The sequence below is a fragment of the Hoylesella pleuritidis genome, from assembly GCF_963541955.1.
GTDB lineage: Bacteria > Bacteroidota > Bacteroidia > Bacteroidales > Bacteroidaceae > Prevotella > Prevotella pleuritidis.
This window is the reverse complement of sequence record NZ_CAUTUT010000003.1, coordinates 1-57,671: the sequence shown is the minus strand read 5'-3', so window position 1 is coordinate 57,671 and position 57,671 is coordinate 1. Positions and strand designations below refer to the sequence as shown.

At 43.3% G+C, this 57,671-nt stretch carries 49 protein-coding genes, 1 tRNA gene and 1 pseudogene (1 of these 51 running past the window's edge); 25 read left to right on the top strand and 26 right to left on the bottom strand.

Annotated elements, in window-relative coordinates; genetic code table 11:
* The 8 genes from atpF to RWY97_RS01710 all read right to left on the bottom strand — a co-directional run.
* Nucleotides 1-185, bottom strand: partial view of a F0F1 ATP synthase subunit B gene (gene atpF, locus RWY97_RS01745; RefSeq protein WP_315565167.1) — the 5' portion only. The gene continues 322 nt to the left of window position 1, outside the view; 185 of the gene's 507 nt are visible here — the first part of the coding sequence; its start codon is at nucleotides 183-185; its stop codon lies beyond the left edge, outside the window.
* A 43-nt stretch (nucleotides 186-228) separates the two neighbouring features.
* On the bottom strand, nucleotides 229-471 hold the full coding sequence (atpE, locus tag RWY97_RS01740; protein ID WP_021583671.1) for an ATP synthase F0 subunit C: 243 nt from the start codon (nucleotides 469-471) through the stop codon (nucleotides 229-231).
* A 31-nt stretch (nucleotides 472-502) separates the two neighbouring features.
* Entirely contained in the window at nucleotides 503-1,600 is a 1,098-nt protein-coding gene (atpB, locus tag RWY97_RS01735; protein ID WP_315565165.1) for a F0F1 ATP synthase subunit A, read from the bottom strand.
* Nucleotide 1,601: 1 nt separating this feature from the next.
* Complete coding sequence (locus RWY97_RS01730) at nucleotides 1,602-2,036, bottom strand: hypothetical protein (RefSeq protein WP_025066578.1); 435 nt, start codon at nucleotides 2,034-2,036, stop codon at nucleotides 1,602-1,604.
* A gap of 6 nt (nucleotides 2,037-2,042) precedes the next feature.
* Complete coding sequence (locus RWY97_RS01725) at nucleotides 2,043-2,282, bottom strand: F0F1 ATP synthase subunit delta/epsilon (RefSeq protein WP_021583721.1); 240 nt, start codon at nucleotides 2,280-2,282, stop codon at nucleotides 2,043-2,045.
* 24 nt (nucleotides 2,283-2,306) lie between these two features.
* A complete protein-coding gene (gene atpD, locus RWY97_RS01720; protein ID WP_315565164.1) occupies nucleotides 2,307-3,833 on the bottom strand; it encodes a F0F1 ATP synthase subunit beta in 1,527 nt (508 codons plus the stop codon).
* A gap of 124 nt (nucleotides 3,834-3,957) precedes the next feature.
* Nucleotides 3,958-4,935: a 6-phosphofructokinase gene (gene pfkA / locus RWY97_RS01715; RefSeq protein WP_039876101.1), complete on the bottom strand. Its 978-nt coding sequence runs from the start codon at nucleotides 4,933-4,935 to the stop codon at nucleotides 3,958-3,960.
* A gap of 19 nt (nucleotides 4,936-4,954) precedes the next feature.
* Entirely contained in the window at nucleotides 4,955-6,361 is a 1,407-nt protein-coding gene (locus tag RWY97_RS01710) for an SLC13 family permease (RefSeq protein WP_315565161.1), read from the bottom strand.
* Between the two features lie 388 nt (nucleotides 6,362-6,749).
* Here RWY97_RS01710 and RWY97_RS01705 point away from each other — a divergent pair, with 388 nt between their 5' ends.
* From RWY97_RS01705 to RWY97_RS01640, 14 genes and pseudogenes are all read left to right on the top strand, one after another.
* Complete coding sequence (locus tag RWY97_RS01705) at nucleotides 6,750-7,955, top strand: pyridoxal phosphate-dependent aminotransferase (RefSeq protein WP_024991217.1); 1,206 nt, start codon at nucleotides 6,750-6,752, stop codon at nucleotides 7,953-7,955.
* Nucleotides 7,956-9,203 (top strand): ABC transporter permease, encoded by a 1,248-nt coding sequence (locus RWY97_RS01700; protein ID WP_315565159.1) that lies wholly within the window; start codon nucleotides 7,956-7,958, stop codon nucleotides 9,201-9,203. It begins immediately after the preceding gene.
* A gap of 565 nt (nucleotides 9,204-9,768) precedes the next feature.
* Nucleotides 9,769-11,433: an AMP-binding protein gene (locus RWY97_RS01695; RefSeq protein ID WP_315565158.1), complete on the top strand. Its 1,665-nt coding sequence runs from the start codon at nucleotides 9,769-9,771 to the stop codon at nucleotides 11,431-11,433.
* Between the two features lie 12 nt (nucleotides 11,434-11,445).
* Complete coding sequence (locus tag RWY97_RS01690) at nucleotides 11,446-13,116, top strand: AMP-binding protein (protein ID WP_315565157.1); 1,671 nt, start codon at nucleotides 11,446-11,448, stop codon at nucleotides 13,114-13,116.
* Nucleotides 13,117-13,319: 203 nt separating this feature from the next.
* The gene (rfbA, locus tag RWY97_RS01685; protein ID WP_315565155.1) at nucleotides 13,320-14,195 is read left to right on the top strand and encodes a glucose-1-phosphate thymidylyltransferase RfbA; all 876 of its coding nucleotides are present in this window, start codon (nucleotides 13,320-13,322) and stop codon (nucleotides 14,193-14,195) included.
* Nucleotides 14,196-14,246: 51 nt separating this feature from the next.
* Nucleotides 14,247-16,742, top strand: a complete 2,496-nt coding sequence (locus RWY97_RS01680; protein WP_021583690.1) for a GumC family protein — start codon at nucleotides 14,247-14,249, stop codon at nucleotides 16,740-16,742.
* Between the two features lie 43 nt (nucleotides 16,743-16,785).
* A complete protein-coding gene (locus tag RWY97_RS01675; protein WP_024991213.1) occupies nucleotides 16,786-17,217 on the top strand; it encodes a BT0820 family HAD-type phosphatase in 432 nt (143 codons plus the stop codon).
* Between the two features lie 717 nt (nucleotides 17,218-17,934).
* Nucleotides 17,935-18,630: pseudogene (gene ccsA / locus RWY97_RS01670) on the top strand (cytochrome c biogenesis protein CcsA); the annotation flags it as partial.
* A 154-nt stretch (nucleotides 18,631-18,784) separates the two neighbouring features.
* Entirely contained in the window at nucleotides 18,785-20,866 is a 2,082-nt protein-coding gene (locus RWY97_RS01665; protein ID WP_315565152.1) for a M3 family metallopeptidase, read from the top strand.
* Between the two features lie 36 nt (nucleotides 20,867-20,902).
* Nucleotides 20,903-21,337 (top strand): dCMP deaminase family protein, encoded by a 435-nt coding sequence (locus RWY97_RS01660; RefSeq protein WP_021583653.1) that lies wholly within the window; start codon nucleotides 20,903-20,905, stop codon nucleotides 21,335-21,337.
* Nucleotides 21,334-23,058: a S41 family peptidase gene (locus tag RWY97_RS01655; RefSeq protein ID WP_315565149.1), complete on the top strand. Its 1,725-nt coding sequence runs from the start codon at nucleotides 21,334-21,336 to the stop codon at nucleotides 23,056-23,058. The genes RWY97_RS01660 and RWY97_RS01655 overlap by 4 nt, the downstream gene beginning before the upstream one ends.
* Nucleotides 23,051-23,581 carry a 5-formyltetrahydrofolate cyclo-ligase gene (locus RWY97_RS01650; RefSeq protein WP_315565148.1) on the top strand — a complete coding sequence of 177 codons (531 nt, stop codon included), beginning with the start codon at nucleotides 23,051-23,053 and terminating at the stop codon, nucleotides 23,579-23,581. Before RWY97_RS01655 ends, RWY97_RS01650 begins: the two co-directional genes overlap by 8 nt.
* 759 nt (nucleotides 23,582-24,340) lie before the next feature.
* Entirely contained in the window at nucleotides 24,341-26,950 is a 2,610-nt protein-coding gene (gene gyrA / locus RWY97_RS01645) for a DNA gyrase subunit A (RefSeq protein ID WP_024991205.1), read from the top strand.
* Between the two features lie 18 nt (nucleotides 26,951-26,968).
* Nucleotides 26,969-28,195 carry a tetratricopeptide repeat protein gene (locus RWY97_RS01640; protein ID WP_315565145.1) on the top strand — a complete coding sequence of 409 codons (1,227 nt, stop codon included), beginning with the start codon at nucleotides 26,969-26,971 and terminating at the stop codon, nucleotides 28,193-28,195.
* Nucleotides 28,196-28,435: 240 nt separating this feature from the next.
* Here the strand turns inward: RWY97_RS01640 and mnmE are convergent, their stop codons facing one another.
* The 11 genes from mnmE to galE form a co-directional block, all read right to left on the bottom strand.
* Nucleotides 28,436-29,803 carry a tRNA uridine-5-carboxymethylaminomethyl(34) synthesis GTPase MnmE gene (gene mnmE, locus RWY97_RS01635; protein WP_315565143.1) on the bottom strand — a complete coding sequence of 456 codons (1,368 nt, stop codon included), beginning with the start codon at nucleotides 29,801-29,803 and terminating at the stop codon, nucleotides 28,436-28,438.
* Complete coding sequence (locus RWY97_RS01630; RefSeq protein ID WP_315565142.1) at nucleotides 29,800-30,672, bottom strand: nucleoside phosphorylase; 873 nt, start codon at nucleotides 30,670-30,672, stop codon at nucleotides 29,800-29,802. Before RWY97_RS01630 ends, mnmE begins: the two co-directional genes overlap by 4 nt.
* Nucleotides 30,673-30,735: 63 nt before the next feature.
* A complete protein-coding gene (locus RWY97_RS01625) occupies nucleotides 30,736-31,893 on the bottom strand; it encodes a hypothetical protein (protein WP_315565140.1) in 1,158 nt (385 codons plus the stop codon).
* A gap of 34 nt (nucleotides 31,894-31,927) precedes the next feature.
* The gene (locus RWY97_RS01620) at nucleotides 31,928-34,282 is read right to left on the bottom strand and encodes a bifunctional dihydroorotate dehydrogenase B NAD binding subunit/NADPH-dependent glutamate synthase (protein WP_315565138.1); all 2,355 of its coding nucleotides are present in this window, start codon (nucleotides 34,280-34,282) and stop codon (nucleotides 31,928-31,930) included.
* A gap of 37 nt (nucleotides 34,283-34,319) precedes the next feature.
* Nucleotides 34,320-35,609, bottom strand: a complete 1,290-nt coding sequence (serS, locus tag RWY97_RS01615; protein WP_315565136.1) for a serine--tRNA ligase — start codon at nucleotides 35,607-35,609, stop codon at nucleotides 34,320-34,322.
* Between the two features lie 208 nt (nucleotides 35,610-35,817).
* Nucleotides 35,818-37,362: a glutamine-hydrolyzing GMP synthase gene (gene guaA, locus RWY97_RS01610; protein WP_315565134.1), complete on the bottom strand. Its 1,545-nt coding sequence runs from the start codon at nucleotides 37,360-37,362 to the stop codon at nucleotides 35,818-35,820.
* A gap of 100 nt (nucleotides 37,363-37,462) precedes the next feature.
* Complete coding sequence (locus RWY97_RS01605; protein WP_021583733.1) at nucleotides 37,463-38,191, bottom strand: sugar phosphate nucleotidyltransferase; 729 nt, start codon at nucleotides 38,189-38,191, stop codon at nucleotides 37,463-37,465.
* Nucleotides 38,192-38,193: 2 nt separating this feature from the next.
* A complete protein-coding gene (locus tag RWY97_RS01600; protein WP_315565132.1) occupies nucleotides 38,194-39,744 on the bottom strand; it encodes a RapZ C-terminal domain-containing protein in 1,551 nt (516 codons plus the stop codon).
* A complete protein-coding gene (locus RWY97_RS01595) occupies nucleotides 39,728-39,895 on the bottom strand; it encodes a hypothetical protein (RefSeq protein WP_314739564.1) in 168 nt (55 codons plus the stop codon). The genes RWY97_RS01600 and RWY97_RS01595 overlap by 17 nt, the downstream gene beginning before the upstream one ends.
* A 243-nt stretch (nucleotides 39,896-40,138) precedes the next feature.
* Nucleotides 40,139-40,687, bottom strand: coding sequence for a 30S ribosomal protein S16 (locus RWY97_RS01590; protein ID WP_315565131.1), 549 nt, complete (start codon nucleotides 40,685-40,687; stop codon nucleotides 40,139-40,141).
* Between the two features lie 125 nt (nucleotides 40,688-40,812).
* Nucleotides 40,813-41,850, bottom strand: coding sequence for a UDP-glucose 4-epimerase GalE (gene galE, locus RWY97_RS01585; protein WP_024991197.1), 1,038 nt, complete (start codon nucleotides 41,848-41,850; stop codon nucleotides 40,813-40,815).
* A gap of 134 nt (nucleotides 41,851-41,984) precedes the next feature.
* Between galE and RWY97_RS01580 the strand changes: the two genes are divergently transcribed.
* Nucleotides 41,985-42,422, top strand: coding sequence for a hypothetical protein (locus tag RWY97_RS01580; RefSeq protein WP_314739562.1), 438 nt, complete (start codon nucleotides 41,985-41,987; stop codon nucleotides 42,420-42,422).
* Between the two features lie 40 nt (nucleotides 42,423-42,462).
* On the opposite strand, the gene RWY97_RS01575 is transcribed toward RWY97_RS01580, so the two are convergent.
* The 4 genes from RWY97_RS01575 to RWY97_RS01560 form a co-directional block, all read right to left on the bottom strand.
* Nucleotides 42,463-44,010, bottom strand: coding sequence for a glycoside hydrolase family 10-like protein (locus tag RWY97_RS01575; RefSeq protein ID WP_024991195.1), 1,548 nt, complete (start codon nucleotides 44,008-44,010; stop codon nucleotides 42,463-42,465).
* Between the two features lie 564 nt (nucleotides 44,011-44,574).
* Nucleotides 44,575-45,447 carry an N-acetylmuramoyl-L-alanine amidase-like domain-containing protein gene (locus tag RWY97_RS01570; protein WP_390883243.1) on the bottom strand — a complete coding sequence of 291 codons (873 nt, stop codon included), beginning with the start codon at nucleotides 45,445-45,447 and terminating at the stop codon, nucleotides 44,575-44,577.
* A gap of 2 nt (nucleotides 45,448-45,449) precedes the next feature.
* On the bottom strand, nucleotides 45,450-46,517 hold the full coding sequence (locus RWY97_RS01565) for a DUF4421 domain-containing protein (RefSeq protein WP_021583707.1): 1,068 nt from the start codon (nucleotides 46,515-46,517) through the stop codon (nucleotides 45,450-45,452).
* A gap of 8 nt (nucleotides 46,518-46,525) precedes the next feature.
* Nucleotides 46,526-47,509: a Gfo/Idh/MocA family protein gene (locus tag RWY97_RS01560; protein ID WP_024991192.1), complete on the bottom strand. Its 984-nt coding sequence runs from the start codon at nucleotides 47,507-47,509 to the stop codon at nucleotides 46,526-46,528.
* Between the two features lie 144 nt (nucleotides 47,510-47,653).
* Here RWY97_RS01560 and RWY97_RS01555 point away from each other — a divergent pair, with 144 nt between their 5' ends.
* The 5 genes from RWY97_RS01555 (at nucleotide 47,654) to RWY97_RS01535 (ending at nucleotide 50,862) form a co-directional block, all read left to right on the top strand.
* The gene (locus RWY97_RS01555; protein ID WP_314080381.1) at nucleotides 47,654-48,040 is read left to right on the top strand and encodes a rhodanese-like domain-containing protein; all 387 of its coding nucleotides are present in this window, start codon (nucleotides 47,654-47,656) and stop codon (nucleotides 48,038-48,040) included.
* 4 nt (nucleotides 48,041-48,044) lie between these two features.
* Nucleotides 48,045-48,236, top strand: a complete 192-nt coding sequence (locus tag RWY97_RS01550) for a FeoB-associated Cys-rich membrane protein (RefSeq protein WP_315565126.1) — start codon at nucleotides 48,045-48,047, stop codon at nucleotides 48,234-48,236.
* Nucleotides 48,237-48,292: 56 nt separating this feature from the next.
* Nucleotides 48,293-48,363, top strand: a tRNA-Cys gene (locus tag RWY97_RS01545).
* A 118-nt stretch (nucleotides 48,364-48,481) separates the two neighbouring features.
* A complete protein-coding gene (gene yihA / locus RWY97_RS01540) occupies nucleotides 48,482-49,096 on the top strand; it encodes a ribosome biogenesis GTP-binding protein YihA/YsxC (protein WP_314739552.1) in 615 nt (204 codons plus the stop codon).
* Nucleotides 49,093-50,862, top strand: a complete 1,770-nt coding sequence (locus RWY97_RS01535; protein ID WP_315565125.1) for an ABC-F family ATP-binding cassette domain-containing protein — start codon at nucleotides 49,093-49,095, stop codon at nucleotides 50,860-50,862. The genes yihA and RWY97_RS01535 overlap by 4 nt, the downstream gene beginning before the upstream one ends.
* A 17-nt stretch (nucleotides 50,863-50,879) precedes the next feature.
* Here RWY97_RS01535 and RWY97_RS01530 read toward each other — a convergent pair whose 3' ends face one another.
* From RWY97_RS01530 to RWY97_RS01520, 3 genes are read right to left on the bottom strand one after another with little or no spacing between them, the layout of a single operon-like run.
* Entirely contained in the window at nucleotides 50,880-52,055 is a 1,176-nt protein-coding gene (locus RWY97_RS01530) for an MFS transporter (protein WP_315565124.1), read from the bottom strand.
* Between the two features lie 25 nt (nucleotides 52,056-52,080).
* Nucleotides 52,081-52,902 carry a 3-methyl-2-oxobutanoate hydroxymethyltransferase gene (gene panB, locus RWY97_RS01525; RefSeq protein WP_315565123.1) on the bottom strand — a complete coding sequence of 274 codons (822 nt, stop codon included), beginning with the start codon at nucleotides 52,900-52,902 and terminating at the stop codon, nucleotides 52,081-52,083.
* A 22-nt stretch (nucleotides 52,903-52,924) separates the two neighbouring features.
* Nucleotides 52,925-53,572, bottom strand: a complete 648-nt coding sequence (locus tag RWY97_RS01520; protein WP_315565121.1) for an HAD family hydrolase — start codon at nucleotides 53,570-53,572, stop codon at nucleotides 52,925-52,927.
* A 65-nt stretch (nucleotides 53,573-53,637) separates the two neighbouring features.
* On the opposite strand from RWY97_RS01520, the gene RWY97_RS01515 reads away from it, so the two are divergent.
* From RWY97_RS01515 to RWY97_RS01495, 5 genes are read left to right on the top strand one after another with little or no spacing between them, the layout of a single operon-like run.
* Nucleotides 53,638-54,441 carry a DUF3298 and DUF4163 domain-containing protein gene (locus RWY97_RS01515; RefSeq protein WP_315565119.1) on the top strand — a complete coding sequence of 268 codons (804 nt, stop codon included), beginning with the start codon at nucleotides 53,638-53,640 and terminating at the stop codon, nucleotides 54,439-54,441.
* Complete coding sequence (gene rsmG, locus RWY97_RS01510; RefSeq protein ID WP_315565118.1) at nucleotides 54,441-55,061, top strand: 16S rRNA (guanine(527)-N(7))-methyltransferase RsmG; 621 nt, start codon at nucleotides 54,441-54,443, stop codon at nucleotides 55,059-55,061. Before RWY97_RS01515 ends, rsmG begins: the two co-directional genes overlap by 1 nt.
* Nucleotides 55,062-55,066: 5 nt before the next feature.
* The gene (locus RWY97_RS01505) at nucleotides 55,067-55,711 is read left to right on the top strand and encodes an MBL fold metallo-hydrolase (RefSeq protein WP_315565116.1); all 645 of its coding nucleotides are present in this window, start codon (nucleotides 55,067-55,069) and stop codon (nucleotides 55,709-55,711) included.
* 15 nt (nucleotides 55,712-55,726) lie between these two features.
* Nucleotides 55,727-56,320 (top strand): crossover junction endodeoxyribonuclease RuvC, encoded by a 594-nt coding sequence (gene ruvC, locus RWY97_RS01500; RefSeq protein ID WP_315565115.1) that lies wholly within the window; start codon nucleotides 55,727-55,729, stop codon nucleotides 56,318-56,320.
* Between the two features lie 33 nt (nucleotides 56,321-56,353).
* On the top strand, nucleotides 56,354-56,833 hold the full coding sequence (locus tag RWY97_RS01495; RefSeq protein ID WP_315565113.1) for a hypothetical protein: 480 nt from the start codon (nucleotides 56,354-56,356) through the stop codon (nucleotides 56,831-56,833).
* Nucleotides 56,834-57,671 lie beyond the last annotated feature (838 nt).

The following is a 57,671-nucleotide window of genomic DNA, read 5'->3' as shown; positions in this document are numbered from 1 at the left end:
TGGATATTGACAAGCCTCTCATTAGCCTCGTGGGCCTTATGGAGACTATCGTCTATGAATGCCTTGCGGTCGTTCACCATCTTGATGATAGCGGGGAAACCCCACTTCCACAAGATTCCGAGAACGACAATAAAGACAATCGCCATCCAAAACAATAGTCCAAAATCCGGTGTTATTAATGACATAAGCTGTTAGTTACTTCTGTTTCAAGTATAACACACGTTGAATTTATACGAACAAAGCCAACAATGCAATGATTGCAGCAAAGAAAGCGACACCCTCAACCAATGCAGCTGCGATGATCATAGACGATCTCAGATCGCCGATTTTCTCAGGTTGGCGAGCCATTGCATCCATTGCATTGCCACCAATACGCCCAATTCCGATACCTGCTCCTACGGCTGCAATTCCTCCGCCGATAGCAGCGCCTAACTTTGCAACAGCATCTGCTGCCAATAATAATGATAACATAGTGTTTAAATTTTAATTATTAATAATCTTTTTATTTACTGACGACCTCCGGTTCGTGCTCACGGACGTGTGCCAATGAGATGAACACGGCACTTAACATCGTGAAAACCAAGGCCTGGATGTAACAAACCAAAACTTCAAGAAGCATCATAAACACGCTCATCAATACACTGATAATGGACATCAAACCTCCTGCCACTGGATTAATGGCGAACATTATAAAAATGATGCACGCAAAAGCTAAGGCTATGGCGTGTCCTGCCATCATATTGGCAAATAATCGCACCATCAAAGCAAACGGTTTTGTAAAGATGCTGATGAACTCAATAACCGGCATCAAAGGTACCGGACATTTCAACCACGTTGGTACTTCGGGCCAAAAAATCTCTTTCCAATAGGCCTTAGTTCCTGTCACATTCGTTACGATGAATGTACACAGAGCCAAGAACAGTGTGCAGGTGATGTTTCCGGTCAAATTTCCTCCACCTGGTGGGAAAGGAACAACGCCCATTATATTAGCTACAAAGATAAAGAAAAAGCACGTCAACAGATAAGGTGCGTACTTATCAGCTTCATCTCCGAGAGCCGGTTTGATTACTTCATCATAAATATTCATCACGAACATATGCACCAAGCCGGTAAATCCTTTGGGTGCCGGATCGTCGGGTTTGTGTTGCTTACACCAACGTGCCGGTATTAAAATACACAAGACGAGAATAATCGAATTGATGAAAAGCACGGCCACTGTCTTCGTGAAAGAAATGTCAACAGGTCGTACCTCCTGACCGTTAATTCTTTCACATACCTTATTTATATTAGTTCCACTTCCTGAAATGTAGAGGTTGTAAGGGCCAGGACGACTGCCAGTGGCATCAACCTCATGAGCAAATCGATTGCTTAAAAAGAGATGCCACCCCGTAGAACTCTTGACAATCACAGGCAATGGTATCGAAATGGGGTGCCCATTCATCGTCGTGATATGCCAATCATACGAGTCTTGAATATGCCCAAACAAGATACCTTGCAAATCAAGCCCCTCTTTCTTAGTCTCGCCCGCTGAACGAACAGGCATCAGCACAAAAAGCATTACAAGGATATAGCTTATTCGTTTGACTTGGTTTATACTCATTTTATTTCTTGTTCTTTTCTATGAAAACGAAAAATATACTGTCAAATATCAAGAGTGCAAAATAATAAGCGGTAAATGGGGCGATGAAATACAGTAAATGGGATGATGAAAAGCCGTCAATTGCAAATCGTTTAACGGCTATCAGTAAATAACTGATAATCAATAACATTGCAGCCAACATTCGAACAATCGGTGCCCCTAAGTAAAACTTAGTGAGATTCTTTGTAGACGAAACAGCCAATGCTTTCCAAACAGAGATATAAACAATACTCGAAAGCAGACTGAACACCACACTGACAACGATACCATTAACCATCTCCATAGACCAGTCACAAACACAAGTAAGAAAAAAAAGCAAGACCGAGAGGCCTGCGATAATCCAAAGGCTGTATTTATAATATTTATTACCGATTGCTTTCACCTGTTGTCGTTCCATCACATCCTATAATTCTACACACAGAGAAACTATGTTTTTCTTGACTTCAACAAAGCCTCCCTTAATCATCTGTTGCCGTTTCACCCCCTGCACAGCGTATTCCACCTTGCCATTGTCAAGAGACGAGATGATAGGTGCGTGATCCTGTAAGATCTCAAAGCTGCCAAGTGTTCCCGGAACGAGCACACTCTCTACCTCACCATCAAACTCCACTCTTTCAGGAGACACAATCTTCAATCTCAACATACAGTAAAATTCTGCATTAATCTATTATCTCTTAGCAGCCTCCAAAAGCCGTTTAGCTTTCTCTTTAGCATCTTCAATAGTTCCGACATTGAGGAATGCCTGCTCGGGTAGATCGTCTACCTCACCGTCGAGAATTGCATTGAAGCCCTTGATCGTATCTTCGATGGGCACCATCACACCTTTTAAACCAGTGAACTGCTCCGCAACGGCAAACGGTTGAGAGAGGAATCGCTGCACACGACGTGCCCGGTTCACAATCAGTTTATCTTCGTCTGACAGTTCATCCATACCTAAAATAGCGATAATGTCCTGTAACTCCTTGTAGTGTTGGAGTATCTGCTTCACCCGTTGAGCGCACTCGTAATGTTCTTTACCTACAATCAGCGGGTCGAGAATACGCGAAGTAGAACCTAACGGATCTACGGCCGGATAGATACCCAACTCTGTTATCTTGCGACTTAACTCCGTTGTAGCATCCAAGTGAGTAAACGTCGTGGCAGGTGCTGGGTCGGTTAGGTCATCGGCCGGTACATAAACAGCCTGTACCGAGGTGATAGATCCCTTCTTAGTAGAAGTAATCCGCTCTTGCATTGTCCCCATTTCAGAAGCCAAAGTGGGCTGATATCCCACGGCCGAAGGCATACGTCCTAAGAGTGCAGAGACCTCAGACCCGGCTTGGGTAAAGCGGAAGATATTGTCGATAAAGAACATAATATCAGCAGCTTCACCATCTTTGCCTCCGTGATCTCGAAACTCTTCTGCCACAGTCAACCCAGACAGAGCTACAGAAGCACGTGCACCCGGCGGTTCGTTCATCTGTCCGTAAACAAGCGTTGCTTGCGATTTCTGCAATTCTTCGGGATCAACCAGCGAGAGATCCCACTTGCCCTCATCCATTGCTTGACGGAATTTTTCACCGTAACGGATAACACCAGATTCGAGCATATCGCGAATCAAGTCGTTACCTTCACGCGTGCGCTCACCCACACCGGCAAAGACAGAATAGCCGTTATGCCCTTTAGCGATATTGTTGATTAGCTCCATAATGAGTACGGTCTTTCCCACTCCGGCACCGCCGAACAACCCAATCTTACCACCTTTCATATAAGGTTCCAATAGATCGATGACTTTAATTCCGGTAGCCAGCATTTCTTTATGAGTCGAAAGGTCTTCAAATTTCGGAGCTTCTCTATGAATCGGGTAGGCACCTTGCATATTCAGAGGATCCATTCCATCAATAGGCTGACCAACAACATTCATCATTCGCCCCTTGATTTGTTCGCCTGCCGGCATCACAATAGGGCTTCCCGTCGGAATAACTTCCAAACCTCGCTGTAATCCGTCAGTATTATCCATCGCCACACAACGTACGGTATCTTCACCAATATGTTGCTGAACCTCAATGACCAGTTCATTGCCATTAGGACGTTTAACAGTCAAAGCTTCATAAATTTTTGGAAGCACCTTCTCAGGGTCCTGCCCTTTTGTGTCGAAATAGACATCGATCACAGGACCGATAATTTGAGAAATATGCCCATTTATTTGTGACATAAGCTAATTATATTTTAATTTTATGATCTGATTTCACATCTGCAAATATAGTGAAAACCTCTTTATAGTCGCGAGATTCATCCTTTTTATTAACAGAAATTATTACAATATTTACAGATATTAGTTATATACTCAGTTCATCGAGTACCTTAATCAATTTTCGATCAAATGGTTTATCACTCCGAATAGCCTCACTGAGCGGTACATAAGCAATCTCGTTGTTTCTCACACCAATCATAACGTTGCGCTGTCCTTGCATAATGGCTTCAATTGCACCGACACCTGTCCGACTGGCAAGAATGCGATCGTGGGCCGATGGGCGCCCACCACGTTGTAAGTGACCCAAAATAGAAACTCGAACATCATATTGCGGAAACTCCTTACGCACACGATCAGCATAATAAAGGGCACCGCACTTGGGACTTTCTGACACAATTACGATACAACTCTTTTTGGACTTACGGATACCTCGTTCCATAAAGCGAGCCAACTGGTCAACATCAGTAGAATCTTCGGGGATGATTGCGGCTTCGGCCCCACTCGCAATGGCACTGTTTTGTGCAAGAAATCCAGCATCGCGCCCCATCACCTCTATAAAGAAAATACGTTCGTGGCTTTGCGCCGTATCTCGAATTCGATCGACACACTCAACAATCGTGTTCATCGTTGTATCATACCCAATCGTAGAATCTGTGCCATAAAGGTCATTATCAATCGTTCCTGGTAGACCGATGCAACAAATATCGTGCTCTTTGGCAAACTCCATCGCACCCGACAAAGAGCCGTTTCCGCCAATGATTACCAAAGCATCGATACCGTGGGCTATCATCTGTCGATACGCCTCTTCCCTTCCCTCAGGTGTCATAAACTCCCCGGAACGGGCCGTTTTCAGAATCGTGCCGCCCGACATAATAATTCCGCTCACATTCTCTGTGGTAAAATCTTCAATTTCTCCATTGATCAATCCGTCATAACCACGATATATTCCTTTAATATTAAATCCATTGCAAATGCCCGCACGGGTCACTGCACGTATCGCTGCATTCATTCCAGGAGCATCTCCACCCGAAGTCAACACACCAATTGTCTTAATCTTTGTCATATTCATAATTCCTTTTATCCTATATCCCAATCCTTGTCAGCCACATCACACCTAACCCGATGAATCCGCCGACCATAGCCATCCAACCAACATTCTTAAAATACCAACCGAGATGAATCCGTTCGGCTTTTATTAATGCTAATCCGCTCATCGAGCCTGCTACTAAAATATTTCCACCGATTACTGATGTATAAGCCATTATTTTCCAATAAGCCCCGTTCTGAACGAAATTCCGGAGATACTCTCCCCCCACATCACCCGACAGTTTCGCAACATCTGCGACAGAATATAAAGAGAATGAACTCATCGCCGTAGCAAAATTGTCAAGCAAGGTACTGATAACGCCAGTTCCGATACCCATTAACCAAACATCGTGTACATTCCGATCAATATACGATGCAAATGCACTGATAACACCGGTCTCTTTTACTACACCAATGGCAAGCATCATTCCCATCACAAACAGAATCATCTGGATAACACCATACTGTAAAACACGCGGAATACGACGCTGAATCATCACATCTACATTCATCAACTTGCGATTGAAAATCTCATTGACAACCCACAAAATAGACAGCACACACAATGCACCTAAAAATGGACTCAACTTCGTGATGTTATGAAATGTCGGAATAAACCATAACCCTCCGATGCCCACAACAAGCATCAATAGACGCTGCCAAACATTCAAATTCGTATCGTCACCACGATACGGCATTACGACACTGTCTACTTCCATCCGTTCAGGCAAACTCCGCCCAATCCACCACGTGGGCAGAATCCACGCAATCAGACACGGCAAAGCCAATGAAGCTGAATAACTCGTAGCCGTGACAGCCCCCATATTCCAAAGCACCAGTCCCTCGGGATCTCCGATAACAGTCAAGACTCCTCCGCAATTGGCTGCAATCACAATTGCACTTCCATATTTCAACCGTAATCCTCTATTGGGGACAATGCTACGCATAATCGTCAACATCATCACTGTCGTGGTGAGATTGTCAAGATTAGCTGATAAAATAAAGGTAATAGTAGCTATTACCCATAAAAACTTATAGCACTTACGAGTACGCAGACCGGCATTAATAAAATCAAAACAACCGTTATTATGAAGGATTTCTACAATCGTCATCGTCGCAATCAGGAACAAGACAATTTCTGCGGCTTTACCCACATACTTCAAAAAGATATTTTGTGCAATATAATGCTTTACCGAAGTGCTTGTAGGAACGGCATCGTCCAAAAACGACATAAAATCTGCCGAGTGTTGACTCATTACAAAATCCGCCCCGAAACAGATATACAACACCCACCCGACAGTACCTGCAAACACTGCTACAGCTGCCTTATTGACATTCGTCAGTCTCTCGGTTGCAATCAGGAGATAGCCTAAAAAGAGTATGGTTACGATGATCAACGTCATAAACAACACTGTAAAATCACTCGCAAAGGTAACGATTTTTTATGAAACGTACCAATATCTATTCCCTAATTTTTATTATCTGACAATTAAAAAGACTACCTAACTATTCTCAAATCCAGTCCAAGATAAAATACACTCTTTAAAGATGTCAATCCTGCGTGTATAACACCTCTATCTCGGTTATTCATACTTTATCCAAGGTCCACGTGAAGTATGTATAGAAAAAACGAACAAAATGTATAACAACTAAACTTTAAGGCTTTAACTTTGCATTCAAATTTGCCTCACGGAAAGAAAACAAATTTATAATATCTAAAATTTCCCTATTTGTATACTTAGCTTTAAAAATTTAATTATCTTTGTGCACTAATAATCAATCAATACAAGTATGCCTGAAATTTCTGTCCGTGGGCTGAAGATGCCCCAATCACCTATCAGAAAATTAGCCCCGTTGGCTGTGGCCGCAAAAGAACGGGGAATCAAAGTTTATCATCTCAATATCGGTCAGCCCGACCTGCCAACACCGCAGATAGGGCTCGATGCATTAAAAAAGATCGACCGAAAGGTGCTCGAATATTCACCTTCGCAGGGATATTTGAGTTTCCGACAGAAGTTAGTCGGGTATTATCAAAAATACCGGATCGATGTCGAAGCCGATGATATTATTGTGACTACCGGAGGTTCTGAAGCCGTGCATCTTGCATTTATGTCTTGCCTAAACCCAGGTGACGAAGTCATTATCCCCGAACCCACTTATGCCAATTATATGGCTTTTTCAATGGCAACCGGCGTACGAATTCGGACGATTGCGACAACAATTGAAGATGGTTTCGCACTGCCGGGAGTGGAGAAATTCGAGGAGCTAATTAATCCGCACACACGTGCTATTATGATCTGCAATCCGAACAATCCTACGGGTTATCTTTATACTCAACGAGAGATGGATCAGATTCGCGACTTGGTAAAAAAATATGATCTTTTCTTGTTTGCCGACGAAGTTTATCGCGAATACAAATATATTGATTCACCGTTTATCAGTGCCTGCCATTTAGATGGTATCGAAAACAATGTTGTACTGATCGACTCAGTGTCAAAACGATATTCCGAGTGTGGAATTCGAATCGGTGCACTGATCACAAAGAACAAGGAGATACGTGATGCTGCGATGAAATTCTGCCAAGCGCGTTTGTCCCCCCCCTTACTCGGTCAGATTGTAGCCGAAGCTTCATTAGATGCACCAGAAGAATACTATCGCGCCGTTTACGACGAGTATGTAGAACGCCGCAAATGTCTTATCGATGGACTGAACGATATTCCCGGCGTTTATTCTCCGATGCCGATGGGTGCGTTTTATACCGTAGCCCGACTACCTGTGGATGACAGTGAGAAATTTTGTCGCTGGTGTTTGGAGAAGTTCAATTACGAAGGAGAAACCGTGATGATGGCACCAGCATCAGGATTTTATACCACCCCGGGTGCAGGTATCAATCAGGTACGTATTGCTTATGTTTTGAAAAAGGAAGATCTCGAACGCGCGCTCGTCATTCTTCGCGCCGCATTGGAGACTTATCCGGGTCGGACAAATAAAAAATAAATGAATTTTCCACTTTACATAGCACGCCGTATTTATAAGGAGCAGGGCGACCGCCGCAAGGTGTCGCGCCCTGCCATCCGCATAGCTACCGCAGGGGTAGCCATTGGCCTTGCTGTAATGTTAATATCTGTAAGTGTTGTTTTCGGATTCAAACACACCATCCGAGATAAGGTCGTGGGATTTGGAAGCGATATTCAAGTAGCCGACTTTATGACATTACAAGCCTCCGAACAATATCCCATTTGTATGGACGATTCTATGCTGAATGTGCTCCGCAAGACTCCCGGCGTGAGACATGTACAGCGTTTTGCCATTAAACAAGGTCTTCTCAAAACCGATTCCGATTTCCTTGGCGTAGCTTTCAAAGGAATGGGACCCGAATTTGACACAACGTTCATTCATCAGAATATGGTTGCAGGTACCATCCCCCAATTCTCTGATACAACAAGTCAAAACCGAATACTAATTTCAAAATCGATGGCCAATCGCCTCAGATTAAAATGCGGGCAGAAAATTTATGCTTATTTCATTGACCATCAGGGTGTACGAGCCCGTCGATTTACCATTTCGGGCATTTATCAGACCAATCTTTCACAATACGACAAAGTGATCTGTTATACCGATCTGTACACAACCGTCAAACTCAATGGCTGGGAATCTGACCAAGCATCTGGTGCCGAAATTACAGTCAAAGACTTCGACCGTGTAAACGATGTAGAGAAAATCTTAGTAGATAGAGTCAACCGAACGGAAGATAAATATGGCGAAACTTATTCCTCGCAGACTATTATGGACATCAATCCACAGATATTCCACTGGCTCGGTCTGCTGGATCTCAACGTTTGGATCATTCTCGGTTTGATGATTGCCGTAGCTGGTGTCACGATGATTAGTGGCTTACTCATCATTATTTTGGAACGAACTACGATGATCGGTGTACTCAAAGCACTTGGTACACGTAATCGAACAATCCGCCACACCTTCCTGTGGTTTGCGGTATTTATAATCGGAAAAGGTCTTCTTATCGGTAATTTAATCGGCCTCGGATTGATTCTTCTCCAACGAATAACAGGCTTTGTAAAACTTGATCCTGCCACCTATTATGTCAGCACAGTGCCTGTGGAATTCAACTTTCCTTTATTCATACTTCTGAATGCTGTCACGCTGTTCATCAGCATCATTGTTCTTGTTGCCCCAAGTTATTTGATTTCGCACATTCATCCTGCAAAATCAATGCGGTATGAATAAGGCCTCACTTTTATTCAATATAACGTTGAAACATCACAACCATTCTGTCCCGGCAAGCCAGTAAAGATTCTCCTATTCTTTATTTACAGATTATTCTCTGAATAATTATACATTTACTAATAAAAGTTCTATACTTGCAGCAATCCATTCGTATATTTGATGATGAAATCTATGGGACCTCTGCCACACTACTCCCTTAGTTCTTACCGTCTGATATACGAGTTCTTATTTAACACAAATAGACGCCCTTTATTAACAGATCCACTAAAATAGCGTCAAAAGCAGAAAGTTTTAATACAAACAAACAGCTATTTCTGTCATTTTTTATTCATTTCCTTAATCCATATCTGAATAATTATCACATTTTTCTTAGAGAACATTTATAACATAATAGATAAGAGATATTCTCTATCTTGTCCACAGGAATATTCCCCTTTTCAGAATAAATCATAATATCTCAAAAGTATCGTTCAGAGTTAAGAAGATTGAACACAAAAACTGCACAAAATATTTTGAGATGTGCAAATAAGGTCGTATCTTTGCACATATTTTTGAGATTTGTGCAATGAATTCAATACCCAGCTTTAACTCTTTCGTTGAACGAAGTATCATAGACAATTGGGATTCTGATGCCCTGACAGATTATAAGGGGGCCACGCTGCAATATCACGATGTAGCGCGGAAAATCGAAAAACTGCATATCCTTTTTGAGAGTAGCGGTGTAGAGAAGGGCGACAAAATCGCAATCTGCGGACGAAACAGCGCCCATTGGGCTGTGACTTTTCTGGCTACGATTACATACGGAGCGGTCGTCGTACCAATTCAACACGAATTTACACCGGAACAGATATATAATATTGTCAATCACTCGGAATCACGGCTTCTGTTGGTAGGCGATGTTGTAGCAACACAAATCGAGGCAGCACAAATGTCAGCTTTAGAGGGTGTGATTTTTCTACCCGACTTCTCGCTGATTGAGTCACGTACGGAAAAACTATCCTATGCTCGTGAACATCTTAATGAGATGTTTGGACATAAGTATCCGAAGTTTTTCCGCAAAGAACACGTGTGTTATCACCAAGATAACGCGGAAGAATTGGCAATGATCAATTACACCAGCGGAACAACGGGATTTTCTAAAGGCGTAATGCTGCCTTATCGAGCCCTGTGGAGCAATATGGATTTTATCAATGAGAAAATCGGTACGCACCTCACGCGAGGCAGTAAAGTTTTGAGTATTCTTCCAATGGCTCATATGTACGGACAATTGGTAGAATTTATTTTTGAATTTTGCTTTGGCAATCATATTTATTTCCTCACTCGATTGCCAAGTCCGTCACTCATTGCCGAAGCAATTGCCGAAATAAAACCGGCTGTTGTTATCTCTGTGCCGCTGATTGTGGAAAAAATTATCCGTAAGAAAGTCTTCCCAATCGTGCAGACAAACAAAGTTCGACTGCTGATGAATATGCCCGTAATCAATAAAAAGGTGAAAGAGCGTATTTGTGAAACAGTAAAAGAGGCTTTCGGCGGAAATGCTTATGAGGTAGTGGTCGGCGGTGCCAGTCTGAATAAGGAGATTGAGGAATTTTTAGTTAGCATCGATTTTCCAATTACGGTGGGTTATGGCACGACAGAAACGGCACCGATGATTACATTCAGCGACTGGAAAGACTTTGTGCCAGGATCGTGCGGCACGGCAGCTACACGAATGGAAGTGAAAGTAGCAAGCCCTGACCCACAGAATATTCCCGGCGAAATCATTACACGAGGCCCTAACGTGATGCTGGGTTATTATAAAAATGAAGAAGCCACACGTAAAGTACTTGATGAAGACGGTTGGTTTCATACGGGCGACCTTGGTACAATGAGTGCCGACGGACATATATTCATTAACGGACGTATCAAAAATATGCTGCTCGGTTCGAATGGACAGAATGTTTATCCCGAGGAAATCGAGAATCTGCTCAATTCAATGACGATGGTCAACGAGAGTTTGGTCATTCAGGACGGTGAGAAAATTGTGGGACTCGTCTATCCTGATTATGAGGAAGCACACGCATTGGATCTCACCGAGGAGGATCTCCACAAGATTATGGAGCAAAACAGGCAAGAGCTCAATGCGCAGTTGCCTCCATTTTGTAAGTTATCGACGATTCGTTTGCGTACCGAGGAATTCGAGAAAACGCCCAAGAAGAGCATCAAGAGATATTTATACAAAAACGCTTAAACCGAAAATAATATGGAACAAATACCCAGTTTCAATGAGATTATCGAGAAAAGCATTGTTAATAATTGGGAGCGCGATGCACTGTCAGACTACAAAGGAGCAACGCTGCAATATCACGATGTAGCCCGTAAGATTGAGAAACTCCACATTCTGTTTGAGAATAGCGGCATCAGACGGGGAGACAAAATCGCACTCTGTGGCCGGAACAGCGCCAATTGGGCTGTAGCTTTCCTCGCCACACTCACTTACGGGGCCATTACCGTCCCCATTCTACACGAATTTACGGCTGAACAAGTGCACAACATCGTCAATCATTCAGAGGCCAAACTACTCTTTGTGGGAGATGTTATAGCTACGACCATTGACGGCACCAAAATGCCGGGGTTGGAAGGAATTATCTATATTCCCGATTACTCACTGGTTATCTCACGCACGGATCAACTAACCTTTGCCCGCGAACATCTCAATGAAATGTTCGGAAAGAAATATCCCAAATATTTCCGTAAGGAGCACGTACATTATTACGTAGACAGGAATGCTGATGAATTGGCAATGATCAATTACACCAGTGGTACCACGGGCTTTTCCAAAGGTGTAATGATACCTTATCGCGCACTGTGGAGCAATTTCGATTTTGCCCTCCACGTACTCGGCAATAAGATTCATCCCGGCGACAGTATCATCAGTATTTTACCAATGGCACATATGTATGGAATGGCTTTCGAGTTCATCTTCGAGTTTCTTTCGGGATGTCATATCTTCTACCTCACTCGCATCCCGAGTCCGGCCATCATTGCACAAGCCTTTGCCGACATCCGTCCGGCTATCATTATTGCCGTTCCACTCATCATTGAGAAAATTATCCGCAAAAAAGTTTTCCCAAAGATTCAAAACAACCGGATGCGTCTCTTGCTGAATATGCCGGTCATTAACAAGAAAGTCAATCAGAAAATTTGCGAACAAGTATCTGAAGCTTTTGGCGGACACTTCTACGAAGTAATCATTGGAGGTGCTGCATTTAACCGCGAAGTAGAAGCCTTTTTACATCGAATCGACTTCCCCTTTACAGTTGGTTACGGAGCCACCGAGTGTGCGCCGATTATTGCTTACGCCGATTACCAAACATTTGTACCTACCTCGTGCGGCCGACCAGTGGTTCATATGGAAGTGAAAATCGATAGTGCCGATCCTGCCAATATACCAGGCGAAATACTAGCACGCGGTTTGAACGTGATGCTTGGCTATTACAAAGATGAGGAGGCCACTCAATCCACTATCGATAAAGACGGTTGGTATCACACGGGCGACCTCGGTACAATGGATGCCGACGGTAACATTTTCATTAAAGGACGTTCCAAAAATATGCTGCTCGGCGCCAGCGGACAGAATATTTATCCCGAAGAGATAGAAGATAAACTCAATTCGATGGCAATGGTTACTGAGAGCGTGGTAATCCAAAGCGGCGAAAAACTCATCGGCCTGGTTTATCCCGACTTCGAAGAAGCCAAATTAATGGGCTTTTCCAACGAAGATCTGGTCAATATTATGGAGCAAAATCGCCAAGCCATCAACGCTGTGCTACCTGCTTATAGTAAACTCTCGGCCATCTACCTGCACGAAGAGGAGTTTGAAAAGACGCCTAAAAAGAGCATCAAACGATATTTATATCAAGTAAAAAACTAAATTAACGAGAAGAAGGAAAATCAACGAGATCTTTCCTTCTTCGCATTTTATTGAGAAAGATTCTAAAAAAATCTCCACCTTAAATTATAAATAAAAGAATACTTTTCCACATAAATTCTCGCAATTTGTTTTGACTTTATCTTTTTTTTACTAATTTTGCACAGAAATAGAGAACTCAGTATTTAATCCATATTTTACTGATAATGAAAGGTATTGTTTTAGCCGGAGGCTCTGGTACTCGCCTCTATCCTATTACAAAAGGCATCAGCAAACAGTTGATACCAATTTTTGATAAACCGATGATATATTATCCCATTTCGGTCCTTATGCTTGCGGGTATCCGGGATATTCTTATCATTTCTACTCCTTTTGATCTTCCCGGATTCCGTAAGCTATTAGGTAATGGTGAAGATTTAGGTGTACGGTTTCAATATGCAGAACAGCCATCACCAGATGGCTTAGCACAAGCCTTTATCATCGGCGAAGAATTTATAGGAAATGACAGCGTATGTCTTATTTTAGGTGACAATATCTTTTATGGTGCCGGTTTTACACAAATGTTAAAACACAGTGTAGAAGAGGCGGAACAGAAAAAAAAGGCCACAATATTCGGATACTATGTCAATGATCCGGAGAGATATGGTGTGGCAGAGTTCGATAAAAACGGCAACTGTATCAGTATTGAAGAGAAACCAGCATTACCTAAAAGTAATTACGCTGTGGTAGGATTATACTTTTACCCGAATGATGTTGTAGCAATTGCTAAGCAAATCAACCCCAGTTCAAGAGGTGAACTTGAAATTACGACGGTCAACCAAGAGTTTCTGAATCGTCGACAATTGATGATACAGACACTACAACGTGGTTTTGCCTGGTTAGATACAGGAACGCACGACAGTCTGAGTGAAGCTAGTACTTTTATAGAGGTAATTGAAAAAAGACAAGGATTAAAGATTGCTTGTCTTGAAGAAATTGCTCTTGATAACGGTTGGATAACAAAGGGACAGGTCAGAGAATTAGCAAAACCAATGCTGAAAAACAATTATGGTCAATATCTGATGAACATAGCGGAATCTTAATCCACTACTATTTACATACAATAAATAATAATAAATATATAAAAAGTAACAATGGAAGAGAATACAAAATTGGAATTAGAGGGTAAGAAAGAAGAAAAATTTCCTTTTGACTTCCAAACAATTTATACAACATTAATCCTTAATTGGAAGTGGTTTATATTATCACTTATCGCTTGTTTAGGACTTGCTGCTGTGTATCTGCGATATACGGTACCGATATACCAAGCAACTGCTAAACTTCTGATTAAAGATGACGGAAACAACAATTCTCGCTATAATCGTTATGGAATCCAAGGAATGACGACCTTGGGAACAATATCCAACTCCAATGGTCTTGAAAATGAGATGGAGATATTGAAATCACACTCTATTGCCACACAAGCAGTCAGAGATCTTAGATTATATGTTACATATAAAGGAGAAGGAAGAGTAAAAGATACGCCAATCTATAAAGACAATCCTATAAATGTAGATATAGATCCTGCTCATCTTGAAAGAATAAACAGGCCGATAGAATTACACATCACACATACATCGAATGGATATCATATAACAGGAACATACTATCAAGAGGGAAACTATTCTACTCCATTGGCTATTAACAAGACTCTCACACAATTGCCTGCAACAATCGGACTTCGTTCAGGCATCCTCAGTTTTAATAACAATACGCATACTCCTCTTCCCATAGGAAGTTCTCTTGATGTAACCATTTCGTCTCCGAGTAGTACAGCATACAAATATATTGGCGCACTCTCTGTAAATCTCCCTCAAAAAACTTCGAGTATTGCTCAATTGACTTTAACAGATCCACTTCCCCAGCGTGCCATCGACTATCTAAAACAATTGGTTATCTGTTACAACAGTCAAGCTAATGAAGATAAAAATGAGGTAGCCAGAAGAACGGAAGAATTTATCAATGGACGACTCGAGAAAATCAATGCAGAATTAGGAAATACTGAGGGACAACTTGAAAGTTATAAAAGGGCACATCATATAACGGAACTTAAAGAAAATGCCGGACAAGCTATTGCAAATCAAAGTCAGCTTGACCAGCAGCTTGCTGATGCTAATATGCAAGTTTCTTTATTAAACAGCATCAACAATTATATGAATCAACCCGACAACAAATATCAAACACTTCCGTCAAATGTTGGATTGACAGATGCATCTGCAACCCAACTCATCAGCAAATATAATGATATTGTACTTGAACGAAAACATCTTCTAAGAAGTGCTTCCGAGTCGAGTCCTGCCGTACAGCCACTTACATCACAACTCGACGATCTTTCTGCAAGTATCAGACGAGCAATGAATCAGGCTCGGCGTAATATGGAAATCCAAAGAAACAACGTCGCAGCACAATTCAATAAATATTCCGGACGAGTTTCACAAACACCGGAACAAGAACGTATTCTTACACAGATCGGTCGTCAGCAGGATGTAAAATCGGGATTATACCTGATGCTTCTCCAAAAAAGAGAGGAAAACTCTATCTCATTAGCAGCAACGGCAGATAAAGGAAGATTGATTGACGAACCGCAATTTACAGGCAAAGTCAGTCCACAAAGTATGCTAATAATACTCATTGCCCTTGGACTGGGAATCGCTATTCCCGCCTTGATATTAATAGTCATCAGATTCTTCCATTATAAAATTGAAAGTCATAGCGATGTTGTAAGCCTGACACGACTTCCCATTCTGGCTGACGTTGCAGTAGCCAGTGATACGGCTAAGACTAAAGCCAGCATCGTAGTACACGAAAATCAAAATAATCAGATGGAGGAAATTTTCCGTTCGATGCGTACTAATCTACAATTTATTCTCAAAGAAAATGAGAAAGTTATTATGTTCACATCAACGACTTCCGGAGAAGGAAAAACATTCAACGCTGCCAATCTTTCCATCAGTTTTGCACTACTGGGCAAAAAAGTTGTCCTTGTTGGATTAGATATTCGTAAACCAAGACTTGCAGAATTATTTGAAATCAATGACCGCCAGCGTGGTATCACGTCATTGCTCACGCGAGAAAATCTGACAATGGCCGATGTGAAGACACAGATTCTTCCCTCGGGAATCAATAATAACTTAGACTTACTAATGGCAGGAACCATCCCTCCGAATCCGGCAGAACTTGTAGCCCGCAAGTCTTTGGATCAGATTATTGATTTTCTCAAAGAAGCTTACGACTATATCATCATAGATACAGCGCCGGTAGGACTCGTTACGGATACCTTGCAAATTGGACGCGTAGCCGATGCGACCGTATACCTCTGCCGTGCCGACTATACATCGAAAGAAAGTTTCGATTTGGTTAATGAGCTGAATGAAGAAAAGAAACTACCTAAGATGTGTGTCGTTATCAACGGAATCGATATGTCCAAAAAGAAAAACCGCTATTATTACGGCTATGGTAATTACGGAAAATATGGCCGCTATGGACATTATGGAAGATATGGAAGTCACGGTTCCTATGGATATGGATCATATGGTAATAACCGCAACAGTTATTACGGAGATAAAAACGATACTTCTATCAAGCGCTAAATGTGCTTGACAGAAGTATCTCAATACTTGCAAATTAAATAAAATGACCATTGCAGTAGACTTCGACGGTACAATCGTCGAACACAAGTATCCAGAAATCGGTGAAGAAATACCATTTGCTACAGATACATTGAAAATGTTGACTCAAGCACATCATAAATTAATTCTGTGGAGTGTGCGTGAAGGACAACTATTAGAAGATGCTGTGAATTGGTGTCGAGCACGAGGTGTAGAATTCTATGCTGTCAATCGCGATTATCCCGAAGAGAGAATTGACAATAACAATCATTTTTCCCGAAAGATAAAGGCAGATATCTTCATTGATGACCGAAATATCGGAGGTTTGTTGGATTGGGGAATGATATATCGTATGATCACAGAGCACAAAACTGTTCAAAACTTATTACAAGAAGCTTATCTAAAAACAGAGCAAATAGAAAAGTTACCTAAAAGAAGACATTGGTGGCAATTCTGATACTAACATAAAATATAACATTATAAAAAGCCGTAGATTGCGTTACAAAAAACTGTGAAATAGCGTGCAATCGACAGTTAATTGTCTTACAAATAAGCATTAATCGTTTAGTGATTTGAATCCCTTTGATTCTCAACCATATACGGGCAGAAAAATTCTCTTTACTCTTCAAAATTGTATGTAAGAATTTTGAAAGGATCATTTTTATTTAATCCCTTCATTAACACTAACTGTCTGTACTTGATTATAATAAGATTCACCCTCATAAATGATGATAATTTCTAAAATATTCACACAGATTATCAAAATAAGACCTGTCTTTGAGACGTCGTTTAACTAAAAGCCTATGAATATACAGACAAAGTTTATATGGTGCAAAGACAAGTAGATCACCTTCTTAAGTGCATTGATCTACAAATAGAAGATCTCTTTAGTCATCCTTTTAGGAATTATTGTCCATTTTGAAAGACTCTTTATATATCTTCTTCGGATGCAAACCTACCTTGCATACGAACGATCCCAAGTCTTGTATCAACCGACTATATTATATCACCTTACTATGCTGCGTGAAGACATTCATCACACGCTCATAATACACAGCGTGCAACGACTGCCACATACCTAATAATAGTATAGCCTTTCATTGCTTCTTCAAAGGGAAAGAGGTTATGAACGACCAGCGCTATAGATGCGTAGAAAAAGAAATATACACAAACATTCGTCACAACGAAACTCGGCCCGACGATACTCTTAGTTTATATTATTCTGATGTGGATCATTTTAGAGCATCCCCCACTGCGAACAATAGAGGATACGTGGCGTTGGTACAAGTTATTTCTGCCGTTGGCGAGTATCATTGTTTACAGTCGATGCCACCATCAACGGATACTCAGCTTCTCAACACTACTGACTACCAGCTTCATCTGTGTCAACCTGTTTTAAGCCCGAGATACATTCTAAAACGTTGATGCCGGCATTACAGAGTCCGTGGTTCGCTTCCCACGTCGTTGTTTATATGATACTTATGTCCTCCTTTTGGGTGCTGCCGCGGTGATGTCGGTCTATTTACTATTCGTGAAAAAAGCTACCCCATATCTAACGAGTGTTCCATTACCGACAATCTTGCATATGTGAGCCTGGCTTTTCTTACTTTCAAAACACTGACAGGTGCATTTTGGATAAAAGAAACGTGGGGACATTATTGGAGTTGGGCACCCCAAGGAGACTTGAGAAACCATCGCCTGGCTTGCCTATCTGGTCTATATCCACTACCAACAAACGCACACACACCGGCTGCGAAGCGCATTATGGATTCTGATTACAGTCTTTGCACTGCTTCAAATGTGCTGGAAGAATATCAACTATCTGTCATCTGCACAAGATACCAGTATTCATACGTATAACTTGCAATGACAAAAGAAAAAAGAAATAAGGAAGCGGGACCTCAGAACATTAGCCTTACGAAAGAGAAAACAACCTCATCTAATATTCGTTAAATATCTGACAATCACAAATTGTGATTGAGATTTTTGCTAACTTTGCACTTGTTTAAAGACGAGCGATTAGTATGGATGAAATAAAAGTAGAGAAAAGTAAACGCACAAACCCATTTTTTGAACCTTACGGAACACCGCACGACACAGTGCCTTTCGGTCGAATCCAAGTTAAAGACTATGAAGAAGCCTTTATGGAAGGTATCAAACGCGATGATGAAGCGACCGATAAAATTATCAATGATCCCGCGGAACCAACGTTTGAAAATACGATTGCACGTGTAGATACTGATAAGGGAGAACATTATTACGACCTGTTAGATCGTGTATCAAACGTGTTTTCGTGTATGCTCAGTGCCGAGACCAGCGATGAACTCGATGCATTGGCCCAGAAGATGAGTCCGATTCTCACCAAGCACGCTAATGACGTACGACTGAACAAGCGCCTTTTCGAGCGCGTCAAATACGTTTACGAACACCACCGCGATCTTAATCCAGAGGAACAAATGTTATTGGAAACGAGTTACGATGGTTTTGTTCGCAGCGGAGCTTTACTTGATGATGCCGGCAAAGAGCGTTTACGACAACTCACCGAAGAAGCGGGCATCCTCTCTTTACAGTTTTCTCAAAACCTGTTGAAAGAAAACAAAGCTTTTACGCTACATCTCACTGATGAGCACGATTTAGACGGTCTGCCTGAAACTGCACGCGAAGCAGCTGCTTTAACTGCTCAGGAACAAAATAAAGAAGGCTGGATCGTTACGCTGGATTATCCCAGCTATTTACCGTTTATGACCTATTCTACCCGCCGCGAGTTGCGCGAGCAACTCTATATGGCACGAAACACCGAGTGTATTCACGACAACAGTGAAAACAATTTAGATATCTGCAAACATCTGATCAATCTTCGCCGCGAATTGGCACAACTTCTCGGTTATGAAACTTATGCCGACTATGTACTCAAGCATCGGATGGCAAGCAACATAAAGAATGTTTATCAACTGCTTGACGATCTCATCACAGCTTACAAACCCACTGCCATCGAAGAGCGTGAAGAGCTCATCCGATTGGCTCGTGAGCTCGAAGGCGATGATTTCGAACTGCAAGAATGGGATATGGCCTATTACAGCCACAAGCTAAAACTGCGCAAATATAATCTCGATGCCGAGATGTTGCGCCCCTATTTCGAACTTTCCAACGTCATCAAAGGTGTGTTCGGTCTGGCCAATAAACTCTATGGCATCACATTCAAGGAGACCAAAGATATCCCCGTTTACCATCCCGATGTAAAAGCTTATGAAGTTTTCGATGCTGACGGTGCATTCCTCGCGGTGTTTTATGCAGACTTCCATCCACGGAAAGGTAAACAAGGAGGTGCGTGGATGACCGAGTTTCAAGGACAATGGATTGATCACAAGGGTGTCAATGTACGTCCGCACGTCAGCGTTGTGATGAATCTGACTAAGCCGACAACTGAAAAACCAGCACTGCTAACACTCGGCGAGGTAGAGACTTTTCTGCACGAGTTCGGCCATTCACTACACGGAATGTTTGCAAACACCCGCTTTGAGAGTCTCAGTGGTACCAACGTGTGGTGGGATTTCGTTGAGCTACCCTCGCAGTTTATGGAAAACTTTGCGGTGGAAAAAGACTTTCTGCGTACTTTCGCATTTCATTATCAAACAGGCGAAGCCATCCCCAACGATCTGATCGACCGCATTGTGCAAAGCCGTAACTTTATGACGGCTACGGGATGTTTGCGTCAAGTGAGTTTCGGTTTGCTCGATATGGCTTATTACACACAACGCGACGCTTTCACGGCAGACATTATCCCATTTGAGAAAAAGGCCTGGGAACAAGCAATGATCAGCCCACAGAGGTCGGATACGTGTATGACAGCACAGTTCTCACACATAATGTCAGGCGGATATGCAGCCGGATATTACAGCTATAAGTGGGCAGAAGTATTAGATGCCGACGCTTTCAGTGTGTTTAAAAAGCACGGAATATTCGATCGGGCAACAGCTCAAAGTTTCCGCGACAACATCCTTTCAAGGGGTGGAACCGAACATCCGATGACGCTTTACAAACGTTTCCGAGGCGGAGAACCCACTATCGACGCCCTACTTGAACGTAATGGGATAAAAGTTCAATGATACTTCTAAATAGGAAATAAGCTAAGGACAAAGCGGATGAAATCGAATAAAAAGCAAAGAAACTTAGATCTGCGTTACCTTCGGATGGCAAGAATCTGGGCGGAGAACAGCTATTGCAAACGCCGCCAGGTCGGAGCATTAGTCGTCAAAGACAAAATGATTATCAGCGATGGATTCAACGGCACGCCAAGTGGATTCGAGAATGAGTGCGAAGACGAGACAAATGCCACCAAACCTTACGTTTTACACGCCGAGGCCAATGCCATTACCAAACTCGCCCGCAGCTCGAACAACAGCGATGGAAGCACCCTTTACGTCACGGCTGCGCCCTGTATAGAATGTGCTAAACTGATCATCCAATCCGGAATCAAACGTGTGGTCTATGCCGAAAAATACAGATTAGAAGACGGCCCCAACCTACTGCGACGGGCGGGAATCGAAGTGATATACTTAAATCCTGATGAGGAATGAATCAAAATAAATCAAATCGCTATATGCCTTTGCTGATGGCGCTCTGCGTCGTCATCGGAATCGTGATCGGAACATTCTATGCCAATCACTTCTCGGGCAATCGATTAAATATCATCAGTACCGGAAGCAACCGGCTGAATAATCTCCTTCACATCATCGATGACCAATATGTAGACAATGTCGACATCGATTCGCTGGTAGACAAAGCCATTCCCCAAATTCTGGCTGAGCTCGATCCGCACTCCGTTTATATCAATGCCAAGAACGTGCAGGCGGCTAATGATGATCTGAGAGGCTCGTTTTCAGGCGTCGGAATCGAATTCAATATCCGCCAAGATACCATTCACGTGCAGAACGTTATCAAAAACGGACCGGCCGAAAGGGCCGGGATTCTGGCCGGCGATAAGATTGTAGCCATCGACGGCAAGCCGTTCGTAGGAAAAGTCGTGACCAATGAAGAAGCAATGCACCGTTTGAAAGGACCGAAAGACACCAAAGTGAAAATCGGAATCATTCGCTACGGCCAGTCGAAAGTACTTAATTTCACCGTTACCCGAGGCGAGATTCCGCAGAAAAGCATCTCTGCCGTCTATATGCTCGATGCCACCACAGGCTATATCCGCATCAAAAGTTTCGGCGAGACCACCTATACCGAACTACTCATTGCCCTAGCAACGCTCTCTCAACAAGGTTTCAGCAATCTTGTGATAGACCTGCGCGACAATACCGGCGGCTATTTGCAGTCAGCCGTTCAGATGGCAAACGAGTTTTTGCCCAAGAACAAACTCATCGTCTATACGCAAGGCCGGAAGTCGCCCAGACAAGAATACAAAAGCGACGGACACGGCAGTTACCAGAAAATTCCGCTCGTCGTACTCATCAATGAGGGAGCGGCTTCCGCGTCAGAGATATTTGCCGGTGCAATGCAAGACAACGACCGAGCTACCATTATCGGTCGGCGCTCGTTTGGCAAGGGACTTGTTCAACAGCAGATCGCTTTCTCAGACGGCAGTATGATTCGCCTGACCATCGCCCGTTATTACACGCCATCGGGCCGATGCATACAAAAGCCTTATGTCAACGGCGACAACAAGGATTATGAGCAAGACCTCATCGCACGTTACCAACACGGCGAATTCTTCAATCAAGATAGCATCAAGCACACCGGTCCAGCCTATCACACCAGTATAGGGCGTGTAGTTTACGGCGGCGGCGGCATCACACCCGACATCTTCATACCCGAAGACACGCTCGGAATGACATCTTATTTCAAACAAGCAAGTATAAGCGGTCTCATCCTTCAATTTGCCTTCACTTACACGGATGACAACCGACTCAAGCTCAATGACTTCAAAACGATGATGGCCTTGGCAGACTATCTCGACCGGCAAAACATCGTCGACAAATTCGCCACTTATGCCGACAAGCACGGATTGCAGCGCCGCAACCTGTTGATACAAAAATCTCACAAGCTACTGGAGCGTTATCTCAACAGCCGAATCATTTACAATATGCTCGACGAAAGTGCTTGGCACCAATACATCAACCAAGACGACCCGACCGTGAAAGCCGCTTTGGACGTATTCAAACGTAAAGAGGCCTTTCCCAAACGCCCCGAGCCAAAATCAGACAAACCAAAGAATCGAAAAACGGCCCACGCCGCCCTACCCTACGATTACAGCTCGCTGCATCTGGGTCCTCAATTCATAGTCAATGCTTAAGTCGCAACTCAGACAAGAAATTAAAGACCGTAAGCGCCAATTCAGCCGTGCTCAGCTCGACGAACTGTCGCAAACAATCACGGCACGCCTGTTGGCCCATCCGCGCTTGAGGGCCGCCAACACCGTCCTACTCTATTATTCGCTGCCCGATGAAGTCAACACGCACACTATAATCGACCGACTCGTAGCTGCCGGCAAACAAATTCTGCTGCCCGTCGTTATCGACGACGAGAATCTGGAAGTGCGTCATTATCGCGGTCCGCAAGATCTTCGCGAAGGCAACTTCCACATTTTAGAACCCATCGGTGAACCCTTTACAGCATACCGGCAGATAGATTTGATCATTGTGCCCGGCGTTGGCTTCGATGCTTCGGGCAACCGCTTAGGACGCGGAAAAGGCTATTACGACCGCCTGCTCCGGCAGATGCCCACGGTCTATAAACTCGGAATGTGTTTCGATTTTCAGAAAATCGAAGCAGTCCCCACAGACCAACATGATATTTGTATGGATGAGATTCTGTGAGAATCGGTCCATTCCTTACAATTGTTAAGATATACATTCTTCCGAGAAATGATACGCCCAACCCAAAATCATTTCTCAATATTCGCAGCCCTGAACTGGACAGAAACAACGAGTCCAAGAAAAACGTGCCATCATATTCGATAAAAGATACCATCATTTTCGGTAAAGAGCAGAGCATATTTGCTGAAAAGGTATATTTTTTTGTGAAAAGCTCGGACCTTTTTATTGGAAAGATAATGCCGCTTTCAACAAAAGAACTATACCTACCAATAAAAGGCATTACAGTCTTTGAAGAAAAAGTACGGACTTTTTCAATGAAAAGTACTATCGTTTTAAATGAAAAGTACTATCGACTTAAATGAAATGTCCTGGCATTTTCAAACAGAGAATATTTTGGCAACTTTTTATTGCGTGAAAATCCGTTGCAGACAGGCTATAGAACAGTGTTCGACAACGTCTTCACAGACTCTTTATTTCGTTGCCGTAAGATATTGTTTCAGGAATCTCCCGATCGAAAAATGAGAAAGCTCGAACAGCGGTTTCCCTCCTTCCGTTCAGAATCGAGACTGAAACCGAAGAATCAGATTCTTCCTTGTATGTTCTCTTCTTATTCTCTGACACGAGATTTTCGCACTAAAAGTTTCTTAGTGTCATATCTTTTTTGTAATTTAGCACCGTGTAAAGAATAGGCCGAAACGCTTAGAGCGCAAATAAACGCCTTTCTCGTGAATATTCATTCAAAAACATATAGATAAATAAATGGACGAAAATCAGACAATTGATCAGGACCGAATTATGAAGATCAATATCGAAGAGGAGATGAAGTCTTCTTATATCGACTATTCGATGTCGGTCATTGTTGCCCGGGCTCTTCCTGATGTACGTGACGGATTCAAACCGGTGCACCGACGCATTCTCTACGGAATGCTCGGCATTGGTAATACCAGTGACAAACCGTACAAGAAATGTGCTCGCGTCGTGGGCGAAGTGTTGGGTAAATACCACCCGCACGGCGACTCCTCAGTGTATGGCGCGTTGGTACGTCTGGCTCAGGATTGGAATATGCGTTATACCTTGGTAGATGGTCAGGGTAACTTCGGAAGTGTAGACGGCGATTCGGCCGCTGCAATGCGTTATACGGAATGCCGACTCTCGAAGATGGGCGAGCATATTATGGACGACTTGGAAAAAGATACCGTCGATATGACAAGTAACTTCGACGACTCTTTGCAGGAACCTACCGTAATGCCGACCAAAATTCCGAACCTGCTTGTCAACGGTGGAAACGGAATTGCCGTGGGTATGGCAACTAATATGCCAACGCACAATCTGGGTGAAGTCATCGACGGTTGTTGTGCTTACATCGACAATCCTGAAATCGATACCGATGGATTGATGCAATATATCAAGGCTCCGGATTTTCCTACGGGAGCGTATATCTATGGCTTACAGGGGGTAAAGGATGCTTACGAGACGGGGCGGGGCCGCATCGTCATTCGGGCCAAAGCTGAAATTGAGAGCGATGAGAGTCACGATAAAATCGTTATTACCGAGATTCCTTACGGTGTCAACAAAGCACAACTGATCGAATATATTGCCGATTTGGTGAAAGAGGGTAAGTTAGAGGGTATTTCCAATGCTAACGACGAGTCGGGAAGACAGGGTATGCGCATTGTGATCGATGTGAAGCGCGATGCCAATGCCAACGTCATTTTGAACAAACTGTTTAAGATGACGGCTCTGCAAAGCTCGTTCTCGGTCAACAATATTGCACTGGTGAAAGGTCGCCCGCGTATTCTCTCGTTGAAAGAATGTGTGAAATATTTCGTAGAACATCGCCACGACGTAACTATCCGACGCACGAAATATGAATTGAAGAAAGCACAGGAGCGTGCACACATCCTCGAAGGATTGATCATTGCGTGTGACAATATCGATGAGGTGGTACGTATCATTCGTGCAAGCAAGACTCCTGCCGATGCACAACGCAATCTGGAACAACGCTTTGAATTGGATGAACTGCAATCAAAAGCTATCGTGGATATGCGCCTTTCGCAGCTCACGGGATTACGTATGGATCAGCTACACGCCGAATATGAGGAATTGGAAAAGCAGATTGCTTACCTACAATCGATACTCGACGATCCTGAACTTTGCAAGAAGGTGATGAAGGATGAACTCAATGAGGTGAAAGATAAATATGGCGATGTGCGCCGTACGGAAATCATTCCTGATGAACACGAGTTCAATGCCGAGGATTTTTATCCCAACGATCCTGTCGTGATTACGGTCAGTCATTTGGGCTACATCAAACGTACGCAGCTGAGCGAATTCAGAGAGCAAGCTCGCGGAGGTGTTGGAAGCAAAGGAGCCAATACCCGCGATAAAGATTTCACAGAGTATATCTATCCCGCAACGATGCATCAGACGATGCTGTTCTTCACAAAGAAAGGTCGCTGCTATTGGTTGAAGTGCTACGAGATTCCCGAAGGTGATAAGATCTCAAAGGGTCGTGCCATTCAGAATCTGCTCAACATTGATCCGGATGATGCCGTCAACGCATTTTTACGCCTGAAAGGTCAAGGACTCAATGATCAAACCTTTATAAATAGCCACTACGTTGTTTTTGCAACAAAGAACGGTGTCGTGAAGAAAACCTGTCTCGAAGCTTATTCTCGTCCGCGTACCAACGGTGTGATTGCTATCAATATAACAGACAACGATGAAGTTATCGACGTGCGGCTGACCAATGGGAAGAATGAGATTATTATGGCTAATCGCAATGGGCGAGCCGTTCGTTTCGATGAGAAGACTATCCGAACAATGGGTCGAACTGCCACGGGTGTACGCGGAATGCGGTTAGACGGAGGCGATGATGCTGTCGTGGGAATGATTGTAGTCAATGATGCTGAAAATGAAACCGTGATGGTAGTCAGTGAGGAAGGCTATGGCAAACGCTCTGACGTGGAAGATTACCGCAAGACCAATCGTGGCGGGAAAGGTGTCAAAACATTGAGCATCACCGAAAAGACAGGCCGACTGGTTTCTATCAAGAATGTGACAGACGACAACGATCTGATGATTATCAATAAAAGTGGAATCGTGATTCGCCTCGCTGTGGCCGATGTTCGGGTAATGGGCCGCGCCACCCAAGGTGTGCGACTTATCAATCTCGCCAAGAAAAACGATGTCATCGCCAGCGTTTGCAAAGTAATGAGCTCCGAACTTGAAGCTACCGTCGAAGAAGAAAGTCGTGCTCAGTGGGCACAGAAATCTGAGAGCATCCGCCACGACAATATCGCCGCGACCGAGGTCACAGACACTGATCTTTCAACCGACGACACCGAAACAGAACAGTATAATCAATAACTTTTTAACAATACGTTTATGAAAAAATTAATGATTGCCGCATTGCTGATCTTTGCATCATCTGCGGCGTTTGCAGGCGATAGCGACGCCCTCAAAGCCATCCTTAAAGCCAAGACCTATACCGAGGCCGAAAGCCTATTGAAGTCTAATCTCGCACAGCTCACAACAGCTGCTGAAAAGGCCAAAGCCTACAACAAACTTGTGGATTTGGCTATGGCTAAGGTAAGCAAAGAGCAGGCCGTACTCAATGCTAACCAAATGGCTACACAGTTCAATCAAGGAAAGGTCGAACCCTATGACACCCTTGGTATGTATAGTGCTGTTTACGATGCACTCAAAGCAGGTATTGAATGCGATAAATACGATCAGATGCCGAACGAGAAAGGTGCCGTGAAGCCCAAATTCCATTCTGCCAACCAGGCACGCCTCAACGCAATCCGCGTCCATTTAATCAATGCAGGGCAAGCTGCTGCACAGAAAGAAGATAAGGTCGGAGCATTACGGAATTACGGAATGTATGTCGAAAGTGCCAGCTCGACACTGATGAAAGACCTCGACAAGACTAAGAATCCCGATCAATATCTCGGTGAAGTGGCACGTGTGGCTTCCGTCTTCGCCTATCAAAACAATAAATTCGAACTGGCCGACCAATATGTAGACATTGCTCTGCAAGACACGGCAGTATACAAAGAAGCCCTCAATCTCAAGCTATACATTGCTCAGCAACAGCTCAAGACCAAGGAAGACTCCGTAAAATATGCCGACAAACTGAAAGACATTTATACCAAAGACAAGACCAATGATCAAATCTTTGGACAGCTTGCCAGCCTCTATGCATCCTTGAAAATGCTCGACGCAGCCAACTCGCTTATATCCGACAAGTTATCTGCAGACCCGAAGAATTACACTGCTTGGGCACTGAAAGGCCAAAACGAGATGAACACCTCGAAGTGGGACGATGCGGTGTCCTCTTACAAGAAAGCAATCGAAATCAAAAACGACGAGCCCATCCTCTACACTTATTTAGGCTACTGCATTAACTCCAAAGCCGGTGCCATCAATAATGACATCAAGGCCCAAAAAGCGCTCTACCAAGAGAGCCTTCCCTATTTGGAGAAAGCCAAGCAGCTCGATCCTAATCGCGACAAGGCCAATTGGAGCTATCCTCTCTATCAGTGCTATTATGTGCTTTACGGTGCTAACGATGCTCGTACCAAGGAAATCGAGAGTATGATTAAACAATAATGACACATTTATCGACTGTGTCGATAAAAAACAATTGAGTAGGAAGAAAATGTAATTATTTTCTTCCTACTCTTTTTTTTACTACTTTATTAAATGAACTACATAAGTTCGCCGAGATACTCTTCGGAATGGTTGTCAAAGTCATAACGAAGTTACGACAATCATAGCAACGGAATTGCGTAAATAATGCTACGGAACAGCAATAAATACCACATCCCAGATACCATAAATAGGGACCTCTTATTTACCAATACAAAAGCTTTTAAAGATGTTTTCCAATACTTCATCAGTGGTAATAGCAGATCCGGTGATATCAGCAAGATGGGTAAGAGCCTGACGGAGATCTTCACTGAGAAGATCGCCACTGACCTCGCGATGCAGACCGTTGACGATATGGGTAAGGGCTTCGTGAGCACAAGTGAGCGCTTCGTAATGGCGGGCATTGGTAATGATGACATCGTTCTCGTTGATTTCGGGAATGTCAGCGGCCCGACAGAGTTGCTCTTCTAACTGCGGGATGCCGTCGCCCTGCTTGGCAGAAATATAAATCACGGGGTCTCGGTTCTCTTTCGACAGAAAGGGAAACGCTTTGTGCAAGTCTATTTTATTGAAAACCAGGATGAGTTTCTTACCTGTGGTGCGCTCCCTCATCAGCTTTTCTTCCTCCGCTGTCGGCGGCTCATCGACAAGCCAAAGAATGATAGCGGCTTCATCCAGCTTTTGGTAAGTACGCTCAATGCCCAGTTGTTCGATGCTGTCGACTGTATGACGAATTCCCGCAGTATCAATGAAGCGAAATGTGATGCCGTGAATTTCAGCGGTGTCTTCGATCACGTCACGCGTGGTACCGTGAATATTGCTTACGATTGCACGATCTTCGTGAAGCAAACGATTGAGTAATGTACTCTTGCCAACGTTGGTTTTGCCAACAATAGCCACAGGAATGCCTTGTTTCAACGCATTCCCTGTTTTAAAAGAGTGAATCAGAGACACAATGCGTCGATCAATTGCAAGTGCTAAATCCTGCAACTCATCTCGATCGGCAAAATTAACATCTTGATCGCTGAAATCTAATTCTAACTCGAGCAGCGAAGTCATCTTCAACAATTGCTCACGTAGATGAGCCAGCTCATCGCTGAAATGCCTTTTGAGTTGCCCTATGGCCAGCAGATGCGTAGCACGATTGCCGGCAGCAATGAGATCGGCCACGGCTTCGGCCTGACTCAAATCCATCTTTCCGTTAAGATAAGCACGTTGCGTATATTCTCCCGGCTTTGCCTGTCGACAACCACAGTCGATAAGCAGTTGCAATACTTTTCGCAGGACATATTGGCTGCCGTGACAGCTGATTTCCGTGCTATCTTCGCCAGTATAGGAATGAGGAGCACGGAAAACAGAGACCAATACTTCGTCGACGACATTGCCTGCCGCGTCTACAATCTCACCATAATGAATAGTATTGGCTTTGGCCGTACATAACGATTTCTTACCGGATGTACGAAAAATAATATCGGTCAATGCAACGGCATCAGGCCCTGAGACACGAATCACCCCAATAGCTCCCCCCGTAGATGTTGCAAGCGCACAGATCGTTTGAGAGTCTATCATATCCGCTCTAAAACTCTTTCAATGAGTCCATTGATACTATTCTTATAATTTGTATTTGCCCCTTTAACCAGTCGATTGGCAATCACCATACAACAGGTCATCGCCTTATGCCTCATCAGTCGGGTAAGACCGGCCAACGCCGAACTCTCCATCTCAAAATTGGTGATTCGATAACCATTGTATTCAAAACTCTCTATTTTCTCATTCTGCTGCGGATCTGCAAGCGGAATACGCAGTTCACGTCCTTGCGGACCGAAAAAACCACCACACGCAATGGTCACGCCACGCACCATATCGCTACTTGCAATACGATCGAGAAGCTCCGCATCGGCATCAATCACGTAGGGAACACAGAGTTGCTGATTCCAGTTCATATGTCTGGTAAATGCCTCCTCGAAAGCCAAATCGCACACGTCATTTCGTCCTGCATAAAAATTGAGTAGACCGTCAAAGCCGATACTCTTTTCACTGGCAATAAATGTGCCCACGGGCGTATCGGGTTGTAGCCCACCGCAGGTCCCGATGCGCACAAGCGTCAGTTGTCTCAGCAACTTGCATTCTTCGCGGGTGCGGAAATCGATATTGGCGAGCGCATCTAACTCGTTAACGACGATATCAATGTTATCACATCCGATGCCCGTGCTCAGGACAGTGATACGTTTACCACGATACGCTCCTGTGATTGTCGTAAATTCACGATTGCTCACTTCGCACTCCTTTTTATCAAAGTGTGAGGCAACGAGTGCTACTCGCCCAGGATCTCCGACAAGAATCACTCGATCTGCCAACTGTTCAGGTTTGAGATGCAGATGGAAAATACTTCCGTCTTGGTTGATGATCAATTCTGATTCAGCAAAATACTTCTTCATAATTATTGAGTTATTGAGTGAACAAGTGGACGAATGAATGTATAAAATAACAAGACTCAAACATCAACGTTTATCGGCCAAAGCTCGATTTTCGGTGTTGCGTACTTCCTTTTCTAAGCGTATTATTTCCATTCTCAGCTGTTCCACACGCTGTTCACGACTTAGAATATCTTCGCGCATTCCACGACGTACCCCATCTGAAGCCGTATGAAACTCTGCCCGCAGCTGTCCTAACATTTGCTCACAGTCGGCCAACGACTTGCGTTGCGACGCTAACCGCACATACAATTCACGCGCCGATGCAGACCGAAAATCCATCAGACGATGATACGTTATTTCATCGTTCACCACGAATGTAAACTCCTCTTGCATCTGTTTGCGAGCAGTCCGCTTCATCATTCGCCGCAACCGATCCATAGCCTGTTCCCGATTACCGAATTGCCACGTATCTTCGATACACGCGAGTCGGGCATAGCGTTCCAACGATGTACCTGTAATGCCAGTACTGTTCAAACTCACACGTGGCGAAACGGGCACGAAAGTGTAAATACACACCTTATCCTCGGGTTGCCCTCGATCACTGACAAGCCAGCCTAACGTGTCTAGATCATCAATCGCCAGCAGATAGTCATTAGCTGTGGAATTGAATGGAAGACCGTAATTCTCTGGCTTATAAAACTGATTCGACTCACTATCAAAAAGTGTTGTAAAAATGTCATATCCTCCGATGCTGTTCGGCCCTTTTGCTGCAAAATAAAGTGTGATGCCATCGGCCATCATAAACGGATAATCGGGCTCAGCGAACTCAGCATCTATTCCTTCAATGACTTGTGGTAAAGCCCATTTCTCTCCTACTCTATCCATTGTCATCAGCCTTCCGCCGTCAGCATAATAGCAACGGCTATGGAATTCGTTTTGAAACACAACTCCATCTTGCGACCGATCTGTATTGAAGAATTCGTCATATGTCGTCAGCGAGCCTGACTCGGAATTAAGCGGTACGTGACGTAGAAACTTAGCTTTGTCCGTCACTACACTATCGATAAACATTACCCGCGCTGTGGCCGGCAACATACTCCGATATAGTTTCTGTGCAGGTGCCTCTTCTGCTATAGCTGTTGTCTTCTGCTTTTTTGTCGCTCGCCCCTTGACTTTTTGCGCAGATGTTGTGGTACACAGCACCGTGAGCAAAGTTATAATCAGTATATTCCGATTCTTCATTCGTGATTTGATTTAACAATCCTTCATTGCTCTTTCAATGAGCAGCAGTTAACTGCTGATTCATACTTGCAGCTGCACGGCGACCGTCACCCATTGCAAGAATAACAGTAGCACCGCCACGCACTATGTCACCACCGGCATAAATCTCGGGACGACTCGATTGCATTCCTTCGTTAACTACAATGGTATTTTTTCGGCCAAGCTCCAGACCCGAGATCGATTTAGGAACAAGTGGATTGGGCGATACACCAACAGCCACAATTACCTGGTCTACGTCCAATGTACGAATTTCTCCAGGAATTGGTTCTGGACTGCGACGTCCACTAACATCAGGTTCTCCTAACTTCATCACCTGTAAAATAGCAGCTTTAACGGCTCCATTTTCATCGGCGATATATTCGATTGGATTGTGAAGCGTGAGAAACTCGATTCCTTCTTCCTTAGCGTGCTTCACCTCTTCGAGTCGGGCTGGCATTTCTGTTTCCGAGCGACGATAGACCAAAGTGACTTCGGCTCCGAGACGCTTAGCTGTTCGGCAAGAATCCATCGCCGTATTTCCACCTCCTACCACCATTACGTGACGACCAAGATTGATCGGAGTATCAGTCGTGGGATTAGCTGCATCCATCAGGTTGACACGTGTAAGATATTCGTTAGATGACATTATATTAATAGAGTTTTCTCCGGGAATATCCATAAAATTAGGCAGACCTGCACCCGACGCAACAAAGATACCCTTGAATCCTTTTTGTTCGAGTTCTTCTACAGTAATCGTTTTTCCAATAATGGTATCGGTCTGGAAATGTACACCCATTTTCTTCAAATTGTCAATTTCAACATCGACAATGGCATTGGGCAGACGAAATTCGGGAATACCATATTTCAATACACCTCCAATTTCGTGCAAGGCCTCGAAAACATAAACATCGTATCCGCGTTTAGCCATATCGCCAGCGAAACTCAGTCCGGCAGGTCCCGAACCCACTACAGCAACTTTAATGCTATTAGCAGGAGCCATCTCGGGTAGAGAGATATTGCCACTCTCACGCTCATAGTCGGCTGCAAAGCGCTCAAGATAACCGATGGCAACGGCGGATTCTTTCATTTTCAAATGAATACAACGACTTTCGCATTGTTTTTCTTGCGGACAGACACGGCCACAGACAGCTGGAAGTGCTGAGGTGTTTTTCAACACTTTGGCTGCAGCCAGAAATTGTCCACGCTCAATGTTTTTGATAAACGAGGGAATGTTGATATTGACCGGGCATCCTTCTACACAGGTCGGTTTGGCACAATCGAGGCAACGCTTAGCCTCAGTGAGTGCCATTTCCTTGGTAAGCCCTTTATTGACCTCTTCAGTACGAGTTGTTGCACGGTAAACCGGGTCGAGTTCCGGCATCTGCACCCGCTCTATCTTTGTGCGATCCTTGGGTTTCATTGCGGTTCGCAAATCTTTACGCCATTGCGCATCGCGGTCGATTAATACTTCGATCGGATCATCTGTCGGTGCAACATCCATTACAATATCGGTTGTGTACTTAGTAATAATCGGTTCAACCGTATCAAGATGTTCCTGAAAATGTTCAAGATCCTCGCGTTCCACCTTCTTAAAGGTACCCATCCGTTTAAACATTTCATCCCAATCAACCAATGCACCGTCAAACTCGGGGCCGTCTATACAAACGAACTTGGTTTTTCCCCCTATTGTCAATCGGCAAGCACCACACATTCCTGTACCGTCCACCATAATCGTATTGAGTGACACATCGGTTGGAATATTATATTTCTGTGTGAGCAAACAGCAGAACTTCATCATAATGGGTGGGCCGATGGCAAAGACCCTATCTACGTGCTCCTGATTAATCAGTCGTTCAATGCCCAGCGTTACGACGCCCTTATCGCCATAGCTGCCGTCATCGGTCATAATGATGGTCTCATCCGAACTCTTACGCACTTCCTCTTCAAGGATGATCAGATCCTTGCTGCGGCCTGCTAACACTGACAGAACTCGATTACCGGCAGCTTTCAAAGCTCTAATAATCGGCAACATCGGTGCAACACCTACGCCACCGCCGGCACAGACCACTGTACCAAAGTTCTCTATGTGTGTAGGATTACCCAATGGTCCCACCACATCAGTCACATAATCGCCCTCATTCAGATTACAAAGTTTCTGAGATGAAAGCCCTACTTTTTGTACAACCAGTGTGATTGTCCCACGTTCGATATCGGCATCAGCAATGGTCAGCGGCATCCGTTCGCCTTTCTTCCCTACTCGCACGATGACGAAGTTGCCGGCCTTACGACTCTTGGCAATAAGCGGAGCCTCAATTTCAAAAAGGAAAACCTTTTCGGAAAATTGCTCTTTGTGTACAATTCTATTATTCATAATGTTTCCAATTTAAGATCGACAATGGATAAGTTTCTTAGAAGTTTTTATCGTCCAGTATTTCAAATCCGCAATACGGAACAAGAGCTTTCGGAACACGAATACCTTCGGGTGTTTGATTGTTTTCGATGATTGTAGCCACAATACGCGGCAGGGCCAAGGCCGAACCATTCAGTGTGTGACAGAGTTCAATCTTTCCATCTTCTGTATGGCGATAGCGACATTTCAGGCGATTAGCCTGATAACTTTCAAAGTTAGAAACAGACGACACTTCAAGCCATCTCTTCTGTGCAGCACTCCAAACCTCAAAGTCGTAACAAATGGCTGCTGTGAAACTAATATCACCACCACACAGAAGCAGAATATGATAAGGCAATTCCAGTTTCTGACACAAACCTTCTACGTGGTTTAACATTTCCTTTAATGAATCGTACGAGTGCTCAGGCTTATCGATACGTACCAGCTCAACCTTATCGAACTGATGCAAACGATTCAATCCGCGTACATCCTTACCATACGAACCGGCTTCACGACGGAAACAAGCCGAATAAGCACAGCGTTTAATGGGAAGATCTTTCTCGTCGAGAATCTCATCGCGGAAGATGTTTGTTACAGGCACCTCAGCCGTTGGAATCAAATAAAGGTCGTCCATTTCTGCGTGATACATTTGTCCCTCTTTATCAGGCAACTGTCCCGTTCCATAACCCGACGCCTGATTTACAACGAACGGTGGTTGAATCTCTAAGTAGCCCGACTTGCGAGCTTCATCTAAAAAGAATGCCTCGAGTGCACGTTGCAGGCGTGCCATCTTGCCAATATATATAGGAAAACCGGCACCCGTAATCTTAACACCGAGATCGAAATCAATCAAGTTATACTTCTTACACAGATCCCAGTGACACAATGCGTCTTCGGGAAGCTGAGGAATTACGCCCCCCTCTTTCACCACGACATTGCTCGATGCATCTCGCCCCTCAGGCACATCTTCATTTGGAATATTCGGAATCGTGCACAACAACGCCGTCAACTCCCGTTCTGTCGTCTCCATTTCGTCCTGTAAATCCTTACCGGTCTGTTTCAATACCGCCACTTTCGCCTTAATCTCATCCGCCGCAGCCTGCTGCCCCTCTTTCAGTAAACCACCGATTTGTTTAGAAAGCAGATTAGCTTCTTGTTTGGTTTTATCAAAATTCTGCTGGGCCTCACGCCGACGCTTGTCAATGTTCAGAACATTTTCGACTGCCTCGCGGGCACCTTCGAAATGTTTCTTTTCTAAACCTCTGATTACGCGTTCAGTTTCCTCACTGATGAGTTTAAGTGTAAGCATATTACTTATATTTATATTGAAGTTTTTATTTGCGGGCAAAAATACGAATAATATCTGTAAAATATCTTCTCAACTATTGAAATTCTTGGTTTTCTTTTAACTTCCCGTTAATTTTTCCCTCGCGTTTCTCTATTCTTTATATTTATGACCGCTTTAGCAAAAAGTTTTATCTGTTCCCAATAACTCAGGTTCCCCGTCGGACTGACTGTTATTCCCATTCAATCGTCGAAGGTGGTTTGGAGGATATATCATAGCAAACACGGTTTACGCCTTTGATTTTATTGATGATTTCGTTAGACACTTTGGCCATAAAGTCATAAGGAAGGTGCGCCCAATCAGCTGTCATCGCATCTGTACTGGTCACAGCACGCAGAGCTACAGGATGCTCATAAGTACGCTCATCACCCATCACACCAACACTGCGAATAGTGGAAAGCAAGATAGTCCCAGCCTGCCAAACCTTATCATAAAGACATTCGCCGTCTTCACAAATATAATCGTGCATTGCCTCAATATAAATATCATCGGCATCTTGCAATATGTGTACTTTCTCACGCGTGATATCGCCAAGAATGCGAACGGCTAAACCTGGACCGGGAAAGGGATGGCGCTTGATCAAACGTTCAGGCATCTGCAATTCACGTCCTACACGACGCACTTCATCTTTGAATAGCCATTGCAATGGCTCGCAGAGTTTCAGCTTCATTTCCTTGGGTAGTCCTCCAACATTATGATGGCTTTTGATGGTCATACCGGTAATACTCAAACTCTCGATTCGGTCGGGATAAATAGTACCTTGCGCTAACCATTTGGCATCTGTTATCTTTTTGGCTTCGGCATTGAATACTTCTACGAAATCGCGCCCGATGATCTTACGCTTTTCTTCGGGGTCGGACACACCTGCAAGATCAGTGAAAAACTTATCAGAGGCATCTACACCGACAACATTCAGTCCCAACCCCTTATACGCATTCATCACTTTGGTAAATTCATTCTTGCGTAACATACCATGATCTACGAAGATACAAGTGAGATTTTTACCGATAGCACGATTCAGAAGTGTGGCACACACACTGGAATCGACGCCACCACTGAGTCCTAAAATGACACGTTCATCGCCCAACTGTTGCTTCAACTCCTGTACGGTAGTCTCTACAAACGAGGCTGCGCTCCATTGTTGTTTACTTCCACAGATGTCGATGACAAAGTTATGTAGCAAATCTTTACCTTGCAACGTATGAAAAACTTCGGGATGGAACTGCACAGCCCACACAGGATTGGTCGTACTGGCATAAGCTGCGAATTTAACATCGGTTGTCGAAGCAATAACACGACAATCTTCTGGAATAGCCGTAATTGTATCACCGTGACTCATCCATACCTGTGAATGCTGCTCAAAACCCTTGAAGAGAGGATTTTTTACATCGACAGTCATCAGATTTGCCCGTCCATATTCGCGTGTTCCGGTCTGTTCTACCTTACCTCCGTTAGCAAAAGAAAATAATTGTGCGCCATAGCAGATACCTAATACAGGATACTTCCCGACGAAATCTGTCAGTTCTGCTTTGAAAGCTGCGCTGTCATGAACGGAATACGGCGAACCGCTCAAAATGACTCCGATAATCGAAGGATCATCTTTTGGGAACTTATTGTAAGGTAAAATCTCGCAGAAAGTGTCCAGTTCGCGCACCCGGCGACCGATGAGTTGCGTAGTCTGCGAACCGAAATCAAGAATGATGATCTTCTGTTGCATAGATAATAATGTATGATTAAATGATATTTTCCTCGCTGGGCAAGGAGTAATTTACTGTCTGCAAAATTACTTCTTTTTTCCGTAAACGGGGCATAAGTTATCAGATAGTTTTCAGGAAATCGTCGGCCTCTGTGAGAGTAACCGTTTTTCCCACATCCATTAACCGTAGATCGGATTGCAAATAACCGTAGATCGGCGCCCGATTAACGGCATAGAGGTAAAAGTCTATTATACTGAATTTTACGGGCCAGCGGTCCATCATTCTGGACAAGACCGGCGAAAATGTATGAATTCCTGCAAAAGCAAACTTCCGGCAACGCGAGACATCAAGTTCGGTATAAGGCGATCTCACTTCGCCAGTCTCTACATTGGTCCATCCCACGAGCCGCATTTTATCATCAAACAGCAAATAACGTTTGGTTTTCCGCTTGCTGACAAGAAGCGTAGCGGCATTTTCAGCACTTTGACGATAAAACTTCGGCAAATCAACATTGCTTAAAATATCGACATTGTGAATGAGAATCGGTTCATCAGCTCTGAACAATGAGACAGCCTTTCGCAGTCCCCCTCCCGTGTCTAATAATTCATCAGATTCATCGGAGATGCGAATGTCCAAGCCGAAGTTATCATTTTCAGCCAAATAGCGGATAATCTGATCCGAAAAGTGATGCACGTTAACGACTATCCTGTCTGCTCCTGCCCTACTCAGTTCCGTGATAATACGCTTTAACAACGATTCTCCCCCTACCTCAACGAGCGCCTTAGGCTTGTGGTCAGTTATAGGTTTGAGGCGCGTCCCCAAACCGGCTGCAAAGATCATTGCCTGCATAGTCAGAATGTTTTGGATGTTGTCAATACCTGTGAAATTCCTTGTTCGCGGTGAGTAATGTGTACTTCTATGCCAAATTTCTCGTGCAGATGTTCAGCCAAATGTTGTGCGCAGTACACGCTGCGATGCTGTCCGCCCGTGCAACCGAACGAGAACATAAGGCTGGTAAACCCACGCTGAATATATCGTTGTACGTGATGGTCAGCCAAATCATATACATGAGCAAGGAATGTAAGAATCTCACCATCGTCTTCCAAGAATCGTATAACGGACTCGTCAAGCCCCGTGAGTTTTTTATAAGGCTCATAACGCCCAGGATTATGCGTTGAACGGCAATCGAAAACATATCCTCCGCCATTACCTGATGAATCTTCGGGAATACCCTTGCGATACGAAAAGCTGAACACGCGCACCACAAGCGGCCCCTTGCCATCGTATTTTGAAAACGTTGCGGGGCCATCTTGGGGATGAGCCTCATAGATATTGGAGTCGGAAGTGCGAAAACCATCTCTGCGAACGGGTGCAGAAACTTCGGCCGGAGCAAACTGTGGCAATTGGGTGAGCCGTTCTAATATCTCCATCAGATAGGGATAGGGAAACGCTTGAGGCCCTATTTTCAACAGATCTCGAAGATTTTCCATTGCGGGAGGTATAGAATCGAGGAAATATTTCTTACGTTCGAAATAGCCGCGAAATCCGTAAGCTCCGAGCACTTGCAGCATACGGAAAAGCACAAATTGGCTCAATCGCTCCACGAAATGACGCACCGACGGTACTTCCGTATAGTTTTTCAACGAGTAGTAATACTCATACACTAATTCGCGGCGCAGCTTGAACGGGTATTTAGCCGAAGCCTGCCACAAGAATGAAGCCAAATCATAATAAAACGGTCCTTTGCGTCCGCCTTGAAAATCGATAAAATAAGGCTTACCCTGCTTGTCGATCATAATATTACGAGCCTGAAAATCGCGATAAAGGAAGCTGTTACTTGGCTCCGAAACCAAGTCTTTGGCAAACATTCGGAAGTTGGCTTCAAGCTTCAGTTCGTGAAAATCAAGCTCTGTTGCTTTCAAGAAGCAATACTTAAAATAGTTAAGATCGAAGCGTACGCTGTCTACATTGAATTCGGGTTGAGGATAGCAACAATTCCAATCTAATCCCTGTGCCCCCCGGATTTGAATGTCGGGCAAGGCTTTAATCGCGTTCACAAGTAACTGTTTCTCGTGTTGGTTATATCGTCCACCCGCATCTCGTCCGCCTCGAATAGCATCGAAGAGCGACACATCGCCCAAATCTGTTTGTAAATAGCGTAGTTCGTCGCCGCTGACAGCTAAGATTTCGGGTACAGGCAACCGCTTGTTGGTGAAATGTCGAGCCAAACTCACAAAGGCGTGATTCTCATCCCGACTTGTTCCAATTACTCCGATGACAGTCTGCCCCTCACCGCCCGTTATCCGAATATACGTCCGATTACTCCCCGCTCCGGACAGTTGTCGGCAATATCTGGGCTGTCTACCGCACCACGCACGGTATAAATTAATCAGTTTTTCCATTCTTCCCTACATATTGCTGAACAAGATGGTCGGCTACAAGCAATAAAAGAATAATACCGAGCGACATCCAAAACGAGTCGGTGATATAAAGCAGTCCGGCCGCAATTGCTGCCAGCATCATAATATGTTTCCAATCAAACGTATATTTCATTCTGCAAAAGTAGGAAAAATAATCGAGAATTGATAATTGACAATTAAGAGTTATTTTTCTCTTCATCTTTTTCGTGGCGTAAGGAACACTTTTAATATAATTAAATCGAATAGAAATTGTTGAAATGATAACTATATTAAGTTATAATCAAATGATAAAAGAATAAGTAATAAGATAAATAAAGAGGTATATCAATGATATCTTGACATACCTCTTTTTATTAATTCAGCTTAAAGAATTTTCTTAAGCCTCTGTGGGAGTTGCTTCATTCTCCGTAGAAACAGACTCTTCTACATCTTGTGCAACTTCTGCCTCAGCTTTGGCAGCAACCTCAGCAGCTTTCTTTTCAGCTACCTTCTTCGCAATATCTCTATTGATTTTCTTTTCTGCTTCAATCTCCCGGTCTATCGCATCTTTCTTAGCTTTCGCTTCTTTGTCGCGAACAGCATCTAAGCCTTTTTGCTTATCTTGCTTCCAAGTATCGAATTTGTTCTGAGCAGTAGCCTCATCAAATGCACCTTTCTTAACTCCTCCACGAAGATGTTTCATCAAATATACTCCTTCGCCTTTGAGAATATTACGTGCAGTATCGGTAGGTTGTGCGCCAACCTCTACCCAATACAGTGCGCGATCGAATTTCAAATCAACAGTAGCCGGATTGGTATTGGGATTATAAGTACCAATCTTTTCAATAAATTTACCATCACGTGGTGCTCTTACGTCAGCGATCACAATACTGTAAAAAGCATAGTTTTTACGACCGCCACGTTGCAATCTGATTTTTGTTGCCATTTTTTATTTTACTTTAAAAATTAAATATACTGTTAACTCGTAACAGCTGTGCAAAGATACAATATTTATCTGAATTTCAATTGACTATCCTTTGATAGGCCATGGATTTAACACTCATTAACCATCTACATAACTCCGTCTTCACGAAGTTTGAGTTGCCATTTCCAAGCTGATGCCAGTATATCTTCAAGAGGCGTATCTGCTTTCCAACCAAGTACTTTATTGGCTTTATCCACACATCCCCAAACTTTCTCGATATCACCCTCACGGCGTGGTGCAAACGTCCAATTTACCTTTACGCCCGTAGCTTTCTCAAATGCATTGACCACCTCCAAAGTACTTGCACCCTTTCCAGTACCGATATTAAAATATTCGATAGGCTCAGTTTCCATATCCAGTACGCGAGTCATTGCAGCTACATGAGCCTTGGCGAGATCAACTACATAAATGTAATCACGGATACAAGTTCCGTCCGGAGTATCATAATCATTTCCGAAGATCTTCAATTCTTTACGGATACCGATAGCCGTTTGTGTAACGAATGGAATCAAATTCATAGGCACTCCATTAGGTAATTCGCCAATCAAAGCCGAAGGATGTGCACCGATTGGATTGAAATAGCGTAGTACTATGCTTTTGATAGGTGCGCCGCTATGAATGAAATCGCGAATAATTTCTTCGTTGATTTGTTTTGTGTTTCCATAAGGTGAACAAGCTGTTTGGATGGGCGCTTCTTCTGTTACGGGCAGATTCTCTTTTGACGGTTGGCCATAAACGGTACAACTGGATGAGAAGATGATACCTTTCGTACCGTATTTCGGCATTAATTCAAGCAGGTTCAAGAGTGAAACTATATTATTGCGATAATATAGGAGCGGTTTTTCTACACTCTCACCTACTGCTTTGCTTGCAGCGAAATGGATAATTCCTCTGATATCCGCATATTTTTTGAATACTGTTTCCGTAGCTTCTTTATCACGAAGATCTACCTGTTCGAAAGCCGGACGTATGCCCGTGATTTTCTCAATACCGTCTAATACTTCTATATTAGAATTAGAAAGATCGTCGATGATTACTACTTTATAACCTGCTTCTTGCAGTTCTACCGTTGTATGCGAACCGATAAAACCGGTTCCTCCCGTTACTAAAATTGTCTGTTTCATTTTGTTGAAATTTGCACGGACAAAGGTAATGATATATTTTCAGATGGCAATAAAAAATAACTATAAAAAGATATGGCAGAGCTTAGGCTTTAAAAAATTATATGTATATTTGCAGTCGACAACCAGAAAACAATATGAAAGCAAACGAGCAAACGGCACAACAAGTCGAACGTGCAATCAAAAAGATTGCCCAAAAGTTTCCTTTGTCAAATGACTCATCAATATTGACAGACATCCATCTGCGTGTTTCGCAGGACAGTGGAGAACTGTTGGCGTTTGATGACGATGAAAACGAGATTACGCGGTGCGTTGTTGCACAATGGATAGATAACAAAGATGAAGACTTCTATGAACACGTGACGGTTATCTTACGTAGCATTTTGAAACGTCTACACGATGTTATCGACAATATGGGAATTTTGAAACCTTTCAACTTTGTACTCGAAGACGACGACAAGGAAAATATAGCCGAACTTTATGTTGCCGATGATGATACGATGATCATCGGAGACGATCTGATGAAAGATCTCAACAAAGATTTGGATGCATTTTTAGATTGTCTCTTAAAATAGCCCCTTCTCTATCCTCCCGTATGTAGGTGGGAGAAACTGTTTATAAATCTATCCCTTTTCTTCTCCCTTTGCTCTCATTACTCATTCTGTCGAGTGCTGTCACTACGTATGTATAATGTTTTTTACCATCTACATAAGGCAAACGATACATCGTTTCACCCGTTATTGCTACAATTTTTGACGCATCATCCAGATCGACTTCCTCTCCGTCGGCAAAACGATATACCACATATTTAGTAACCTCATCACGCCAGCTCGGCTTCTTTGACCGCAACCAGAAAGCCCACCACGGAGCTTTTGGCTTCGACCAAAAGAGAATATAACCATCGCTCGTCCATACCGGTGTTACGCTCCGGGGCTTGCGCGGACTACGGTCATCAATGAACGGCATACGTGGTTGCAAGGCTGGATAACGCCAATAATAGGTTCTCAACGCACTTCCATACCCTCCCACATTGTCAACTACAGCCTTGGAATACCACAGTACAGTTCCCCCGACATTCTTCATTCGCTCGTGCAGAGCAAATTTCGCCGGCATCTGATTGATTTTCGGGTTAGCAGGATCGGCATATTTCACGGTTCGTTCTACATCTTCACCGATAAAAAGCGGACGATTTGAAGCATATCGATTCCACCAAGAAATTAGCGTTTTATAGTCGGCCGTCGGATGTCCGATTTGCCAATAAAGTTGCGGCACACAATAATCTACCCAACCATTATTTACCCAAAGCAATACGTCGGCATACAAATCATCATATCCCTGTGTGCCGCGTGTGTCGCTTCCGATCCCGGGAGCCGACCTACGGTTACGATAGATTCCAAAAGGAGACACACCGAATTTCACCCACGGCTTGACGCTTCTGATCGAATCGTGCAACTGCCGAATCAGTACATTGACATTGTCTCGGCGCCAATCATCCTTGTTCGCGAATCTTTTACCATACAAACGATATTCGCGGTCATCGTCAATTGTTTGTCCTGCCACACGATAAGGATAAAAATAGTCATCTATGTGCAAACCGTCAACATCATAACGGCGCACAATGTCATCGGCTACACGGCAGATATATTCGCGATTGAGCGGATTCCCCGGATTGAGGATAAACAGTCCGTCATAAGTAAATACACGTCCGGGATGCTTGATCGCCACGTGGCCCGGCGCCAAGGCCGATGTCCCCTTAGTCTTGGCACGATAAGGATTGATCCACGCGTGTAATTCCATTCCGCGCTTATGGCATTCTTTCACCATCCATGCCAACGGATCCCAATAAGGTGAAGGAGCCTGCCCTTGCACACCTGTAAGAAACCTGCTCCACGGCTCTAATCTGCTTTGATAAAGCGCATCACATTCCGGTCGTACCTGAAAGAAAATGGCATTCACACCGTCTTTCTTTAATTCGTTCAGCTGGCGAGTCAATTCCTGTTGCATTCCTGCGGTAGTCAGCCCCTGAAACTGCCCGTTAACACACTGTATCCAAGCTCCACGAAACTCACGTTTATGTAAAGGTGCAGTAGCAAAAAGATTGTGGCATCCGAATACCGACAGTATCAAGAAGATCACGACCGTTCGAAAGTGATTTTTATTCATTCTGATTTCTACATTATGGATTTGCCTGCAAAGATAATAAAAAAATCTAAGAATTGCCGTTCAGGAATTATAAGTATGAAAATTACTCCCCTACTTTCTCCTCGATTCAAATAAGTTTTTTATCGAATGGACTGGTTCATCTTACTGTTCGCAACCAAAACTCCTATGCATAGCCCTCAGGGGAAACGCATTGTCGAGGCGTTTTACTCAATTTTCAGATATTTGGATAAATATGACGTCATATTTCAGTAAAAATGACGTCATATTCGAGCAAATATGACGTCATATTCAGACAAAAATGATATCATATCTGAGCAAAAATGACGTCATATTCTTTATATTCTATCCTATGGGATTGAACTTATGCATATATAAATGTGCTTTCCCTTTGCTTAGCCATTACAAGTTCCATAGTAGGAAGGCTGTCCTCGTATACTTGTGGGACAGAAGTATTATACCTCTCATTCAACACAATCTAAGGTCAAAACGTAATAAGATAAAACAGTTTGCAGGTCACAGAAAGGAAATTAATACTTTAAATGAGCTATTACTATTAACTTTTCCTCATATTTTATCATCATTGGTGCCATTTTTAATACGGACAACTCGAATTCCGATTTGGGAGGGATGACGTTGCATATAGCTGCGAAGTATCATAGGCTCTTCTACGACTCGATGATGCACAGACGAGGCATTGAGTAAGTGTAAACCATCGCGATGCCATACGGCAATACCGAGATGAGACGTGTCAAGACCGGCAATGCGTGTGACAAGAGCAATGATGTCGCCATCGTGAATGGTGCGTCGCAAGAGAGCTGTATTAACAATTTGCGACTTGGGAATATATCGATACGTACGACCGGTAAGCAACTTTTCCATCGCTTGGATGGCTCGGAGCGTATCGGGATGACCAACTAATTGGGGATAAAACTGCGGATGCGTGCTCATATAAGAAACATCTAAGCGTTGTACGGCAATGAACGGTGTATCGGGCGACTGTATCTCACGAATAACCCCAACACGTGTATTAGCCGCGATCCATTCAGAAAAGTAATGCAGTCGCGAGACGTAAGAGACACGCCCCTCGCGGTATCTTAACTGCCGCAGATATTGGCAAAAGTCAGTAAATGCTGTCCGCTTATTTTGATGACAGAACGTGAGAGCCAATACATTCTCTACGTATGTCGTACAATCTAATTGGCGAAGATTGATAATGAGCTGCTCCGTTTTGTTCCGTTCCAATGTTTTTGCAACATAGGGAATGCCGCGTAATTCGCGTGCAAAGAACAACACGGCATTGGCATCTTTTTTTAATCGCGTTCCTTTTTGCAGCAGATACATCACTTTAATGCTGTCGGCCGGTGTGTATTGTGGTGTTTGCGCAAGGACTTTCGTAGTGAAAAGCAGAAAGAAAAGCGTACATTTAATGAGATTCATCATTATTTCTTTCTATTAAAGTTAAATCCGACATACAAGTTTAGATTACCGAAGAATGTATTGGCAGAGAATTGTTGTTTGCGATAATTATAGGTATGAAAGATGGCGCTACTACCCAGATACCATTTAGTGTTATTCCAAACAATACCGAATCGGCCTACACCATCAAGATTGAAATTGCTGAACGAGAAGTTACGGAGCGAAACCAGCTTCCGATCAATATTACCATAAGAAGATTTATAGCCTAATGCCAATGAAAGCGAGGCTGCGAACAGCCAATTATGGGCAAACACCCAGTTGTAAGCATAACCGCCTGAAGCTGAAAAATCTGTATATTTGACCTTAGCAGAAATCAGTCCGCTATCTACCTGAATAGGATTAGTACCATTGTCAAGTCGGTCATTAATTACCTGATTCAACCTCTCCCAATCCAATGACAAACTGTGTTTGGTATAGCCGACTCCCAACAAAGCCGAGCCATAGCTTCGGCGTTGCACTGTACTTTGACTGAATGCAGCAGGATAAGAAAACTTGCGATGATTAAAGATATAATAAATGTTGAAACCTTTGATACTCGCTGAAAATCCGTCGAACGGTGTTCCGGCAATTTGGTCGGTATTGATACCGTCGCCCAAAAACAGACTTCGGATTTTATAATTATTGCCTGTCTTGCGATAAAACAAATCAATGCCGATTTTAGAACTGTAAAAGCTCAAATCAAACTCGCGTTTATTATTTCCGGCATCGATGTGCGTGAGGTCGAATGTATATCCCAGGAAGATCCAGCGCCATCCCACATAAGGACCAAGTTTATAGGTAGGTCGAGGTGCCAAAGTCAGCCCCACCCCATTTTTTGTCTGCAACCGATAAACCTCATACGTATTGGTATTCTGTAACATCACTTGAAAATTGTAATGCTGAGGTTCAATATAGGTTGTGTCTACACGACTGAAGTCTTTTACAAACGAATATAATCCATTGATTACTCGCTTGAAAAGGGGCTCCTCATCATTCGCATAACCTTGCACAGCTCCCCACAGAAAGAAGATGAATAATATAACTCGCTTCAAAACTCACGCTAAAACTTACCCAGGATTCTGTCCATAACCCAATTCACAGGTGTAGCACTTATGCTGGTGCACGTGCATACGTTAATACCTTGTAGATCTTCGATCACCTCACGAATAATAGGCAACTGAACATAAGCAGGATTCGGCACGGTGATATTCATTGCACCACTGCTTGTAATCACCTGAATCGGATCATAATTGTAAACCGAAAATGCTAACATTCCTTGATCGCCGATAACCTCAATACGATCTTCTTTCGCACTCTGATGCCCCACAAAGCACCATGACCCGCTACCTACCAAGCCATCTTCAAACTGAAAACTCGCGCTTATCGTGTCTTCTGCTTCATACAGATGTGCACGATTGGCCGGATAACCGTGTGCTCGAGTGATAACACCAAAGATGTCTTGCAACATATCTAACTGGTGAGAAGCTAAATCATAAAAATATCCCCCACCCGAAATATCCGGCTGCAAACGCCACGGTAGTGTCTCGTGCGACTGATAATCAAGATCGCGTGGAGGAACAGAGAATCGAATTTGCACATTAATGATATGACCAATCAGACCATTATCAATAATCTCCTTGACTTTCAGAAAATACGGAAGATAACGCCGATAATAAGCTACAAAACACGGAATACCTGTCTGTTCGCTCACACGATTGATTCGTGCACAATCCTCATAACTGGCTGCCAATGGTTTTTCCACATACACCGGTTTACCAGCTCGCATAGCCATAATTGCAAATGTAGCGTGACTCGATGGCGGCGTTGCGATATAAACGGCATTGACCTCTGCATCATCAATCAATTTCTGCGCATCGGTATACCATTTCCGAACGTGGTGTCGCTCAGCATACGATCGTGCCTTGTCTTCATTCCGACTCATTACAGCCACCACTTTCGATCCTTCCACTTCATTAAAAGCAGGTCCCGACTTCTTTTCCGTGACTTCTCCACAACCGATAAATCCCCAATTGATCACTTTCATAACAGTTCGGATTTTGCTCACAAAGTTACAATTTAATTCTGAATTATAGAGAGCCAACAGAGAGTTTTCCATTCTTCATTCAATTTTATATACGCTGAATGGAATAAATTGAGTATATTTGCAGTAAAATATAAAGAACAGAAAATGAAAAAACTATTAATGCTGTTTTTGTCTGTTATAGGTTTTCAATTATCTGCCTGCGGACAAAAGGATATCCAAAGAATGGATGTCACCGAGTTTCAAAACTTTATCCGGCGCGATTCCGTGCAGCTTGTTGATGTTAGAACAGCTGAAGAATATGCCGAAGGAAGGATTCGTGGAGCTGTGAATATTAACGTATTGGAAAACAGTTTCATAACAAAAGCAGAGAAGAATCTGTCAAAAAGTAAGCCGGTAGCCGTTTATTGCCGCTCGGGCAAACGCTCTTTGAATGCTGCCCAACAGCTTATCAAAGCGGGCTTCACTGTTGTCGACTTAAAAGGTGGAATCATCGGATGGACGACAGCAGGCTTTCCTATCAGTAAAGAGTGAACAAATGTTTGGGCAATATCTGATCATCGGACTGATCATTGCTGCGTGTCTCTTTTATGCAGTGCGTCAACTTCACCGCATCATTCACGCAGCCAATGACCCGTGCAACGGTTGTCCCGGCTGTGCTTTGCACGATCAGATAGTCAAAAAGCGAAAGAAAGATAAGAAAATACAAATATGTCCGAATAAAAAGTAATAAAAGTTTGGCATTTCAGATATTTTATTTTACCTTTGCACCCGCAAGTTTGCAATGGTACCTTGGCCGATCGGTTAGGTAACGGTCTGCAAAACCGTGTAGAGCAGTTCGACTCTGCTAGGTACCTCACAATAAATCGGGAATCTCCTCATTCAGAAAGAGATTCCCGATTTTATTATATTTTATTCTATCCACCTATATTTTCAGATTTAATATTGTATCTTTGTATCCAAAACAAAATAGTTATGGAAATCAAGAACTCGGAATTTGTCATTAGTGCACCCACCGTGGGTCGCTGTCCGAATGATAACAAGGCAGAATATGCGTTCATTGGACGCTCGAATGTGGGCAAATCGAGCCTGATCAATATGCTTTGCAATCATAAAGGCCTGGCTAAAACATCAGCAACGCCGGGTAAAACATTATTGATCAATCATTTTATTATCAACAAAGAATGGTATCTTGTAGACCTTCCGGGCTACGGATTTGCCAAAAGATCGAAGTCAGTCCAGCAACAATTAACACAGATGATTTCGAGTTACATCCTTCAACGCAGGCAATTGGTCTGCATGTTTGTATTAATCGATATTCGCCACGCCCCTCAACAAATCGATCGTGAGTTTATAGATTGGCTCGGAGAGAGCAGTATTCCTTTTGTTATTGTCTTTACCAAGGCCGATAAACTGAGTGCTGCTAAAGCGAGACAGAGTGTCAAAAGCTGGATGAGTAAATTAGAAGACCGATGGGAAGAGCTACCATCATATTTTATTACGAGTGCTGAAAAGAAGACGGGACGCGAAGAGTTACTCAACTATATTGACCGAATCAATCAATCTTTAACGGTGAAGAGCAGACAATGATACCTTATATAGATGTACAAAATCTGACCAAACGTTTCGGAGCCAATGTGCTTTTTGAGAAAATCTCATTTTCAATAGCCGAGGGGCAGCGTGTGGGACTCATTGCCAAGAACGGTACAGGTAAATCTACCTTGCTCTCCATCCTCACTGGACAAGAGGGAAAAGACAACGGCGAAATCATCTATAAGCGTGACTTGCGGACAGGATTCCTCGTTCAGTCACCCCGATTCGACCCGCAAGAATCGGTTCTTGACGCTTGTTTTAATCACGAGGGCAACGAGGCAAAGATTTTGAAAGCAAAACAAGTCCTGACACAACTCAAGATTCGCGACCTCAAACAACCGATGGGACAACTAAGTGGCGGACAGCAAAAACGCGTAGCCTTGGCCAACGTTTTGATCACCGAGCCCGATTTCCTGATCCTCGACGAACCAACAAATCACCTTGACTTGGAAATGATCGAGTGGCTCGAAGGTTTTCTTTCGCGTGGCAATAAAACGATTCTGATGGTCACCCACGATCGTTTCTTCCTCGATCGGGTGTGCAACAACATCCTTGAACTCGACAACCGGACCGTCTACACATATGCAGGTAATTATGCTTATTATCTTGAAAGACGTCAGAACCGTCTCGATGCAGCACGTGCTGAAATCCAACGCGCGAATAACCTCTACCAACGTGAACTAGAATGGATGCGCCGGATGCCGCAAGCACGCGGGCACAAAGCCCGTTATCGAGAAGAGGCTTTCTATGAATTGGAACACAAAGCCAAACAACGTATTGAAGAACGACAGCTACATTTGAAGTCAAGCAACATCTACATAGGCTCCAAGATCTTTGAGTGCCAATATGTTTCAAAGGCTTTCAGCGATAGGAAAGTCATTCTCAAAGACTTTTATTACAATTTCGCGCGCTTTGAGAAAATGGGGATCGTGGGCAACAACGGTACTGGGAAATCCACATTTATCAAGCTCCTGTTGGGGCTCGAGCAGCCCGACAGCGGCCGATTCGACATCGGTGAGACCGTACGCTTCGGCTATTTTTCACAAGAAGGACCGGTTTTCGACACCGAGAAAAAGGTAATTGACATCATCACCGATATTGCTGAGGTGATCGATCTCGGTGGCGGGCGGCATATGACAGCCTCACAATTCCTGCAATACTTTATGTTTTCGCCCGAGGAACAGCACAATTATGTCTATAAACTCAGCGGAGGCGAACGCCGAAAGCTCTATCTCTGCACCGTGCTGATGAAGAATCCCAACTTTCTTGTGCTTGATGAGCCCACGAACGACCTTGATATTCAGACACTTCAAGTTTTGGAAGAATATCTGGCCGACTTTCCCGGATGTGTGATCGTGGTGAGTCACGACCGCTATTTTATGAATAAAATCGTCGATCATCTCCTCGTTTTCAAAGGCGACGGCATCGTGCAGGATTTTCCCGGCAACTACACGCAATATCGTGAATGGAGCAGTTTGCAACCCAAAACAGAACAGAAAGAGGTGGCTTCTCCTAAAAAAGACAAGAAAAACTATCACAATGACACACGTATAAAGATGTCATATAAGGAAAAGCGTGAGTTTGAACAGTTGGAGAAAGACATTGCTTCCTTAGAATCCGAACAGCAACAGATCGAGTCAGATCTTTGCAGCGGTACGCTCTCAATCGAAGAACTCACTGCAAAGAGCAGGCGTTTACCCGAACTTAAAACAGAACTGGATGAAAAAACAATGCGTTGGTTAGAACTGTCGGAAAAGGAATAAAGAATCCAAAATCATCCCTATCGGTTACGATGAGATACGTACCAAGGGTGAGTAAAGAAATTATAGAGAGCCCAAGAGACAATTGTAAGGGATAGTCCACAAATGAGAAGTGCGTGCTCATTGCCGTAAAAGAAGTAATATCCTAAGAATACCCCTAATGAAATCCCCGACTCCCACGCGAGGATAAAAGTGCTTTGAGACGTTCCGCGTTGGCAATGACGGCTTAGCTTAATAAAAAACAACAAGAATCTACTACCGATAATACCGATTCCGAAACCTAACAACAGCGGAGAAATGTAGACGGAGAAGGTATATTGACGATTAAGCATTATCAACAAGGCCATCGCGATAACGATAAGACCGGTCACAGCTTCACTCTTTAAGTCGGCATCGGCAAATACGAACTTCTCTGAAAGTAGTGCGATCAAGAAGCCGGCCATTACCATCACATAAAACAAAGACGTAACCGCAACAGTCATAATAAGCCCAATGATAGTCGTCATTAGCATCAAATTTAAGAATAACCACTTGCCTTGTGGTAGAAAGAAACGGTCGAGTGCCCAATGTTTGACATTCTCTTCGGGTGCCCGAAACGGAAAACGCACCGATTTGATCAAAACAATCGAACCACCTGCAAGGGTTGCTGCCGTAAAATAAATGTTGATATGAAGTTGCAAGAGAACAATAGCAAGTAACGCGCCGATAGCTAATGCGAATCTACCAAACCACGATGCGTGATGATTGGCTTCTGTTCGCTGAAACGATTCACACTTATCGATAACCAATGTACTGCACAGCACCATCTGTGCCAAACCGAAAGCAGCCCCTAAAACAAATCGTAACAGTAGCAGAATCGCTATCGGGAGATGTAACAAAGCAGCATAATGCTGGACGTACCACAATGCAAGTAATATACAGACAACCACTGCAATCGACCAAACACAAATGTTGCTACGACGATATTCCTGCACAAGCCAACTACAAAAGGGGCCTAATGCAAACAAGCCTACACCGTAAACGCCCATCATCCAACTCGTTTGCTGCGGTGAAAAGTGTAGTGTATGCAACAGATCTTGAGGCAAACCAATTATCAACATATACACAGATGCCGTAAACAAAAGATTGGCTAAGGCCAAAAACCAGAAATCTTTATGCCACAATCGGATATGAATTGGTGTATTTTGTGTATCCATTCGCAAGTCCTTTTAATGCTCGTCGTTAATAGCTCTCATCCTTGCTTGGAAAGGCCGATCGCTTAACGTCTTCTGAATAACAGTTAACCGCATTGCGAATAACCGTTAGAAGGTCGGCGTATAACCGTAAAAAGCGAGGCCGGAAACCATTAGTCATCCCGAGCATATCGGCCGACACCAAAACCTGCCCATCAGTCTCGCAACCTGCACCGATACCAATCGTCGCACAAGAGACGGCTTTCGTCACCTTAGCTGCAAGCCGAGCAGGCACTTTCTCTAATACAATGGCAAAGCATCCGGCTGCATCCAAAGCCAATGCATCGGCCAAAAGCTGATCTGCTTCTGCCTCGTCTTTGGCCCGAAGTCCATATCCTCCGAACTTATGTATGCTCTGCGGAGTCAATCCGAGATGGCCACAGACAGGAATTCCAGCAGCAATTAACACCTTGACCGTATCTAAAATATCAGCTCCACCTTCCACTTTCACTGCATCGACACCTGTTTCTTTCATTATCTTTACAGCATTGCGGAGAGCCTCTTCACGACTGATCTGATAACTGCCAAAGGGCATATCGCATATTACCAGAGCCCGTTTCACGGCCCGTTTCACACTGCGTGCGTGATAAATCATTTCATCGACAGTGATAGAGAGCGTATCTTCATTACCTGCCATCACGTTAGAGGCTGAGTCGCCCACCAAGATACAGTCTACGCCCGAGCTGTCAACGATGGCTGCCATTGTAAAATCATAGGCCGTAAGCATCGTTATTTTCTCGCCACGTTGCTTCATCTCGCGAAAGCTCTGCGTGGTAATCTTCTTGCTATCTGTCGTTAAATATCCACTCATTGGCGTGCAAAATTAATATAAATTAATGAGAACACGGTAGCAAGCGACTTAATTTTTCAAAGTCTAAATTCGTATAATCCGAAATGACCACATCTGAAAGTGAGGCGATGTCGTGTTCAGTATTGGTTGTAGCAAGACCTACCACCGTCATCTTCGCAGCCCGCACAGCTTTCAATCCGTTAAAACTATCTTCAAAACCGATACACTCCGACGGAGCCACCGCAAAACATCCGGCCCCTTTCAGATAACCCTCAGGATCGGGTTTACTCTTTGTGAAATCTTCAGCCGTGAGTATATGGGCGAACATCTCCTTAAATTCGGGATGCTTACGATAGACATTTTCCATCTTCACTCGATTACTGCTGGTCACCACGGCACACTGAATGCCTTGGCGTTTCAGATCTAAGATGAATGTTTCAAAACCACGTATATATTCAAAAGGCATACTGTACTCAAACGCATCGATCGCTTGTATGATTTCCATCTGTACCTTTTCCATCTCTCGAAAATACTTATCGAAGATCTGAACAAGTGTCTGCCCTTTGATACGCAAAGCTAAATCAGGCTGTTCTGGGGCGTATTTGCGGAATATATCACCCCAGAACTGTGTATAAAGCGGCTCTGTATTGAACACCACTCCATCTAAATCGAACAATGCTACTTGATACATTTAATAACAATTTTATGTGAGATGCGTGCAAAGGTACGAAAAATATTAGTACCTTTGCCACGCTTATGCGAAATTTTATAGCACTCTTCTCAATGGCTTTAGCCATCTGTTCGTGTTCGGGTGACGGGAAATTAACGGTGGAACACATTGGAATGGACATCGATTCAATCGTTGTCGATTCTATATACAACCTGCAAGAAACCGATGGACCGAAATGTGAGGTGTCGCTCCGAATCCTATTTTTCAAAGGTGGCAAGAGCCAAGCGATCAACGATACATTGTTGCGGTCAGGACTTCTGACACCGGATTATCTATCACTTTCAGGCGAACGCATTGATGTGCGACAAGCAGTCGACTCGTTTGTGCGGCGTTACATTAATGATTATAAGACCGACTTTGGCGCTCTCTATCGTGAAGATCACGAACACGGTGCCTCTTATAACTGTGCTTATAACGTGAAGACACGAGCTCGTAGTGGTGCTGAAAATGTCTTAGTTTATGTTGCTTCGATCTATACTTATGCCGGTGGAGCACACGGAATAAACCAAACACTGGTCAAAAACTTTGACACACGTACGGGCAAACTCATCCGATTGAGCGACATCTTTGTACCAGGCTATGAGCAATCGTTGAAAGAGCAGATTGTAGAAAAACTCGCTGAACGATTTAAAACCAATGGATTAGAGGGTCTTAACAAGCAAGATGTATTCACAGATCAGCATATTTATATTCCCGAGAATTTCATCCTCAATAACGATGATATCACTTTTATCTATTGCGAAGATGAAATTGCGCCGCACGCTGTGGGTGAAATACGGGTCAAAATAGATAAAGATGATATCAGTAAACTGTTGAGAAAAATTGTATAATGGACGAAATTCTGAAATATTTTCCCGCTCTTTCCGATGTACAAAAGCATCAGTTCGCAACTCTCTCTGAACTATACAGAGATTGGAATGCCAAAATCAATGTCATATCCCGTAAAGATATAGATTATCTTTACGAGCATCACGTACTCCATTCTTTGGCCATCGGCAAAGTGTTGCGCTTTACGCCGGACACTCGAATACTTGATTTCGGAACAGGTGGAGGCTTTCCTGGTATTCCGCTTGCTATCTTATTTCCCAACTGCCAGTTTAAACTCATCGATGGAACAGGCAAAAAAATACGCGTTGCCACAGAAGTTTCAAATGCCATCGGCCTTAAAAACGTGGTTATAGAGCAGCTCAGGGGCGAAGACGAAAAAGGCAAATACGATTTCATTGTGAGTCGGGCCGTGATGAAGTTATCCGATTTAATGAAAATCATCCACCGCAATATTGCCAAAGAACAGCATAATGCGCTGCCTAATGGCGTATTTTGTCTCAAAGGTGGAGACGTAACTCACGAAGTGATGCCGTATAAAAAGATCGTACAAATAACTCCTATTCACACACTATTCAAGGAAGAGTGGTTTAAGGAAAAGAATGTAATTTATGTCCCAATCTGAATAAAATGCTGAACATCAAGAGATTTATCTGCAATATGTTGCAGGAAAATTGTTATGTGGCCAATGATGAAACGCGCGAGTGTATCATTGTAGATTGTGGCGCTTTTTATCCCGAAGAGCGCACGGCCATCGTACAATACATCCGAGACAATCAGCTGATACCGAAGCATTTATTAGTTACACACGCGCATTTCGATCATAATTTTGGCAACGAAACTCTATTCAAAGAGTTTGGTTTAAAGCCCGAAGTGCATCACAATGACAAACCATTAATGGATAATCTCGCCCAACAGGCCGAGCGAATCACCGGAATCAAGCCTACGAATGAGTTTCCTTCCGTAGAAAAATATCTCAACGATGACGACAAAATTACATTTGGCACGCACACATTTACCATTATCGCCACACCTGGTCACTCGCCCGGAGGCGTCTTTTACTATTGTGCAGAAGAACATTTAGCTTTCTCCGGCGATACATTGTTTCATTATTCGGTGGGCCGGACAGATTTCGACGGGGGTAATATGTTTCAATTGATCCAGAGTTTAAGAGTTGTTTCGCAACTTCCAGACAATACAATTATCTTTCCGGGACACGGTGATCAGACCACAATCGGTGCTGAAGTAGCCGGCAATCCCTATCTGGACCGTTAACGAATAATGATGTAAATGTTGAATGAAAAGATCATATTAGGCATCGACCCAGGAACGAACGTGATGGGTTACGGCGTTATCAAAATCGTAGGAAACAGAGCACAAATGATGGTAATGGGTGTCATTGATCTGCGAAGGATGGGAGATTCGTATCTTAAATTAGGTCGAATATTCGAGCGTGTGACCGGAATCATTGATGAATATTTGCCTGATGAGCTTGCCATTGAAGCTCCGTTTTTCGGGAAAAACGTGCAATCGATGTTGAAACTGGGACGTGCACAAGGTGTGGCAATCGCTGCCGCCATCCACCACGATATTCCGATACACGAATATGCACCATTAAAAATTAAGATGGCAATCACCGGACAAGGTCAGGCAAGCAAGCAGCAGGTAGCAGGAATGCTGAAACGACTTCTCAATCTCGATGAAAAAGAGATGCCAAAGTTTATGGATGCTACCGACGCATTAGCCGTTGCTTATTGCCATTTTATGCAAATGGACCGCCCACAGACTGAAACGCATTATCGCGGATGGAAAGACTTTGTCAACAAGAATTGTGACAAAGCGATACGTTCGCTTTCTATTCTCAATCAACAAAAAAACAAATAAACATTAATAAACATATTTAGAAGATTAGAGATTATGAGAAAGATTATTTTTATGGCAGCTCTTTGCTTAGTCACGATCAACATTTCAGCACAGAATGTGTACAACGAAATTCTCCGCTTGTCCAAAGTAGGTGCAGCAGATAAAACAAAAGATTTGGATACAAGACGCGTGTATCAGTTTAAGGTAGATGAACTGAACTATATGCTGATGAAAACACGCGAGCAAAAACCTGATACTAAGATGTCGACGATCGACCGCCAAGCTTATGCGATGTACGATTTTGTCAACTCATTTATAACAGTTTTGTCAAAGACGAAAAACAAAAAGAAAAAACAACTCATTATCAGTATCTACAAGGAAGCCACCATCAACAATCCACTCTTCAAGGATAACGACAAAGAATTAGTTTTAAGTTATTATAATAGAGAGGATTATCTAATACAATTCTCGCTTGATACAGACTGGATCAAGGCCAGAGAAGAGGTGAAGAAGAAGAAGATGGATAAACTCTAATTTTACCTAAAATCAAACAATGCCCGGAAACGAATCATCATTGTTCCCGGGCATTATCGTTTTACCACTCTCCCAAAATCAAGAATTGATTAACGACCTTTAATACTACATCTATATCTTTGTCAATACTCAATAAATATCGATCATAATAATCTACACAGCATATTTCTTCATCATAAATTACTTTGGTCGACGGTTTTCTGTGTAAGTGAATAACACTATACCTTTACCTCCAAAAACAATTTAATCAGATTTACAATGCAATTATTTATTGATTTATGGTCGATTTGGAAAATGCCAGGGAACTGGGTGAGAAAGAAGAAAATGTAAAAGATGGAACAAGCAACAACTGCCAAAGTAGAGTCTCTCAATACTAAGACGAAGCCTAACAAAACTCTCTATAAACAATCCTCCATACCGAGACTCGTCAGCTTCCTACCATTTCTCTATAAGTAAACAAATAATTGAATTGTAAATCTGATTAAATTGTTTTTGGAAGTAAAGAGTATAGCGTTACAATGGATTACGGGGCAATAAGCACTGAATGTTAGCTGAATGTTAGCTAAATATTTGCAATCAAAAAGAAGTTGGTGTTATATTTGGGATAACAGATAAATAACAGATAAAAAGATTTATATTTACATCGTTATTCAGAAAGTTTGAAAACGAAATCATTAAAACAATTTTCAAGCGATCGACTGATCCGGCTCAGACGAAATACCATCTTAGCCTAAAAAAAAAGTTGACTCAATAATCAACTTATCTTTCCAAAGTGTCTGTATTTCGTGGAAAACCTTGGTTATCATACGATAGGTAAGTTAATTTCTGTTTCAGATTT

Bases quoted from the DNA above. Each gene is read 5' to 3' on its own strand.
- RWY97_RS01620 (WP_315565138.1), bottom strand. From the start codon at position 34,282: ATGAATAATAGAATTGTACACAAAGAGCAATTTTCCGAAAAGGTTTTC.
- RWY97_RS01640 (WP_315565145.1), top strand. From the start codon at position 26,969: ATGAAAAAATTAATGATTGCCGCATTGCTGATCTTTGCATCATCTGCG.
- galE (WP_024991197.1), bottom strand. From the start codon at position 41,850: ATGAAACAGACAATTTTAGTAACGGGAGGAACCGGTTTTATCGGTTCG.
- RWY97_RS01515 (WP_315565119.1), top strand. From the start codon at position 53,638: ATGCGAAATTTTATAGCACTCTTCTCAATGGCTTTAGCCATCTGTTCG.
- RWY97_RS01655 (WP_315565149.1), top strand. From the start codon at position 21,334: ATGAATCAAAATAAATCAAATCGCTATATGCCTTTGCTGATGGCGCTC.
- RWY97_RS01605 (WP_021583733.1), bottom strand. From the start codon at position 38,191: ATGCAGGCAATGATCTTTGCAGCCGGTTTGGGGACGCGCCTCAAACCT.
- RWY97_RS01710 (WP_315565161.1), bottom strand. From the start codon at position 6,361: ATGACGTTGATCATCGTAACCATACTCTTTTTAGGCTATCTCCTGATT.
- RWY97_RS01660 (WP_021583653.1), top strand. From the start codon at position 20,903: ATGAAATCGAATAAAAAGCAAAGAAACTTAGATCTGCGTTACCTTCGG.
- RWY97_RS01575 (WP_024991195.1), bottom strand. From the start codon at position 44,010: ATGAATAAAAATCACTTTCGAACGGTCGTGATCTTCTTGATACTGTCG.
- RWY97_RS01560 (WP_024991192.1), bottom strand. From the start codon at position 47,509: ATGAAAGTGATCAATTGGGGATTTATCGGTTGTGGAGAAGTCACGGAA.
- RWY97_RS01650 (WP_315565148.1), top strand. From the start codon at position 23,051: ATGCTTAAGTCGCAACTCAGACAAGAAATTAAAGACCGTAAGCGCCAA.
- RWY97_RS01630 (WP_315565142.1), bottom strand. From the start codon at position 30,672: ATGAAGAAGTATTTTGCTGAATCAGAATTGATCATCAACCAAGACGGA.
- RWY97_RS01570 (WP_390883243.1), bottom strand. From the start codon at position 45,447: ATGAATCTCATTAAATGTACGCTTTTCTTTCTGCTTTTCACTACGAAA.
- guaA (WP_315565134.1), bottom strand. From the start codon at position 37,362: ATGCAACAGAAGATCATCATTCTTGATTTCGGTTCGCAGACTACGCAA.
- RWY97_RS01675 (WP_024991213.1), top strand. From the start codon at position 16,786: ATGACCATTGCAGTAGACTTCGACGGTACAATCGTCGAACACAAGTAT.
- RWY97_RS01495 (WP_315565113.1), top strand. From the start codon at position 56,354: ATGAGAAAGATTATTTTTATGGCAGCTCTTTGCTTAGTCACGATCAAC.
- rsmG (WP_315565118.1), top strand. From the start codon at position 54,441: ATGGACGAAATTCTGAAATATTTTCCCGCTCTTTCCGATGTACAAAAG.
- serS (WP_315565136.1), bottom strand. From the start codon at position 35,609: ATGCTTACACTTAAACTCATCAGTGAGGAAACTGAACGCGTAATCAGA.
- RWY97_RS01705 (WP_024991217.1), top strand. From the start codon at position 6,750: ATGCCTGAAATTTCTGTCCGTGGGCTGAAGATGCCCCAATCACCTATC.
- atpB (WP_315565165.1), bottom strand. From the start codon at position 1,600: ATGAGTATAAACCAAGTCAAACGAATAAGCTATATCCTTGTAATGCTT.
- RWY97_RS01595 (WP_314739564.1), bottom strand. From the start codon at position 39,895: ATGAAATATACGTTTGATTGGAAACATATTATGATGCTGGCAGCAATT.
- RWY97_RS01665 (WP_315565152.1), top strand. From the start codon at position 18,785: ATGGATGAAATAAAAGTAGAGAAAAGTAAACGCACAAACCCATTTTTT.
- mnmE (WP_315565143.1), bottom strand. From the start codon at position 29,803: ATGATAGACTCTCAAACGATCTGTGCGCTTGCAACATCTACGGGGGGA.
- panB (WP_315565123.1), bottom strand. From the start codon at position 52,902: ATGAGTGGATATTTAACGACAGATAGCAAGAAGATTACCACGCAGAGC.
- RWY97_RS01520 (WP_315565121.1), bottom strand. From the start codon at position 53,572: ATGTATCAAGTAGCATTGTTCGATTTAGATGGAGTGGTGTTCAATACA.
- pfkA (WP_039876101.1), bottom strand. From the start codon at position 4,935: ATGACAAAGATTAAGACAATTGGTGTGTTGACTTCGGGTGGAGATGCT.
- RWY97_RS01725 (WP_021583721.1), bottom strand. From the start codon at position 2,282: ATGTTGAGATTGAAGATTGTGTCTCCTGAAAGAGTGGAGTTTGATGGT.
- RWY97_RS01505 (WP_315565116.1), top strand. From the start codon at position 55,067: ATGCTGAACATCAAGAGATTTATCTGCAATATGTTGCAGGAAAATTGT.
- rfbA (WP_315565155.1), top strand. From the start codon at position 13,320: ATGAAAGGTATTGTTTTAGCCGGAGGCTCTGGTACTCGCCTCTATCCT.
- RWY97_RS01625 (WP_315565140.1), bottom strand. From the start codon at position 31,893: ATGAAGAATCGGAATATACTGATTATAACTTTGCTCACGGTGCTGTGT.
- RWY97_RS01535 (WP_315565125.1), top strand. From the start codon at position 49,093: ATGATACCTTATATAGATGTACAAAATCTGACCAAACGTTTCGGAGCC.
- yihA (WP_314739552.1), top strand. From the start codon at position 48,482: ATGGAAATCAAGAACTCGGAATTTGTCATTAGTGCACCCACCGTGGGT.
- RWY97_RS01730 (WP_025066578.1), bottom strand. From the start codon at position 2,036: ATGGAACGACAACAGGTGAAAGCAATCGGTAATAAATATTATAAATAC.
- RWY97_RS01550 (WP_315565126.1), top strand. From the start codon at position 48,045: ATGTTTGGGCAATATCTGATCATCGGACTGATCATTGCTGCGTGTCTC.
- ruvC (WP_315565115.1), top strand. From the start codon at position 55,727: ATGTTGAATGAAAAGATCATATTAGGCATCGACCCAGGAACGAACGTG.
- RWY97_RS01680 (WP_021583690.1), top strand. From the start codon at position 14,247: ATGGAAGAGAATACAAAATTGGAATTAGAGGGTAAGAAAGAAGAAAAA.
- gyrA (WP_024991205.1), top strand. From the start codon at position 24,341: ATGGACGAAAATCAGACAATTGATCAGGACCGAATTATGAAGATCAAT.
- RWY97_RS01555 (WP_314080381.1), top strand. From the start codon at position 47,654: ATGAAAAAACTATTAATGCTGTTTTTGTCTGTTATAGGTTTTCAATTA.
- RWY97_RS01600 (WP_315565132.1), bottom strand. From the start codon at position 39,744: ATGGAAAAACTGATTAATTTATACCGTGCGTGGTGCGGTAGACAGCCC.
- atpE (WP_021583671.1), bottom strand. From the start codon at position 471: ATGTTATCATTATTATTGGCAGCAGATGCTGTTGCAAAGTTAGGCGCT.
- RWY97_RS01700 (WP_315565159.1), top strand. From the start codon at position 7,956: ATGAATTTTCCACTTTACATAGCACGCCGTATTTATAAGGAGCAGGGC.
- RWY97_RS01530 (WP_315565124.1), bottom strand. From the start codon at position 52,055: ATGGATACACAAAATACACCAATTCATATCCGATTGTGGCATAAAGAT.
- RWY97_RS01580 (WP_314739562.1), top strand. From the start codon at position 41,985: ATGAAAGCAAACGAGCAAACGGCACAACAAGTCGAACGTGCAATCAAA.
- RWY97_RS01695 (WP_315565158.1), top strand. From the start codon at position 9,769: ATGAATTCAATACCCAGCTTTAACTCTTTCGTTGAACGAAGTATCATA.
- atpD (WP_315565164.1), bottom strand. From the start codon at position 3,833: ATGTCACAAATAAATGGGCATATTTCTCAAATTATCGGTCCTGTGATC.
- RWY97_RS01590 (WP_315565131.1), bottom strand. From the start codon at position 40,687: ATGGCAACAAAAATCAGATTGCAACGTGGCGGTCGTAAAAACTATGCT.
- RWY97_RS01690 (WP_315565157.1), top strand. From the start codon at position 11,446: ATGGAACAAATACCCAGTTTCAATGAGATTATCGAGAAAAGCATTGTT.